General features: G+C 69.1%; 59 protein-coding genes (2 of these 59 running past the window's edge). 20 read left to right on the forward strand and 39 right to left on the reverse strand.

Annotated elements, in window-relative coordinates; translation table 11 throughout:
- The 7 genes in view from SPR02S_RS32510 to SPR02S_RS32540 are tightly spaced (at most 14 nt apart) and all read right to left on the reverse strand, a layout consistent with a single transcriptional unit that may run on beyond the window.
- Positions 1-1,186 carry the beginning of an NADH-quinone oxidoreductase subunit G gene (locus SPR02S_RS32510; protein ID WP_019061209.1) on the reverse strand. The gene continues 1,343 nt to the left of window position 1, outside the view, so only the first 1,186 of its 2,529 coding nucleotides appear in the window; it begins with the start codon at positions 1,184-1,186; its stop codon lies beyond the left edge, outside the window.
- Positions 1,183-2,529, reverse strand: a complete 1,347-nt coding sequence (gene nuoF / locus SPR02S_RS32515) for an NADH-quinone oxidoreductase subunit NuoF (protein ID WP_019061210.1) — start codon at positions 2,527-2,529, stop codon at positions 1,183-1,185. The genes SPR02S_RS32510 and nuoF overlap by 4 nt, the downstream gene beginning before the upstream one ends.
- Positions 2,529-3,380 (reverse strand): NADH-quinone oxidoreductase subunit NuoE, encoded by an 852-nt coding sequence (gene nuoE / locus SPR02S_RS32520; RefSeq protein ID WP_019061211.1) that lies wholly within the window; start codon positions 3,378-3,380, stop codon positions 2,529-2,531. Before nuoE ends, nuoF begins: the two co-directional genes overlap by 1 nt.
- Entirely contained in the window at positions 3,377-4,699 is a 1,323-nt protein-coding gene (locus tag SPR02S_RS32525) for an NADH-quinone oxidoreductase subunit D (protein WP_019061212.1), read from the reverse strand. Before SPR02S_RS32525 ends, nuoE begins: the two co-directional genes overlap by 4 nt.
- Positions 4,696-5,439: an NADH-quinone oxidoreductase subunit C gene (locus tag SPR02S_RS32530; RefSeq protein WP_019061213.1), complete on the reverse strand. Its 744-nt coding sequence runs from the start codon at positions 5,437-5,439 to the stop codon at positions 4,696-4,698. The genes SPR02S_RS32525 and SPR02S_RS32530 overlap by 4 nt, the downstream gene beginning before the upstream one ends.
- Positions 5,436-5,990, reverse strand: a complete 555-nt coding sequence (locus SPR02S_RS32535) for a NuoB/complex I 20 kDa subunit family protein (protein ID WP_006382209.1) — start codon at positions 5,988-5,990, stop codon at positions 5,436-5,438. The genes SPR02S_RS32530 and SPR02S_RS32535 overlap by 4 nt, the downstream gene beginning before the upstream one ends.
- A 14-nt stretch (positions 5,991-6,004) precedes the next feature.
- Positions 6,005-6,364 carry an NADH-quinone oxidoreductase subunit A gene (locus tag SPR02S_RS32540; RefSeq protein ID WP_007383963.1) on the reverse strand — a complete coding sequence of 120 codons (360 nt, stop codon included), beginning with the start codon at positions 6,362-6,364 and terminating at the stop codon, positions 6,005-6,007.
- A gap of 745 nt (positions 6,365-7,109) precedes the next feature.
- Here SPR02S_RS32540 and SPR02S_RS32545 point away from each other — a divergent pair.
- Together SPR02S_RS32545 and def are read left to right on the forward strand one after the other, a co-directional pair.
- Positions 7,110-7,919 (forward strand): C40 family peptidase, encoded by an 810-nt coding sequence (locus SPR02S_RS32545; protein ID WP_019061214.1) that lies wholly within the window; start codon positions 7,110-7,112, stop codon positions 7,917-7,919.
- A gap of 184 nt (positions 7,920-8,103) precedes the next feature.
- Positions 8,104-8,730 (forward strand): peptide deformylase, encoded by a 627-nt coding sequence (gene def / locus SPR02S_RS32550; protein ID WP_019061215.1) that lies wholly within the window; start codon positions 8,104-8,106, stop codon positions 8,728-8,730.
- A 24-nt stretch (positions 8,731-8,754) separates the two neighbouring features.
- Here the strand turns inward: def and SPR02S_RS32555 are convergent, their stop codons facing one another.
- A complete protein-coding gene (locus SPR02S_RS32555; protein ID WP_019061216.1) occupies positions 8,755-10,038 on the reverse strand; it encodes a geranylgeranyl reductase family protein in 1,284 nt (427 codons plus the stop codon).
- 97 nt (positions 10,039-10,135) lie between these two features.
- On the opposite strand from SPR02S_RS32555, the gene SPR02S_RS56770 reads away from it, so the two are divergent.
- Together SPR02S_RS56770 and SPR02S_RS32570 are read left to right on the forward strand one after the other, a co-directional pair.
- Complete coding sequence (locus tag SPR02S_RS56770) at positions 10,136-10,642, forward strand: GNAT family N-acetyltransferase (protein ID WP_019061217.1); 507 nt, start codon at positions 10,136-10,138, stop codon at positions 10,640-10,642.
- Between the two features lie 120 nt (positions 10,643-10,762).
- Entirely contained in the window at positions 10,763-11,077 is a 315-nt protein-coding gene (locus tag SPR02S_RS32570) for a PASTA domain-containing protein (protein ID WP_019061218.1), read from the forward strand.
- Here the strand turns inward: SPR02S_RS32570 and SPR02S_RS32575 are convergent.
- The 4 genes from SPR02S_RS32575 to SPR02S_RS56775 all read right to left on the reverse strand — a co-directional run bounded on the left by SPR02S_RS32575 (position 11,070) and on the right by SPR02S_RS56775 (position 15,975).
- Positions 11,070-11,780, reverse strand: a complete 711-nt coding sequence (locus tag SPR02S_RS32575) for a demethylmenaquinone methyltransferase (protein WP_026151058.1) — start codon at positions 11,778-11,780, stop codon at positions 11,070-11,072. The two genes, SPR02S_RS32570 and SPR02S_RS32575, sit on opposite strands and share 8 nt — an antisense overlap.
- Before the next feature lie 70 nt (positions 11,781-11,850).
- Positions 11,851-13,200 (reverse strand): acyltransferase family protein, encoded by a 1,350-nt coding sequence (locus SPR02S_RS32580; RefSeq protein WP_019061220.1) that lies wholly within the window; start codon positions 13,198-13,200, stop codon positions 11,851-11,853.
- Entirely contained in the window at positions 13,200-15,647 is a 2,448-nt protein-coding gene (locus SPR02S_RS32585; RefSeq protein ID WP_026151059.1) for a bifunctional polysaccharide deacetylase/glycosyltransferase family 2 protein, read from the reverse strand. Before SPR02S_RS32585 ends, SPR02S_RS32580 begins: the two co-directional genes overlap by 1 nt.
- 19 nt (positions 15,648-15,666) lie before the next feature.
- Positions 15,667-15,975 carry a hypothetical protein gene (locus tag SPR02S_RS56775; protein WP_019061222.1) on the reverse strand — a complete coding sequence of 103 codons (309 nt, stop codon included), beginning with the start codon at positions 15,973-15,975 and terminating at the stop codon, positions 15,667-15,669.
- Positions 15,976-16,377: 402 nt separating this feature from the next.
- Here SPR02S_RS56775 and SPR02S_RS32595 point away from each other — a divergent pair, with 402 nt between their 5' ends.
- Positions 16,378-17,415: a chitinase gene (locus SPR02S_RS32595; protein WP_026151060.1), complete on the forward strand. Its 1,038-nt coding sequence runs from the start codon at positions 16,378-16,380 to the stop codon at positions 17,413-17,415.
- Between the two features lie 71 nt (positions 17,416-17,486).
- Here the strand turns inward: SPR02S_RS32595 and SPR02S_RS32600 are convergent, their stop codons facing one another.
- From SPR02S_RS32600 to SPR02S_RS32620, 5 genes are all read right to left on the reverse strand, one after another.
- Positions 17,487-17,900 carry an imidazolonepropionase-like domain-containing protein gene (locus SPR02S_RS32600; RefSeq protein WP_019061226.1) on the reverse strand — a complete coding sequence of 138 codons (414 nt, stop codon included), beginning with the start codon at positions 17,898-17,900 and terminating at the stop codon, positions 17,487-17,489.
- 7 nt (positions 17,901-17,907) lie between these two features.
- Positions 17,908-19,107, reverse strand: coding sequence for a cyclic dehypoxanthinyl futalosine synthase (mqnC, locus tag SPR02S_RS32605; protein WP_019061227.1), 1,200 nt, complete (start codon positions 19,105-19,107; stop codon positions 17,908-17,910).
- 89 nt (positions 19,108-19,196) lie between these two features.
- A complete protein-coding gene (locus SPR02S_RS32610) occupies positions 19,197-19,811 on the reverse strand; it encodes a hypothetical protein (protein ID WP_019061228.1) in 615 nt (204 codons plus the stop codon).
- 17 nt (positions 19,812-19,828) lie between these two features.
- On the reverse strand, positions 19,829-21,526 hold the full coding sequence (locus tag SPR02S_RS32615; RefSeq protein WP_026151061.1) for a serine/threonine-protein kinase: 1,698 nt from the start codon (positions 21,524-21,526) through the stop codon (positions 19,829-19,831).
- Between the two features lie 79 nt (positions 21,527-21,605).
- Positions 21,606-22,454 (reverse strand): menaquinone biosynthetic enzyme MqnA/MqnD family protein, encoded by an 849-nt coding sequence (locus SPR02S_RS32620; RefSeq protein WP_019061230.1) that lies wholly within the window; start codon positions 22,452-22,454, stop codon positions 21,606-21,608.
- A gap of 286 nt (positions 22,455-22,740) precedes the next feature.
- Between SPR02S_RS32620 and SPR02S_RS32625 the strand changes: the two genes are divergently transcribed.
- Entirely contained in the window at positions 22,741-22,944 is a 204-nt protein-coding gene (locus SPR02S_RS32625; RefSeq protein ID WP_003998944.1) for a cold-shock protein, read from the forward strand.
- Between the two features lie 284 nt (positions 22,945-23,228).
- Positions 23,229-23,870 (forward strand): class I SAM-dependent methyltransferase, encoded by a 642-nt coding sequence (locus SPR02S_RS32635; protein ID WP_019061232.1) that lies wholly within the window; start codon positions 23,229-23,231, stop codon positions 23,868-23,870.
- Here the strand turns inward: SPR02S_RS32635 and SPR02S_RS32640 are convergent.
- From SPR02S_RS32640 to SPR02S_RS32665, 6 genes are all read right to left on the reverse strand, one after another.
- Positions 23,823-24,356: a hypothetical protein gene (locus tag SPR02S_RS32640; RefSeq protein WP_019061233.1), complete on the reverse strand. Its 534-nt coding sequence runs from the start codon at positions 24,354-24,356 to the stop codon at positions 23,823-23,825. The genes SPR02S_RS32635 and SPR02S_RS32640 overlap by 48 nt on opposite strands.
- A 22-nt stretch (positions 24,357-24,378) precedes the next feature.
- A complete protein-coding gene (locus SPR02S_RS32645; RefSeq protein WP_019061234.1) occupies positions 24,379-25,653 on the reverse strand; it encodes a WXG100 family type VII secretion target in 1,275 nt (424 codons plus the stop codon).
- Positions 25,653-25,955 carry a DUF6317 family protein gene (locus tag SPR02S_RS32650; RefSeq protein ID WP_019061235.1) on the reverse strand — a complete coding sequence of 101 codons (303 nt, stop codon included), beginning with the start codon at positions 25,953-25,955 and terminating at the stop codon, positions 25,653-25,655. Before SPR02S_RS32650 ends, SPR02S_RS32645 begins: the two co-directional genes overlap by 1 nt.
- Positions 25,955-26,440 carry an SAV_915 family protein gene (locus SPR02S_RS65075; RefSeq protein WP_245607653.1) on the reverse strand — a complete coding sequence of 162 codons (486 nt, stop codon included), beginning with the start codon at positions 26,438-26,440 and terminating at the stop codon, positions 25,955-25,957. The genes SPR02S_RS32650 and SPR02S_RS65075 overlap by 1 nt, the downstream gene beginning before the upstream one ends.
- Positions 26,441-26,662: 222 nt before the next feature.
- The gene (kstD, locus tag SPR02S_RS32660; RefSeq protein WP_052347085.1) at positions 26,663-28,438 is read right to left on the reverse strand and encodes a 3-oxosteroid 1-dehydrogenase; all 1,776 of its coding nucleotides are present in this window, start codon (positions 28,436-28,438) and stop codon (positions 26,663-26,665) included.
- A 143-nt stretch (positions 28,439-28,581) separates the two neighbouring features.
- Positions 28,582-30,495, reverse strand: a complete 1,914-nt coding sequence (locus SPR02S_RS32665; RefSeq protein WP_019061238.1) for an AMP-dependent synthetase/ligase — start codon at positions 30,493-30,495, stop codon at positions 28,582-28,584.
- A 363-nt stretch (positions 30,496-30,858) separates the two neighbouring features.
- Here SPR02S_RS32665 and SPR02S_RS32670 point away from each other — a divergent pair, with 363 nt between their 5' ends.
- Entirely contained in the window at positions 30,859-31,740 is an 882-nt protein-coding gene (locus SPR02S_RS32670; RefSeq protein ID WP_019061239.1) for a MaoC family dehydratase, read from the forward strand.
- A 206-nt stretch (positions 31,741-31,946) separates the two neighbouring features.
- The gene (locus tag SPR02S_RS32675; RefSeq protein ID WP_019061240.1) at positions 31,947-33,239 is read left to right on the forward strand and encodes a DUF6716 putative glycosyltransferase; all 1,293 of its coding nucleotides are present in this window, start codon (positions 31,947-31,949) and stop codon (positions 33,237-33,239) included.
- A 95-nt stretch (positions 33,240-33,334) separates the two neighbouring features.
- Here SPR02S_RS32675 and SPR02S_RS32680 read toward each other — a convergent pair whose 3' ends face one another.
- From SPR02S_RS32680 to SPR02S_RS32705, 6 genes are all read right to left on the reverse strand, one after another.
- Positions 33,335-33,991 carry a TetR/AcrR family transcriptional regulator gene (locus SPR02S_RS32680; RefSeq protein WP_019061241.1) on the reverse strand — a complete coding sequence of 219 codons (657 nt, stop codon included), beginning with the start codon at positions 33,989-33,991 and terminating at the stop codon, positions 33,335-33,337.
- 68 nt (positions 33,992-34,059) lie between these two features.
- Positions 34,060-34,359, reverse strand: a complete 300-nt coding sequence (locus SPR02S_RS32685; RefSeq protein WP_019061242.1) for a DUF4229 domain-containing protein — start codon at positions 34,357-34,359, stop codon at positions 34,060-34,062.
- Positions 34,360-34,452: 93 nt separating this feature from the next.
- On the reverse strand, positions 34,453-34,977 hold the full coding sequence (locus tag SPR02S_RS32690) for a GNAT family N-acetyltransferase (protein ID WP_019061243.1): 525 nt from the start codon (positions 34,975-34,977) through the stop codon (positions 34,453-34,455).
- 10 nt (positions 34,978-34,987) lie between these two features.
- Entirely contained in the window at positions 34,988-36,151 is a 1,164-nt protein-coding gene (mqnE, locus tag SPR02S_RS32695; RefSeq protein WP_019061244.1) for an aminofutalosine synthase MqnE, read from the reverse strand.
- Between the two features lie 48 nt (positions 36,152-36,199).
- Entirely contained in the window at positions 36,200-36,655 is a 456-nt protein-coding gene (locus tag SPR02S_RS32700; protein WP_019061245.1) for an Lrp/AsnC family transcriptional regulator, read from the reverse strand.
- Positions 36,656-36,764: 109 nt separating this feature from the next.
- Positions 36,765-37,466 carry a UbiX family flavin prenyltransferase gene (locus SPR02S_RS32705; protein WP_078623074.1) on the reverse strand — a complete coding sequence of 234 codons (702 nt, stop codon included), beginning with the start codon at positions 37,464-37,466 and terminating at the stop codon, positions 36,765-36,767.
- A gap of 91 nt (positions 37,467-37,557) precedes the next feature.
- Here SPR02S_RS32705 and SPR02S_RS32710 point away from each other — a divergent pair, with 91 nt between their 5' ends.
- Positions 37,558-38,163, forward strand: a complete 606-nt coding sequence (locus tag SPR02S_RS32710; RefSeq protein ID WP_019061247.1) for a rhomboid family intramembrane serine protease — start codon at positions 37,558-37,560, stop codon at positions 38,161-38,163.
- On the opposite strand, the gene SPR02S_RS32715 is transcribed toward SPR02S_RS32710, so the two are convergent.
- Genes SPR02S_RS32715 through SPR02S_RS32725 form a run of 3 tightly spaced genes read right to left on the reverse strand, consistent with a single transcriptional unit; the run spans position 38,154 to position 41,126 of the window.
- Positions 38,154-38,726 (reverse strand): Uma2 family endonuclease, encoded by a 573-nt coding sequence (locus tag SPR02S_RS32715; RefSeq protein ID WP_019061248.1) that lies wholly within the window; start codon positions 38,724-38,726, stop codon positions 38,154-38,156. The two genes, SPR02S_RS32710 and SPR02S_RS32715, sit on opposite strands and share 10 nt — an antisense overlap.
- A gap of 46 nt (positions 38,727-38,772) precedes the next feature.
- The gene (mqnP, locus tag SPR02S_RS32720) at positions 38,773-39,675 is read right to left on the reverse strand and encodes a menaquinone biosynthesis prenyltransferase MqnP (RefSeq protein WP_019061249.1); all 903 of its coding nucleotides are present in this window, start codon (positions 39,673-39,675) and stop codon (positions 38,773-38,775) included.
- The gene (locus tag SPR02S_RS32725) at positions 39,672-41,126 is read right to left on the reverse strand and encodes a menaquinone biosynthesis decarboxylase (RefSeq protein ID WP_019061250.1); all 1,455 of its coding nucleotides are present in this window, start codon (positions 41,124-41,126) and stop codon (positions 39,672-39,674) included. Before SPR02S_RS32725 ends, mqnP begins: the two co-directional genes overlap by 4 nt.
- 76 nt (positions 41,127-41,202) lie before the next feature.
- Here SPR02S_RS32725 and SPR02S_RS32730 point away from each other — a divergent pair, with 76 nt between their 5' ends.
- Positions 41,203-41,505 carry a PLD nuclease N-terminal domain-containing protein gene (locus tag SPR02S_RS32730; protein WP_019061251.1) on the forward strand — a complete coding sequence of 101 codons (303 nt, stop codon included), beginning with the start codon at positions 41,203-41,205 and terminating at the stop codon, positions 41,503-41,505.
- 119 nt (positions 41,506-41,624) lie between these two features.
- Entirely contained in the window at positions 41,625-43,061 is a 1,437-nt protein-coding gene (locus SPR02S_RS32735) for a purine-cytosine permease family protein (RefSeq protein ID WP_019061252.1), read from the forward strand.
- On the opposite strand, the gene SPR02S_RS32740 is transcribed toward SPR02S_RS32735, so the two are convergent.
- Both SPR02S_RS32740 and SPR02S_RS32745 read right to left on the reverse strand, forming a co-directional pair.
- A complete protein-coding gene (locus SPR02S_RS32740) occupies positions 43,028-43,681 on the reverse strand; it encodes a hypothetical protein (RefSeq protein WP_106437051.1) in 654 nt (217 codons plus the stop codon). The genes SPR02S_RS32735 and SPR02S_RS32740 overlap by 34 nt on opposite strands.
- Positions 43,682-43,712: 31 nt before the next feature.
- Complete coding sequence (locus SPR02S_RS32745) at positions 43,713-44,060, reverse strand: ArsR/SmtB family transcription factor (protein WP_019061254.1); 348 nt, start codon at positions 44,058-44,060, stop codon at positions 43,713-43,715.
- A 118-nt stretch (positions 44,061-44,178) separates the two neighbouring features.
- On the opposite strand from SPR02S_RS32745, the gene SPR02S_RS32750 reads away from it, so the two are divergent.
- Positions 44,179-45,153: a quinone oxidoreductase family protein gene (locus SPR02S_RS32750; RefSeq protein WP_019061255.1), complete on the forward strand. Its 975-nt coding sequence runs from the start codon at positions 44,179-44,181 to the stop codon at positions 45,151-45,153.
- A 13-nt stretch (positions 45,154-45,166) separates the two neighbouring features.
- Complete coding sequence (locus SPR02S_RS32755) at positions 45,167-45,766, forward strand: Uma2 family endonuclease (RefSeq protein WP_019061256.1); 600 nt, start codon at positions 45,167-45,169, stop codon at positions 45,764-45,766.
- On the opposite strand, the gene SPR02S_RS65780 is transcribed toward SPR02S_RS32755, so the two are convergent.
- Genes SPR02S_RS65780 through SPR02S_RS32765 form a run of 3 tightly spaced genes read right to left on the reverse strand, consistent with a single transcriptional unit; the run spans position 45,747 to position 47,007 of the window.
- The gene (locus SPR02S_RS65780) at positions 45,747-45,938 is read right to left on the reverse strand and encodes a DUF397 domain-containing protein (RefSeq protein WP_106437054.1); all 192 of its coding nucleotides are present in this window, start codon (positions 45,936-45,938) and stop codon (positions 45,747-45,749) included. The two genes, SPR02S_RS32755 and SPR02S_RS65780, sit on opposite strands and share 20 nt — an antisense overlap.
- Positions 45,939-45,986: 48 nt before the next feature.
- Positions 45,987-46,106 (reverse strand): DUF397 domain-containing protein, encoded by a 120-nt coding sequence (locus SPR02S_RS65090; RefSeq protein WP_245607655.1) that lies wholly within the window; start codon positions 46,104-46,106, stop codon positions 45,987-45,989.
- Positions 46,063-47,007: a helix-turn-helix domain-containing protein gene (locus SPR02S_RS32765; protein ID WP_026151063.1), complete on the reverse strand. Its 945-nt coding sequence runs from the start codon at positions 47,005-47,007 to the stop codon at positions 46,063-46,065. The genes SPR02S_RS65090 and SPR02S_RS32765 overlap by 44 nt, the downstream gene beginning before the upstream one ends.
- Positions 47,008-47,123: 116 nt before the next feature.
- On the opposite strand from SPR02S_RS32765, the gene SPR02S_RS65985 reads away from it, so the two are divergent.
- Complete coding sequence (locus SPR02S_RS65985) at positions 47,124-47,759, forward strand: DUF7848 domain-containing protein (protein ID WP_043258642.1); 636 nt, start codon at positions 47,124-47,126, stop codon at positions 47,757-47,759.
- Between the two features lie 66 nt (positions 47,760-47,825).
- Here the strand turns inward: SPR02S_RS65985 and SPR02S_RS32775 are convergent, their stop codons facing one another.
- Positions 47,826-48,566: a VOC family protein gene (locus SPR02S_RS32775; RefSeq protein ID WP_019061260.1), complete on the reverse strand. Its 741-nt coding sequence runs from the start codon at positions 48,564-48,566 to the stop codon at positions 47,826-47,828.
- A 187-nt stretch (positions 48,567-48,753) separates the two neighbouring features.
- Here SPR02S_RS32775 and SPR02S_RS32780 point away from each other — a divergent pair, with 187 nt between their 5' ends.
- Together SPR02S_RS32780 and SPR02S_RS32785 are read left to right on the forward strand one after the other, a co-directional pair.
- Positions 48,754-49,362, forward strand: a complete 609-nt coding sequence (locus SPR02S_RS32780; RefSeq protein WP_019061261.1) for a TetR/AcrR family transcriptional regulator — start codon at positions 48,754-48,756, stop codon at positions 49,360-49,362.
- A 101-nt stretch (positions 49,363-49,463) separates the two neighbouring features.
- Positions 49,464-50,417: a transglutaminase-like domain-containing protein gene (locus SPR02S_RS32785; protein ID WP_019061262.1), complete on the forward strand. Its 954-nt coding sequence runs from the start codon at positions 49,464-49,466 to the stop codon at positions 50,415-50,417.
- Here the strand turns inward: SPR02S_RS32785 and SPR02S_RS32790 are convergent.
- A complete protein-coding gene (locus tag SPR02S_RS32790; protein ID WP_019061263.1) occupies positions 50,414-51,673 on the reverse strand; it encodes a PucR family transcriptional regulator in 1,260 nt (419 codons plus the stop codon). The two genes, SPR02S_RS32785 and SPR02S_RS32790, sit on opposite strands and share 4 nt — an antisense overlap.
- Before the next feature lie 100 nt (positions 51,674-51,773).
- Between SPR02S_RS32790 and SPR02S_RS32795 the strand changes: the two genes are divergently transcribed.
- The 3 genes from SPR02S_RS32795 to SPR02S_RS32805 form a co-directional block, all read left to right on the forward strand.
- A complete protein-coding gene (locus tag SPR02S_RS32795; RefSeq protein ID WP_019061264.1) occupies positions 51,774-52,232 on the forward strand; it encodes a nucleoside deaminase in 459 nt (152 codons plus the stop codon).
- Positions 52,225-53,208 carry an isopenicillin N synthase family dioxygenase gene (locus tag SPR02S_RS32800; RefSeq protein ID WP_019061265.1) on the forward strand — a complete coding sequence of 328 codons (984 nt, stop codon included), beginning with the start codon at positions 52,225-52,227 and terminating at the stop codon, positions 53,206-53,208. Before SPR02S_RS32795 ends, SPR02S_RS32800 begins: the two co-directional genes overlap by 8 nt.
- A 149-nt stretch (positions 53,209-53,357) precedes the next feature.
- Positions 53,358-55,255: the 5' portion of a hypothetical protein gene (locus tag SPR02S_RS32805; RefSeq protein WP_019061266.1), read on the forward strand. Its footprint extends 235 nt past the window's final position; only the first 1,898 of its 2,133 coding nucleotides appear in the window; it begins with the start codon at positions 53,358-53,360; its stop codon lies beyond the right edge, outside the window.

Raw genomic sequence — 55,255 nt, forward strand, 5'->3', positions numbered from 1 at the left:
CGTCGAGGTCCCGGCCGCGGCCCGCGACCCGGGCGGCCAAGAAGTCGGCCTCCTCGCTGCTGTGCACGCGCGCGCGGAAGTCGATGTCGTTGGTGTCGAGCGCCACGCGCGCGAACTTGCTGTACGCGTAGGCGTCCTCGATGGTGAGGCGGCCGCCGGTCAGCACACCGGTACGGCCCCGCGCGGCCGACAGCCCGTGGGCGGCGGCCTCCAGGGCCTCCGGCCAGGACGCGGGCTCCAGGACACCGTCCGCGTTGCGCACCAGGGGCGTCTGCAGCCGGTCGCGCTGCTGCGCGTACCGGAAGGCGAAGCGCCCCTTGTCGCAGATCCACTCCTCGTTGACCTCGGGGTCCACGGCGGCCAGGCGCCGCATGACCTTGCCGCGCCGGTGATCGGTACGGGTCGCGCAGCCACCGGCGCAGTGCTCGCACACGGAGGGCGTGGAGACCAGGTCGAAGGGGCGGGAGCGGAATCGGTACGCCGCCGAGGTGAGCGCGCCCACCGGGCAGATCTGGATGGTGTTCCCGGAGAAGTACGACTCGAAGGGGTCGCCCTCACCGGTGCCGATCTGCTGGAGCGCGCCCCGCTCGACCATCTCGATCATCGGGTCGCCCGCGACCTGGTTGGAGAAGCGGGTGCAGCGGGCGCACAGTACGCACCGCTCGCGGTCCAGGAGCACCTGGGTGGAGATCGGGACGGGCTTCTCGTAGGTCCGCTTCCTGCCCTCGAAGCGGGACTCGGCGTTGCCGTGGGACATGGCCTGGTTCTGCAGGGGGCATTCGCCGCCCTTGTCGCAGACCGGGCAGTCCAGCGGGTGGTTGATGAGGAGGAGCTCCATCACACCGTGCTGCGACTTCTCCGCGACCGGCGAGGTGAGTTGGGTCTTGACGACCATGCCGTCCGTGCACGTGATCGTGCAGGACGCCATCGGTTTGCGCTGGCCCTCGACCTCGACGATGCACTGCCGGCAGGCGCCGACCGGGTCGAGGAGGGGATGGTCGCAGAACCTGGGGATCTCGATGCCGAGTTGCTCGGCGGCGCGGATGACCAGGGTGCCCTTGGGCACGCTGATCTCGGCGCCGTCGATCGTCAGCGAGACGAGATCTTCCGGCGGGACCGCCGTCTCTCCCCCACCGGAGGAGCGTGAGCCCGCGGCGGAGCCGCTAGTCGACTGCTGTACCGTCATGCGTTCACCTCCGTGCGGTCGGCCCAGGCCGTGGACTTGGCCGGGTCGAAGGGACAGCCCCGGCCCGTGATGTGCTGCTCGTACTCCTCGCGGAAGTACTTGAGCGAGGAGAAGATCGGCGAGGCGGCGCCGTCGCCGAGGGCGCAGAAGGACTTGCCGTTGATGTTGTCGGCGATGTCGTTCAGCTTGTCGAGGTCGGACATCGAGCCCTTGCCGGCCTCGATGTCACGCAGCAACTGCACGAGCCAGTACGTCCCTTCGCGGCACGGGGTGCACTTGCCGCAGGACTCGTGGGCGTAGAACTCGGTCCAGCGGGTGACGGCACGCACGACGCAGGTCGTCTCGTCGAAACACTGCAGAGCTTTGGTGCCGAGCATGGAACCCGCGGCACCCACCCCTTCGTAATCAAGAGGGACGTCGAGGTGCTCGTCGGTGAACATCGGCGTGGAAGACCCGCCCGGCGTCCAGAACTTGAGGCGATGCCCGGCCCGGATCCCGCCGCTCATGTCGAGCAGCTGGCGGAGGGTGATGCCGAGCGGCGCCTCGTACTGGCCGGGACTGGTGACATGGCCGCTGAGCGAGTAGAGCGTGAAGCCCGGGGACTTCTCGCTGCCCATCGACCTGAACCATTCCTTGCCTTTTTGCAGAATGGCGGGAACTGACGCGATCGACTCGACGTTATTCACAACAGTCGGGCACGCATAGAGGCCCGCGACCGCAGGGAAAGGGGGACGGAGCCGCGGTTGACCACGGCGGCCTTCGAGCGAGTCGAGCAGTGCGGTCTCCTCACCGCAGATGTACGCGCCGGCGCCCGCGTGCACGGTGAGCTGGAGGTCGAGTCCGCTGCCCAGGATGTTCTCGCCGAGGTAGCCCGCGTCGTACGCCTCGCGTACGGCCTCGTGCAACCGCCGCAAAACAGGGACGACTTCACCACGCAGATAGATGAAGGCATGCGACGACCTGATGGCATAACACGCGATGACAATGCCCTCGATGAGGCTATGCGGGTTCGCGAACAGGAGCGGGATGTCCTTACAGGTCCCTGGCTCCGACTCGTCGGCGTTGACAACTAGATAGTGTGGTTTTCCATCCCCTTGGGGAATGAATTGCCATTTCATTCCGGTGGGGAAGCCGGCGCCACCGCGACCGCGCAGACCGGAGTCCTTCACATACGCGATGAGGTCGTCCGGCGACATGGCGAGCGCCTTGCGGAGCCCCTCGTATCCCTCGTGCCTTCGGTACGTGTCCAGAGTCCAGGACTCGTCCTCGTCCCAGAAGGCCGACAGGACGGGTGCGAGCAACTTCTCGGGGCTGTGGTCTTTCAGTTCGGGTGCCAAGGTCATCACTCCCCCTCCTCGGCGACAGGCCCCGCCGGGTGGGCGGGGTCGGAGGCCGACGTGTCCTGCGGCGCATCGTGCGAACTGAGGTGCTCGGTCGTCGGCGACTGGTCCTGCGGCGCTGAGGAGCCCCGCGGATGGACCACGCGCGCGGGTGCGGTCTCTCCCTTGGCCAGGCGGAGGCCCACCAGCGACGCGGGTCCCGCACCGCCGCTTGCCTCGACGGCCCCTGGCCGCTCGTCGGGGAAGCCGGCGAGGATCCGCGCGGTCTCCTTGAAGGTGCACATCGGCGCCCCGCGCGTGGGCTCGACCGGAGCGCCCGTGCGCAGGTCGTCGACGAGGCGGCGGGCGCTGGCCGGGGTCTGGTTGTCGAAGAACTCCCAGTTGACCATCACCACCGGCGCGAAGTCGCAGGCCGCGTTGCACTCGATGTGCTCCAGGGTGACCTTGCCGTCGTCGGTGGTCTCACCGTTGCCGACGCCCAGGTGCTCCTGGAGGGACTCGAAGATCGCGTCGCCGCCCATCACCGCGCACAGGGTGTTGGTGCAGACCCCGACCTGGTAGTCACCGCTCGGCCGGCGCCGGTACATGGAGTAGAAGGTCGCCACGGCGGCGACCTCGGCCGTCGTCAGGTCCAGCAGGGTCGCGCAGAACTGCTGCCCCGTGCGCGTGACATGACCCTCCTCCGCCTGCACGAGATGGAGCAACGGCAGGAGGGCCGAGCGGGAGTCCGGGTAGCGGGCGATGATCTCCCGCCCGTCGGCCTCCAGTCGGGCCCGGACGTCGTCCGGGTAGGCGGGCGCGGGCAGTTGGGGCATGCCCAGACTGACGCCCTGCTCCGAAGAACTGGTGGTCACCGGTCGACGCCTCCCATCACGGGGTCGATGGACGCGACGGCGACGATGACGTCGGCGACCTGGCCGCCCTCGCACATCGCCGCCATGGCCTGAAGGTTGGTGAAGGACGGGTCCCTGAAGTGGACCCGGTAGGGGCGGGTGCCTCCGTCGGACACGGCGTGCACCCCGAGTTCGCCCTTGGGCGACTCGACCGCCGCGTACGCCTGTCCCGGCGGGACGCGGAAGCCTTCGGTCACCAGCTTGAAGTGGTGGATCAGGGCCTCCATGGAGGTGCCCATGATCTGCTTGATGTGGTCGAGCGAGTTGCCCAACCCATCGGGCCCGAGGGCGAGTTGGGCGGGCCAGGCGATCTTCTTGTCGGCGACCATGACCGGGCCGGGCTGCAGCCGGTCCAGGCACTGCTCGACGATCCTGAGCGACTGGCGCATCTCCTCCAGGCGGATGAGGAAGCGGCCGTAGGAGTCGCAGGTGTCGGCGGTCGGGATGTCGAAGTCGTACGTCTCGTAGTCGCAGTACGGCTGCGCCTTGCGCAGGTCGTGCGGGAGGCCGGTGGAGCGCAGGATCGGGCCGGTGGCGCCGAGGGCCATGCAGCCGGCCAGGTCGAGGTAACCGACGTCCTGCATACGGGCCTTGAAGATGGGGTTCCCGGTGGCGAGCTTGTCGTACTCGGGGAGGTTCTTCTTCATCTTCTTGACGAACTCGCGGATGTGGTCCACCGCGCCGGGCGGCAGGTCCTGGGCGAGTCCGCCGGGGCGGATGTACGCGTGGTTCATCCGCAGGCCCGTGATGAGCTCGTAGATGTCGAGAATCATTTCACGATCGCGGAATCCGTAGATCATGATCGTGGTGGCGCCGAGTTCCATACCGCCGGTGGCGATGCACACCAGGTGGGAGGAGAGCCGGTTCAGCTCCATCAGGAGCACCCGGATGATCTTCGCCCGCTCGGTGATCTGGTCCTCTACGCCGAGGAGTTTCTCGACGGCGAGACAGTATGCCGTCTCGTTGAAGAAGGACGTCAGATAGTCCATGCGCGTCACGAACGTGGTGCCCTGCGTCCACGTGCGGTATTCGAGGTTCTTCTCGATACCGGTGTGGAGGTAGCCGATGCCGCAGCGGGCCTCGGTGACCGTCTCGCCGTCGATCTCCAGGATCAGCCGGAGCACACCGTGCGTGGAGGGGTGCTGGGGCCCCATGTTGACGACGATGCGCTCGTCGTCGGCCTTGGCTGCGGACTGGACGACCTCGTCCCAGTCGCCACCGGTGACCGTATATACGGTGCCCTCGGTGGTTTCCCGAGCGGATGCTGACTGCGTGCTCACGAGTACGACCTCCGCTGGTCCGGAGCCGGGATCTGGGCGCCCTTGTACTCGACGGCGATGCCGCCGAGGGGGTAGTCCTTGCGCTGCGGGTGGCCCTGCCAGTCGTCCGGCATCATGATCCGCGTCAGAGCCGGGTGACCGTCGAAGATGATCCCGAAGAAGTCGTAGGTCTCGCGCTCGTGCCAGTCGTTGGTCGGATAGACCGGGACCAGGGACGGGATGTGCGGATCGCTGTCCGGGGCGCTGACTTCGAGGCGGATCAGCCGGTTGTGGGTGATCGAGCGCAGGTGGTAGACGGCGTGCAGCTCGCGGCCCTTGTCGTGCAGGTAGTGCACCGCGCTGACGCCGGTGCAGAGTTCGAAGCGCAGGGCCGGGTCGTCGCGCAGGGTCTGGGCGACGCGGAGCAGGTGCTCGCGTTCGATGTGGAAGGTGAGTTCACCGCGGTCGACGACCGTCTTCTCGATCGCGTTGCCGGGCACCAGGCCCTGTTCCTCCAGGGCGCCCTCCAACTCGTCGGCGACCTCGTCGAACCAACCGCCGTAGGGCCGGCTCGCCTCGCCCGGCAGGCGGACCGAGCGGACCAGGCCGCCGTAACCGGAGGTGTCGCCACCGTTGTTGGCACCGAACATGCCGCGCTGGACGCGGATCTCCTCACCTCCGTCGCCGCGCTGGCCGGGGAGGTTGGAGGCGCTCAGGTCCTTCTCCGGGTTGGCTCCGTTGGTGCCGTTCGCGTCACTCACCGCAGCAGGCCCTTCATCTCGATGGTGGGCAGTGCCTTGAGCGCCGCCTCCTCCGCCTCACGGGCCGCCTCCTCGGCGTTCACACCGAGCTTGGAGGACTGGATCTTCTGGTGGAGCTTGAGGATCGCGTCGATCAGCATCTCGGGCCGTGGCGGGCAGCCCGGGAGGTAGATGTCGACCGGGACGATGTGGTCGACGCCCTGCACGATCGCGTAGTTGTTGAACATGCCGCCCGACGAGGCGCAGACCCCCATGGAGATCACCCACTTGGGGTTCGGCATCTGGTCATAGACCTGCCTGAGGACCGGCGCCATCTTCTGACTCACCCGGCCCGCGACGATCATCAGGTCCGCCTGGCGCGGAGATCCGCGGAAGACCTCCATGCCGAAGCGCGCCAGGTCGTACCGTCCGGCGCCGGTCGTCATCATCTCGATGGCGCAGCAGGCGAGTCCGAACGTGGCCGGGAAGACGGACGCCTTGCGTACCCAGCCCGCGGCCTGCTCGACGGTGGTCAGCAGGAAACCGCTCGGCAGCTTTTCTTCGAGTCCCATGAGTTAAAGGCCCCTCAGTCCCATTCCAGGCCGCCGCGCCGCCATACGTACGCGTACGCGACGAAGACGGTGAGCACGAAGAGCAGCATCTCCACGAGCCCGAAAACACCCAGGGCGTCGAAGGTGACGGCCCAGGGGTAGAGGAAGACGATCTCGATGTCGAAGACGATAAAGAGCATCGCCGTCAGGTAGTACTTGATGGGGAAGCGCCCGCCGCCGGCCGGCGTGGGGGTCGGCTCGATGCCGCACTCGTACGCTTCGAGCTTGGCCCGGTTGTACCGCTTCGGACCGATCAGCGTGGCCATGACCACGGAGAAGATCGCAAAGCCTGCCCCGAGGGCTCCCAGTACGAGGATGGGCGCATACGCGTTCACCGCTCCTCGCTCCTCTCAGTCGGCACTGACTGCTGGCGATGGCATCGGGTCCGCTTCCGGCTCACGCGCCGCTCAATCCCCGTTCGTCCCAACGAAGATCGAGAACATGTGAAGCAGGTCACAAGCCCAACTGCCTCGCATCTTATGCCCGGCGCTCTGTGATCTGCGACACGGGGTATTACACAAGCTTTGTGATCTCCACCACCTGACAGTGGATCATCAAGCCGGGCGAGCGGCGATCTTCGCACGTGAAGCGTCCGACCGATCACCAGAGGTGACATTTGCGCTCGTCATCGCAGGCCGAGGGCGGCATCTCAATATCAAGAGGCTTCCCTTGCATGCAAATTGGAGCTGGACGGGACCGCTTGATAGTGGAGGCCCGTTCACACATCAGAGGGAAGCGCGCGGCACGGTGTGGACGCGTGCACACGTTCACGAAGTCACCCGCTCGCGGTACCCACGCAGGACGCACGCATTCCGGTAACCGTTCCGTGACCTCCGCCACACCCATGAGAGGCGCATGAGAACGGGGCTTGGCCACCTGTCCCAACAGGTGGTAGGCGCCGGGCAATTCGGGCGTACCGATGAAAGGCCGTGATCACGGGCCCGATCGGCCAGGTCCGCAATGTCCGTTACGGCGTCAATAAGGAACGACACACCCGGGGTTGATGGGGCCCATTGAACAATTGTGGCGCAGCACACGTTTCTTGAAGGTATGGAGGAGCCCCTGATACCGGTTGGTCTCATGTCCCACACCGCTCACATACGCAGCCATCGGAAACCCCGCCGCAGCGCGACGACGAACATCGCCGTGCGGGCCGGAGTTGCCGGTGGCGTTCTCAGCATGGCGGCGGCTGGTGCAGCCTCGGCCAATGCCGCCGAGACGACGCAGACCTTGCAACTGCCCACCCTGACCGCCGATCTGTCCACACAGGTCGCCCAGTCCGCCGAGGCCACGCAGCAGGCCGCGGCGAACTACCAGCTGCAGGCCGAGCGCGACACGGCAGCCGCAAACGCCGCGAAGCAGGCCAAGGCGGACCTCGCGGTCGCCAAGAAGAAGGCGGAGGCTAAGAAGAAGGCCCAGGAAGCCGCTCGTAAGGACGCTGCAGCGCGTGCCGCGTCGCGCAGCTCGGAGAGGACCACCCTGGCCTCTACGGCGACCACGAGCGCCTCCACGAGCACCAGCTCGTCGACGGCGACCGGTTCGGCCGCGGCCGTCGTGTCCTTCGTGAAGGCCCAGATCGGCAAGTCCTACGTCCTGGGCGCCACCGGCCCCAGCGCCTACGACTGCTCCGGACTCGTCGGAGCCGCCTTCAAGCAGGTCGGCATCAGCCTGCCGCGCGTCTCCCAGGACCAGTCGACCGCAGGTACTCAGGTGTCCCTGAGCAACCTTCAGGCCGGCGACATCCTGTACTGGGGCAGCGCGGGCAGCGCCTACCACGTGGCGGTGTACGTGGGCGACGGCATGTTCGTCGGCGCGCAGAACCCCTCCACCGGCATCGTGGAGCGGCCGCTGTCGTACGACATGCCGACCGGTGCGGTGCGGGTGCTCTGAACCCGCGCACGACGCCGTGAGCATGGGGCCGCTGCCTCGGGGGCAGCGGTCCCCTCGGCGTACCCGAGGGCGCTCCCGGCCTTCCCTCTACCGGAGTTCGCGGCTCTCCTGAAAGGCTCTCTTCTCAAGGTTCTCAAGTTCGGCTGACCAGACGGCCGGACGCCAAACCCGAGGAGAGCAACTCATGCCACGTGTCTTCGTCCAGGGCAGCCCCGTCGACTCCTATCCCCGGCCCGCGCCCGAGGCCGGACGCGGTGTCGTGCGACGCGTCACCGAGGTCGGTGAAGAGGTCCTGCACCGGCCGTGCCGGGACGTCACCGAGTTCGGGCCCGACCTCGCCGCGCTCATCGACGACATGTTCCTCACCATGTACGTCGCCGACGGAGCCGGCCTCGCGGCCAACCAAGTGGGCGTCGATCTGCGCCTGTTCGTGTACGACTGCCCCGACGACGACTATGTCCGGCATGTCGGACACATCGTCAATCCGGTCCTCGACCCGCTCGACCCGGCCGGGCGCCGGCTGCTCGACGAGGGCGAGGGCTGCCTGTCGGTGCCGGGCGCCGTGATGGACGTACCGCGTCCGGACCGGGCCGTGGTGCGCGGGCTCGACAAGGACGGCACCGCGCTTGTGATCGAAGGCACGGGGTACTTCGCACGCTGCCTCGCCCACGAGACCGACCACGTCAACGGCCAGGTGTACCTGGACCGGCTCTCCAAGCGGGACCGCAAGGAGGCGCTACGACAGGTGGCGGACCGGCGTGACGAGGTGTTCGCCCGCCGGGCCGCCAAGACGAAGGCCCTGACCGCCTGATCACCACCAGGACCGGGCCTGCCGCTACGCCTTCGGCGCCACCTTGCTCAGCCCGTTGATGATGCGGTCCATCGCGTCGCCGCCCGTGGGGTCGGTGAGGTTGGCCAGCATTTTCAGGGTGAACTTCATCAGCAGCGGGTGCGTCAGCCCGCGCTGGGCCGCGATCTTCATGACCTTCGGGTTGCCGATCAGCTTCACGAAGGCGCGGCCCAGCGTGTAGTAGCCGCCGTAGGTGTCCTTGAGGACCTGCGGGTAGCGCTGCAGGGCGAGTTCGCGGCTCGCGGGGGTTGGGCGGGCGTGGGCCTGGACGATGACGTCGGCGGCGATCTGGCCGGACTCCATGGCGTAGGCGATGCCCTCGCCGTTGAAGGGGTTCACCAGTCCGCCGGCGTCGCCGACCAACAACAACCCCTTCGTGTAGTGGGGTTGACGGTTGAAGGCCATCGGGAGGGCGGCGCCGCGGATCGGGCCGGTCATGTTTTCGGGGGTGTAGCCCCAGTCCTCGGGCATGGACGCGCACCAGGCCTTCAGCACCTCGCGCCAGTCCAGCTCCTTGAAGGAATCAGAGGTGTTGAGGACACCGAGGCCGACGTTCGAGGTGCCGTCGCCCATGCCGAAGATCCAGCCGTAGCCGGGCAGCAGGCGGTCCTCGGCGCCGCGGCGGTCCCACAGTTCCAGCCAGGACTCCAGGTAGTCGTCCTCGTGGCGGGGCGAGGTGAAGTACGTCCGGACCGCCACGCCCATCGGGCGGTCCTCGCGGCGGTGCAGGCCCATCGCGAGGGAGAGGCGGGTGGAGTTGCCGTCGGCGGCGACCACCAGGGGCGCGTGGAAGGTGACTTCGCGTTTCTCCTCGCCGAGCTTGGCGTTGACGCCGGTGATCCGGCCGGTGCGCTCGTCGACGATCGGGGCGCCGACGTTGCAGCGCTCGTAGAGGCGGGCGCCCGCCTTCTGGGCGTTGTGGGCGAGCTGTTCGTCGAAGTCGTCGCGCTTGCGGACGAGGCCGTAGTCCGGGAAGGAGGCGAGTTCCGGCCAGTCCAGCTGGAGGCGGACGCCACCGCCGATGATGCGCAGGCCCTTGTTGCGCAGCCAGCCGGCCTCCTCGGAGATGTCGATGCCCATGGCCACGAGCTGCTTGGTGGCGCGCGGGGTGAGTCCGTCGCCGCACACCTTCTCGCGCGGGAACTCGGTCTTCTCCAGCAGGAGTACGTCGAGTCCGGACTTGGCGAGGTGATAGGCGGTGGCGGAGCCGGCTGGCCCCGCGCCGACGACGATCACGTCGGCGGTGTTTTCGGAGAGGGGCTCGGTCACGGCGGGATCTCCCCAAGTTCGAAATCTGCGTGCCGACCGGCACTGGACATGGGCAGTCTATTCAGCGCCACTGATCACCAGGCTGAAGGGCTGCCCCGTGAACCGAGCTCTCCCCGCAGTACGGCTCCGTGTCCCGACCGACGAGGACGCCGTCGCCTGGCACCGGACCTTCGACCACCCGGACGTCATGGAGTTCCACGGCGGGAAGTCCGCCGAACTGTCCGTCTACGAAGAGCTCACCGCCCGCCAGCGCCGGCACGACGCGGAGCGCGGTTTCTGCCTGTGGACCATGCTCGACGAGACGGACCGGGTGATCGGCTTCACCGGCGCCCAGCCCTGGCCGGGGGACTGGGGACCGAAGGGTGAGATCGAGATCGGGTGGCGGCTGGGGCGGGAGTTCTGGGGCCAGGGGTATGCCACCGCGGCGGCGGAAGCGACCCTGGAGCGGGTGCGGGCGGCCGGGGTGCCGAGCGTGGTGGCGATGGTCCTGGCCCGCAACACCCGGTCCATCGCGGTGACCCGGCGGCTGGGCATGCACCTCGCCGAGGTCTTCACCACGCCCTCGCGCGAGGAGGAGGGCCACTGCTACCGGCTCGAACTGTAACCCAGAGTAACCAACAGCTACAGAACGACACTTGACGCTTCCAATCGGTACCGGACCGGGGTTACCCTTCCGATACCGCTGGGGGTGACATCTGTGGGCATAACACCCAAAACACCTGAAGTGCGCGTACCGCGGCTCGTCGGCCTGATGGCCGTGGACGCGCGCGAGACAGCCCAGTCGCGCGGGCTGTTCATCAACTCGCCGGACCGGCCCGACTTCCATCTCGCCGTCGTCGACTACGTCGTACGGCAGTATCCGCAGCCCGACGCCGAGGTGGCGCGGGACTCCGTGGTCTATGTGTGGTTCGACTTCGGTGAGGGCGACGGCGGGGGCGGTATGCGTGAGCCGCGCATCCCCCGGCCGCCGAGCGGCGGAATGCAGCGCGAGCTGGACGAGCCGCCGGGCGACGCGTTCTTCGAGACGGTGATCAGGTAGCGGAGCCCACGCTGTCCTTGAAACCGCGGTGCAGGGCCACGATCCCGCCGCTCAGGTTGCGATACGCGACCTTCGACCAGCCGGCCTTGCGCAGTCGCTCCGCGAGTGCGGGCTGGTCGGGCCAGGCGCGGATGGACTCGGCGAGATAGACGTACGCGTCCGGGTTCGAGGAAACGGTCCGGGCGACCGGCGGCAGCGCGCGCATCAGGTACTCGGTGTACACCGTGCGGAACGGCGCCCAGGTCGGGTGCGAGAACTCGCAGATCACCACCCGGCCGCCGGGCTTGGTCACCCGGTACAGCTCGCGCAGCGCGGTGTCGGTGTCCTGCACGTTGCGCAGCCCGAAGGAGATGGTCACGGCGTCGAACGTGTCGTCCTTGAACGGCAGCCTGGTCGCGTCGCCGGCCGTGAGCGGCAGCCAGGGGTGGCGCTTCTTGCCGACCTGGAGCATGCCGAGGGAGAAGTCGCACGGCACGACATAGGCGCCGCTGCGGGCGAAGGGGAGGGACGAGGTCGCCGTACCGGCGGCGAGGTCCAGGATCTTCTGCGCGGGGCGGGCGTCGACCGCCTTGGTGACCTCCTTGCGCCATCGGCGGTCCTGGCCGAGCGACAGCACGTCGTTGGTCAGGTCGTACCGTTCCGCCACGTCGTCGAACATCGAGGCGACTTCGTGCGGCTGCTTGTCCAGGGATGCGCGGGTCACGGGCCCATTGTGGCAGTACGGGCCGGGCATCCCGAAGGCGCCCGGCCCGTACTCACCCACCAACACCTGCTTACGACGGCAGCAGTCTCGGTTTCTTCTTCGCCGCCACGTCCTCCACCCAGCCGCACAGCACGATGAAGACGGCGATGAGAATCCAGCCGATGCCGAACATGAACCACTGGCTCCCCAGCGGCAGCCACTTCTCGAAGGCGGGCACCTTCCAGAACTGGTCGGTCAGCGGCACCGCGACCACCAGCGCGATCTCGTGCCACAGATAGATCGTCACGGCCCGCGAGTTGAAGATCGTGACGATCCGGTCGAGCCGCTTGAAGCGGGTCAGCCAGGCGAAGTCGATGTTGAAGTAGGCCTTGGCCCACATCAGCAGCATGACGTAGCCGGCCGACCAGTACGTCTGGGCGAGCGGGTTCTCGTCCAGGTCGTAGGTCCCGGCCTCGGCCTGGTGCGAGAAGGCGTACCAGCCGCCGAAGACGATCGCGGCGACCGACAGCGTGACCACCAGGAAGGGCTTCAGCTTCTGGAGCACCCCGTCGCGATGGGCGAAGCCGAGGATCCAGCAGAAGAGGTACGTCGACAGGTCCCAGAGCGCGTTGCCGAACCGGTTGTCCGGCCCCGCCCACACGTACTTGAGGACGACGATCGGCACAAGCGTCAACAGCAGCACCGGAATCGGCGCCTTGCGGAAGATCCACAGCAGCACCGGCGACAGCATCACGAACCACAGGTACGTCCGCAGATACCAGAGGATCTCCCAGGCCTGCGTGCCCCAGGCGTTGCCCGGCGGATCACCGACCGGCACGATCCAGAACACGATCTGCCAGCCCGGCATCCAGTCGTGGATCATCATCGCCACGAGCACGAAGAAGCCCCAGAACCAGAACGGCGGCAGCAGCCTCCGCATCCGGCTCTTGACCACCTTGAACGCGGGCCGCTCCAGCGACTTCGCCATCAGCGTCCCGGCCAGCCCGAACATGATCCCCATCGAGGGGAACACCATCCCGCACCAGGCCCACCCGAAGGTGTGGTAGGTCACGACCCGGACCAGCGCGACGGCCCGCAGGGTGTCGAAGTACCGGTCCCGGCCCGCCTTTTGAGGCGCGGGCGCGGGCTCTTCGGCAACCTCTTCGACCACCGGCTCCGGCTCGGGCGCCGGTTCCGGCTCGACCACCGGCTCCGGTTCTACGACCGGCAGGGGCGCCGTCGCGTACGGCGGCTGCCCGTGGTCGGCGTACTGCTGCTGCTCGTACGGCTGTTGTACGTACGGCTGTTGTACGTAGGGCTGGGGCTGGCCGTACTGCTGCGGGTGGCCGTACCCCTCGTAGCCGTACGGCTGTTGGGGTTGCTGGGGCTGTTGCGGCGGGCCGTAGCCACCCCCGTATCCCTGCTGCTGTTCCCAGCTCATCAGCTCGCCCCCGCCGGTGTGCCGACCTCGCCGGTGCGCTTGAGTTTCTGCCAGCGCAGCCGACCGCCGGTCAGGGCGGTGATGCTGGAGTGGATGAGGACGAGGTACATCATCTGGCGGTAGGCCAGTTGCTGGAGCGGCATCATCAGCAGGTAGCGGTACTTCTCCCGGTCCAGCCTGAACGCGTAGGCCGCGCACAGGAGTTGGATGCCGAGCACCGCGAACCACATCGCGAGGGACGCCCAGAAGTCGACGAAGATCATCGAGTAGACGGTGAAGACGTCGATCAGCGGGGCGAAGACCGGCGTGATGATCTGGAAGATGACCACCAGAGGCATGCCGACCCGGCCGAAGCGGCCCGAAGGACCCTTGTCCGTAAGGGACTTGCGGTGCTTCCACAGCGCCTGCATGGTGCCGTAGGACCAGCGGTAGCGCTGCGACCAGAGCTGCTTGAGGGAGGCCGGGGCCTCGGTCCAGGCCTTGGCGTGCTCCTGGTAGACGACCCGCCAGCCCTCGCGGTGCATGGCGATGGTGATGTCCGTGTCCTCGGCGAGCGTGTCCTCGCTCATGCCGCCGACCTGGAGGACCGCCTCGCGGCGGAACGCGCCGATCGCGCCCGGGATGGTGGGCATGCAGCGCAGCAGGTCGTACATGCGGCGGTCGAGGTTGAAGCCCATCACGTACTCGATGTGCTGCCAGGCGCCGATGATCGTGTTGCGGTTGCCGACCTTGGCGTTGCCCGCGACCGCGCCGACTTCGGGGTCGGCGAAGGGCTGCACGAGGTGTCGTACGGTGTCGGGTTCGAAGACGGTGTCGCCGTCCATCATCACGACGATGTCGTAACTCGCGCTGCGCACACCGTTGTTGAGGGCGGCGGGCTTGCCCGCGTTCTCCTGGCGGATGACCCGGACGTTCGTCATGCCGAAGGAGCGCGCCGCCTCGCGGGCGATCTCGGAGGTGCCGTCCGAGGAGCCGTCGTCGACGACGATGACCTCGATCGGGTGGGTGCTCTTCGCCAGCGACTCAAGGGTGTTGGCGATGCACTCCTTCTCGTTGTACGCCGGGACGATCACGGTCACCGGTCGGGTGACGGTCGGTCCCCAGCTGAACCTGCGTTTGTTGCGCTGTCTGTAGTGGCGCCGGGCGAGGATCAGCATCATCCCGAAGCGGCTCATGACGGCGACGCCGACGACGGTGAGGCCCGCCGCGAGTCCCGGCACCACCCACTCCGCGACGGAGACGGCGTAGATGAGCGCCTTGCCCTCGTAGAGGGTCATGCCGGTGGCTTGGCGGTGGGCGCCCTGGAGGGTCGAGGTCCGCCCGTTGCCGGTACCGGAGCCGTTGCCGCTGGCTCCCCCGGTGCCGCCGCCTGCCGCGCCCGCGCCGCCGACGGCCGAGTCGACCGGCGTCTGGCCGTTGCCCGCGCCGGCCGTGCCGCCGGGTGCGGTGGACGGCGCGGCGGAGGAAACCGCGGACGGTGCCGCGGACGGCTGCCCGCCGGCCTCGACCGTGCCGGTGCTCGTCCCCGCGGCCGCGCCCGTGCTCGTGACCGGCCGCTGGGCGGGTTCGTTCTTGGCGATGGCGCCGCTCACCGTGGTGAACGTGTAGCCCTTCGCCTTCATCTTCTCGATGTACGTGGGCAGCGCCTTCATGGTCTGCGAGCGCACACCACCGGCGTCATGGAAGAGCACCGAGGAACCCGAAGTCCCGGACGGCGTAGCCCACTTGATGATCTTCGCGACGCCGGGCTGCTTCCAGTCGTCGCTGTCGGTGTCGACGAAGACGCTGGTGTAGCCCTCGGCGCCGAGCTTCTTGTAGACGGGGTAGCTGTAGTTGTCGATGGCGTCCGTCTCCGAGGAGTACGGCGCGCGGAACAGCGTGGTCGTGATGCCGGCCGCGCCCGCCAGCGCGAGCTGCGTCTGCTGCATCTCGCGCTTGACGCGGGCGTCGCTCTGGTAGGAGAGGTCGACGTGGGTGAAGGTGTGGATGCCCACCTCTTCGCCCTGCGCGACCATCTGCTTCACGATGTCGGGGTAGCGCGAGACCATCGAGCCCACCAGGAAGAACGTGGCCGGCACGTCGTACTTCTTGAGGATCTTCAGGACCGTGGGTGTGTAGGTGGGGTTCGGGCCGTCGTCGAAGGTGAGGACGATGGTCTTCTTCGGGATGGTCTGGGTGACCGGCTTGCCGTTGCGGAAGGTCAGGATCGGGCCGCCGTAGAGCACCTTGTCGGGGACCTTGCTGGCGCTCGCGCCGTCCCGGACGCGTTCGTCGCCGCCGACTTCCGCGCGCAGGTAGCCGTCGAGCAGCATCACGCAGGTGAGGCCGAGGAGAAGCAGCAGGGCGAGGATCACTCGGGGGCGCTGGAGTGCGGCGGCCTTGCCGGCCGCGCGTTCCATTCGAGTGGGGGCGCGTCGGCGCCCGCGCGAAGGAGTCGTCGTAGTCATGGCTGCGGTGGTGCTCCGGTCACTGTGCGGTGGCTGAGGAGGACGGGGCCGCACCCGTGGGGCGCGCCGAGGGGACGTCGGTCGGGCCGCCGGTCGGAACACCGGAGGGCGCTACGCCGCCTCTGCCTCCGTTGGGGGCGTTGCCGCCACCGGGAGCGGAACCGGCCTGGCCGCCGCCGAACGGCAGCAGCGAGGAGGGGGTGGCGGAGATGCCCCAGCCCATGAACGCCATGCCGAGTACGAACGCGTACCCGAGGCAGACGGTGCCCATGAGGAGGCCGATCCGGCGCAGCACCTTGGACCGGCGGCCGGAGTTGTCAACGAACACGGGACCTTCAGCGGACCCGTTGCCGGCTTTGCGGCGGCGACCCCGCGCAGAGGCGCGGTTATCGATGGCGGACTCGGATTGCATTCCCCAGACATTAGGCCGCCTTTATGTGACCAAAACTCTGATTCTCTTGTGAGCCCGCCCAGAAAAACACCGAAACCTGTGCCTTCCCTTAGAGAACCCAGGAAAAGCCTTATGAGCGGCCGGTGTCAGTAGTGTCCCCAATTTTCCGCTTCGCCGCCCGGCTTGACCGTTTCGCGCATCGAAACCCGTGGGTTTCCTATGTTTTTTCTGTCTTCGTGAGACACAGCCCCGTGTGCTTCATTTAGCCTTCGGAATCCGACTCTGTTTCCATCCTGAGACAGAAATCACCGTCCCGAGACGGAAAGGGTGCACGCTCATATGAGGAGTTTCCTGAAACCGGCGGCCGGGCTCACCTGCTTGTTTGCCCTCGCGGTCACCGGATGCTCCTCGAGCTCCGACGACTCGTCGGACTCGGCCCCATCGGCAACACCGAAGACCAGTACGACCCCGTCCGCGAGTGCCTCCTCGACGCCCTCGTCGACCACGGCCTACGCGCCGTACGTCAGCGTCACGACCGCCGCCGACATGGACAGCGCGGGGTCTCCGTCGACGTACAACCTCTCCTTCGCCATCGCCAAGGGCAGCACCTGTACGCCGGAGTGGAACGGTACGACGGCGATCGACAACTCGGCCGTGAAATCCAGGATTTCGGCGCTGAAGACCTCCGGTGCGACCGTCCGGGTCTCCTTCGGCGGGGCGTCCGGCAAGGAGCTGGCGGAGACCTGCACCAGCGCGACGGCGCTCGCGAAGGCGTACGGCGAGGCGCTGGACGCGGCGGGCTCCACGCAGGCCGACTTCGACATCGAGGGCGACGCGCTGACCGACTCGACCTCGGTCGCCCTGCGCTCCAAGGCGATAGCCCTGCTCCAGAAGGAACGCACCGACCTCAAGATCTCCTTCACCCTCCCCGTGATGCCGTCCGGCCTCGACTCGGACAGCCTCGCGCTGCTGGAGTCCGCGAACGACAACTCGGTCGCCGTCTCCACGGTCAACATCATGACGATGAACTACGGCGAGTCGTACACCGCGGACATGGGCGACTACGCGATCACGTCTGCTACGGCCACGCACACCCAGTTGAAGAAGGTGTTCGGGCTCTCGGACGCGGGGGCCTGGCAGGGGATGGCGCTCACGTCGATGCTGGGCGTGAACGATGTTTCCGGGGAGACGTTCTCGCTCTCGGATGCGGCGCAGGTGCGGACGTTTGCCGAGTCGAAGGAGATCGCGTGGGTGTCTATGTGGTCTACGTTTCGGGATCAGCAGTGTGAGAGCGGGAGTTCGGACGATGACGCGGCTACGGACTGCAGTGGGGTGACGCAGAGTTCGGGGGCGTTCGGGGAAGCGTTTGCCGGGTGACAGGTTGTTTGCCGACTTACGGTCCGTTGTGGCTGGGCGCGCAGTTCCCCGCGCCCCTAAAAGACCTGCCCCTAGCGGCGTCTGTGGACTAGCCGACCCGCACACACCGTTGCGATGCACGCGCCGGCCTCGTCGAAAACGGCCAGGTCGGCTCGGCCAAGGTCTGAAAGGACCGTAGGGCGTGCGGCGGTGAGGATCGCGACATCGTTCCGCTGTGCCGCCGCCCGGAGTTCGGGTGAGTCGACGTGTTCCGCCAGGACAGCCGTAGCACCTGACTTCAGTACGGCGTGGATCCGCTCACGCGGGCTCGGGGCGTCCGGGAGCGGCCCTTCGTGGACGCGGGCGGGACCCAGCACACCCGGCCAACTCCGCACCCTCGCGCCCGGAAACCGCTCCTGGACCTCCGTCAGCGTCCCCACACCCGCGACCCGGGTGCCCTCGACGGCGACGGCACCGCCCTCGTCCGCCGTGTGAATCGTCAGCACAGGAGGCCTAGTTGGCCGACAGGAGCTTCAACTCCGGGTGGGCCGTGCCGCCTTCGATCGCCGTGGACGAGATGTGGGACATCACGCGCTCGTCGACGGGGTCGTTCGCCGGGTCGTCGTGGACGACGATGTGCTCGTACGTCGTGGCCCGCTGGGCGGGGACGCGGCCCGCCTTGCGGATGAGGTCGATGATCTCCATGCGGTTGGAGCGGTGCTTGGCACCGGCGCTGGAGACGACGTTCTCCTCCAGCATGATCGAGCCGAGGTCGTCCGCGCCGTAGTGGAGCGACAGTTGGCCGACCTCCTTGCCCGTCGTCAGCCAACTGCCCTGGATGTGGGCGATGTTGTCCATGAAGAGACGCGCGATGGCGATCATCCGCAGGTACTCGAAGAGCGTGGCGTGCGTGCGGCCCTTCAGGTGGTTGTTCTCGGGCTGGTAGGTGTACGGGATGAAGGCGCGGAAGCCACCGGTGCGGTCCTGTACGTCACGGATCATCCGCAGGTGCTCGATGCGCTCGGCGTTGGTCTCGCCGGTGCCCATGAGCATCGTCGACGTGGACTCGACGCCCAGGTTGTGCGCCGCCTCCATGATCTCCAGCCAGCGCTCGCCGGACTCCTTGAGCGGGGCGATCGCCTTGCGGGGGCGGGCGGGGAGCAGTTCGGCACCGGCACCTGCGAAGGAGTCGAGACCGGCCGCGTGGATGCGGGTGATGGCCTCCTCGACGGAGACCTTCGAGATGCGGGCCATGTGCTCGACCTCGGACGCGCCGAGGGAGTGGATGACCAGCTGGGGGTACGCGCCCTTGATCGCGGCGAAGTGCTTCTCGTAGTACTCGACGCCGAAGTCCGGGTGGTGTCCGCCCTGGAACATGATCTGCGTGCCGCCGAGTTCGACGGTCTCCGCGCACCGGCGCAGGATGTCGTCGAGGTCCCGCGTCCAGCCCTTCGCGGTGTCCTTGGGAGCGGCGTAGAACGCGCAGAACTTGCACGCCGTGACGCACACGTTCGTGTAGTTGATGTTCCGCTCGATGATGTACGTCGCGATGTGCTCCGTACCCGCGTACCGACGCTTGCGTACGGCGTCGGCGGCGGCGCCGAGCGCGTGCAGCGGGGCGCCGCGGTAGAGGTCGAGGGCCTCTTCGGGGGTGATGCGCCCGCCCTCGGCGGCACGGTCGAGGACGGACTGAAGCTCGGCCTTCTCGGTCACCGGGAGGTCCCTTTCGTCAAGGGTTGCGGACGGGCAGGTGGTACTGACGGACCTTGTCAGCCTACGCCAGCGGATTTACCGCCCCGCCCTCAGGCCGTGTATGCGCCGACCAGCAGCCCGAGGAAAGCACCGGCGAGCAGAAACGGCCCAAAGGGGACGACGATCCCCCGGCCGTCCCGCCGTCTCCGGGCCGCGAACGCCCCGTAGACCGCCCGCAGCAGGAACCCCGCGAACGCGCCCAGCATCACCGTCGGCCACCCGTACCACCCGAGCACGACCCCGGCCCCGGCCCCGAGCTTCACCTCCCCGAGCCCCAGACCACCGCCATCACCATCGCCGCTGCCGCCGGAATCGATACGGCTCAGCCCGAAGTACCCGGCGCCGAGCGCGAGGCCGCAGAGCAGCGCGGTCGTCCAGTGCCCGGCGTGCTCCGGCACGAAGGTGACGAGGCCGAGGAGGGCGAGGGCCGCACCGGCGAGCGGAACCGCCAGGCCGGTGACGCCGACGGACAGGACGGCGGCGGGCGCGAGCAGCAGCCACACCGCCAGCTCGGGCCGCGTACCGGTCGCGGCGGCGAGGGCGACACACACCAGCACGACCAGGAGCGCGGTACCGACACCGCGCCGGCCGACCCGCGCCACCACCGCCCCCGCACCCGCGCCCCACACCCCCGCGAGGGCGATCAGCAGCTGGTCGTAGTCCACTCGTCGGTCCCGACTCCCTACTCGACCTTGGACAACCGCGCGGTCGGCGAGCCCTCGGCCGAGCTGTCCGACGCGTACTTGAGGTCGTCGCCGACGGGGGTGAGGGTGACGGTGTGGGCGGCCTGGTTGCAGACGCTGCGGTTCGACGTCGCGCCCGCGGCCGAGGCGACGAGCCGGGTCTTCGTCACCTGCTTCAGGGTCAGTACGTCGTCGCAGACGCCGCCGAGCTGGTCGGTCTGCCGGAGGATGCCCAGCTTCTGCCCCACGCCCACCTTGGCGATCGTGATCCGGAAGGTCCCGTCGGCGAGCGTGCCGCCGAGGGCGGTGCCGTCGCCCTGCCAGGTGCCGAGGTACGAATCGGGGATGGACTGGAGCGGGGTGCCACTGCCCGCGCTGGGCGCGCTGCTCGCCGTAGCGGTGGCGCTGGAGCTGGAGCTGGGGGCCTTGCCCGCGGCCGAGGAGTCCTTGCCCTTGTCGCCCGGCTGCATCCAGTACAACAGCACCGGCACCAGCGTCACCACCGCCAGCGCCCCGGCGATGGAGAGCGCCACCGCGCAACCGACCCTGCGGCCACGCCCGTTGGGGCCGGGAGCCGCCGTGGCGGCGACGGAGACGGAGAGCTTCCCGGGGCCGGGGTGACGACCGGAGGCCGGTGGGACGGTGTCGTACGGAGCCGCGTCACGGGGTTCGGGTACGAACCCGGCCGGCCCCACAGGCGACTTGGGCATCACCGGCGCCGGCCCGAAGGCCCCGCCCCCCGCCCCCACCGAGGGACTGCTGAACCCCACCGGCCCCGAATGCACGCCCTCGGCAACCCCCGCCGCCTCAAGATTCAGCAGCTGTACGGCACTTCGGCTGACCTGTTCCACCAAGGTCCCCGGCAACCACCCCCCGGCCACCAGCCGAGCCGCCCCGTCCGGAGCGAGCCACCGTCCCACCTCGCCCGGGGTCGGCCGCGCGGCGGGATCCTTCGCCAGGCAGGCGCTCGCGAGCTCCCGCAAGTCCCCGTCCATCTCCCCGAGTTGGGGCTCTTCGTGGACGACCTTGTAGAGGAGCGCGGCAGAGGAGTCACCGGGGAAGGGGGAGGTACCCGTGGCCGCGTAAGCCAGCACCGCACCCAGCGAGAAGACATCGGAGGCGCCCGTCGCCCCCTTCCCGAGGATCTGCTCGGGGGCCATGTAACCGGGCGAGCCGACGGAGACGCCGGTGGAGGTGAGGGAGGCGGTGCCCTCCGTCGCGCGGGCGATCCCGAAGTCGATCAACAGCGGCCCGTCGAGGGTGAGAAGCACGTTGGACGGCTTCACGTCCCGGTGCACGAGCCCCAGTTCATGGACGGCCGTCAACGCTTCCGCGAGCCCCGCGCCCAGCGCCCGTACGGTCGCCGTGGGCAGCGGCCCGCCGTCCGCGACGGCGGCGGAGAGGGAAGGCCCGGCGGCGTAGGCCGTGGCCACCCACGGCACCGCGGCCTCGGGATCCGCGTCCAGCACAGGGGCGGTCCAGGCACCGCCCACCCGCCGCGCGGCGTCGACCTCGCGGCGGAAGCGGGCGCGGAACTCCTCGTCGAGCGCGAAGTGCGGATGCACGATCTTGACCGCGACCGTACGACCGCCCGCGCTGCGCCCGAGATAGACCCGGCCCATCCCACCGGACCCGAGCCGTCCGAGCAGCCGGTAGGGCCCCACGACCGTGGGTTCGTCGTCTCCGAGCGGCTGCATGCCGTCCACCCCTCCCCCGTACGACTTCCAGGTCCCCCGTACGGCTTCCAGCAGGGTAGTGCGCCGTCCCCTCCGCTACTTACGGCTGGAGCAGTTCCACGTTCACGTCGGCCGGGAATCCGGTCGTAGGTCCGACCCGGCGGGCGAACTCGGCGACGGCGGCGAGCTGGGGCGCACCGAAGCGGAAGTCCAGCGTCGTGAAGTACCGCTCCAGGACGGTCTCGTCGAAGTCCTCCCAGCGGGCGGCCTGTTCGGCGACCTTGCCGACCTCCTCCAGGGAGAGGTTGCGGGAGGCGAGGAAGGCCTCGTGGACCTTGCGGGTGATGACCGGCTCGCGCTCCAGGTAGTCGCGGCGGGCGGCCCACACGGCGAAGACGAACGGCAGCCCGGTCCACTCCTTCCAGAGCGAGCCGAGGTCGTGCACCTCCAGGCCGAAGCGGGGCCCGTCGAGCAGGTTGGCGCGCAGGGCGGCGTCGCCGATGAGGACGGCGGCGTCGGCGTCCTGCATCATCAGGCTCAGGTCGGGCGGGCAGGTGTAGTAGTCGGGCTGGACGCCGTAGCGCTCGGCGAGGAGGAGCTGGGCGAGGCGGACGGAGGTCCGCGAGGTCGAGCCGAGGGCGACCCGGCGGCCGTCGAGCTGGTCCAGCGGGACCTGCGAGACGATCACGCAGGACATCACCGGGCCGTCGCAGCCGACGGCGATGTCGGGGAAGGCGACCAGGTCGTCCGCGTTGCGGAGGAACTCGACGAGCGTGATGGGCCCGATGTCGAGGTCGCCCTGCACCAGCTGCTCGCTGAGCTTCTCCGGGGTGTCCTTGGTGAGCTCGAAGTCGAGAAGCGTGCCTGTTCTCGCGAGCCCCCAGTACAGGGGCAGGCAGTTCAGGAACTGGATGTGGCCGACGCGCGGCCGGGTGCGAGAATTGTCCACAACGCGAGGCTAGACCTCATGCGGTACGCTCCATACTTCGGCCCCACAGTCAAGCCCCCGGCGATCTTCAAACGTCCGGGTGATGTGATCTTGGCCTCTATTGCTTTCGGCTGCCCAAGTGCTAGGCTCGCCGCAAGTTGCAGTTTGGTTTCCCTTGCAGTACAGAGCCTGCGGAGCATGTAACCGCGGGCTCTTGTCGTTTTCAGACGTATGCAGTAGTGCGGGACTTGTTTTCACACTTGCAGGGTTCTGGAGCAGGGCAACCCTTTGGGCCCAAGGAGGGCTTATGGCTACCGGAACCGTGAAGTGGTTCAACGCCGAAAAGGGCTTTGGCTTCATCGCCCAAGAAGGCGGAGGCCCCGACGTCTTCGTTCACTACTCCGCGATCAACGCGAGCGGCTTCCGCTCGCTGGAGGAGAACCAAGCGGTCTCCTTCGACGTGACCCAGGGCCCGAAGGGCCCGCAGGCGGAGAACGTCACCCCCGTCTGAGTCACCTGATCGCAGTCATTCGGTCTCGGAGCCTGGTGCTTTGATCCGGAACGGATAGCAAGACCCAAGGAGCCCCGCGCCGCAAGGCGACGGGGCTCCTGCCTTTGCCCCCGGCGGTCGGGCGGGTTGGGCGGTTGAGGGCTGCTTGTCGCCGGGCGCGTTGTCAGTGGGCGTCGATAGGGTCCCCGGCCATGACACCGACGCCGACCAACTCCACCTCCGCCTCCCCCTCTAACTCCAACTCCCCCTCCCCCTCCCCCTCCCCCTCCCCCGAAGCCGACTTCGTGACCGTCACCCGGACTTTCTACGACGCCGTCGCCGAGGACTACGCGGAGATGTTCGCCGGGGAGCGGACCGAGCCGCGGGACGGGACGGTGCTGGCCGCCTTCGCCGAGTTGGTGACCCGTGCCGGGGGCGGGCAGGTGGCCGACCTGGGCTGCGGGCCGGGCCGGACGACCGCGCACCTCGCCTCCCTCGGCCTGGACGTCTTCGGCCTCGACCTGTCCGAGTCGATGCTCGCGATCGCGCGCCGCGAGAACCCGGGACTGCGCTTCCGGCAGGGCTCGATGCTGGCCCTGAACCTCCCCGACGGCACACTCGCGGGGGCCGTCTCCTGGTACTCGTCCATCCACACGCCGGTGGATCAACTCCCGCCCCTGTTCACGGAGTTCGGCCGCGTCCTGGCACCGGGCGGCCACCTGCTCCTCGCCTTCCAGGCGGGCGACCGCCCCCTCACCCTCGACCGGCCCTTCGGTCACCCCGTACGCCTGGACTTCGAACGGCGACGACCGGAGCGGATGGCCGAGTTGCTGGTGGCGGCGGGGTTCGCGGTGCGGTCACGGACGGTGCGGGAAGCGGACGAGGAGCTCGGGGAGTCGTCAGCGCAGGCGTTTCTTGTCGCCCGGAAGCCGGTGGAGTTCGGCTGAGGCTTCCAGGAATCGGCGGGCGCCGACCTCGCTGGGGTATTCGCGGACGGTGGTCCAGGCGGCGAGCCAGCCGACGAGGTACGCGGCGAAGGCCGGCATGACGGGTGCCGCCAGGGCGATGAGCACGCGTCCGCCCGCGGCGCCGAAGCCGGCCGACTTGCCGGCCTGCCTGTTGTGGTCGCGCTTGGCGATCCAGGTCTGCTTCGGGCTGGGCGGGTCGAGGAGGGCCTTGCGGTGGCTCCGGCGCTGTTTGATCCAGCCCCAGACGAGGGCCGCGCAGGCCGCGACCACCTGCAGGCCGTCACACACCGTGCGCACGGTGGGCGGCATCTCGTCGCGGAACCCTGAGTAGAGGGCCAGCGAGAAGAAGGAGATCCCCGTCATCAGGATGAGGAGGAACAGCGTCGTGCGGGTCCGGCACAGCCAGTAGAGCGTGCCGCGCTTGTACCAGGTCCGACCGAGCTTCGGCAGTTTCGGGATCTCCACGGGGGCCCCTGCGGCAGCGACCTCAGAAGATGCTTTTGACACCGTGCCACACGTCCTTCGCCAGTCGTTTCGTGTCGTCCCAGGTCTCCGATCCGACATGGCCGGCACCGGTCAGTACGCCACCGACCACGCCGTGGTCATGGATGTCCTCACTCCAGTGCTCGTGGAAAGTGTGGTCGAGTACATCCGTCGCGAGGATCGTCGCGCCGACTCCCACCACAGCCACCCCGACCGCTCCCTCGACCGGCGCGGCCAACACCGCCAGCGCGCCCGCAGCCACACCCCCAGCGGCGACACCCACATCCACCGTCACCGAGTGCTGCCAGGACCACCCCTTGTCATGGTCGTCCTTCGCCTCCACCAACCCGCACGCTGCCGCCGCCGCGACATCCAGCACCGGTACCTCCTTGAGGAACTCCGGCACCGCCTCAAGCCCCTTGCCCAACCTCAACGCGTCCGCGGCATCGGCGAGTTTGACGTTCAGCACCCGGTCGTACGGAAGCTTGCTGCTGCCGACGTCCGCGCGGGCGATGGCCTCCTCCAGCGAGTCGACCTTCATGACCGCGTCGCCGTAGGCGCCCTTGGCCGGCAGGTCCTTGGGCAGTCCGCGGCCCGCTTTCTGGTACGCCTTGCGCTCCGCCCGCATCTCCTTCTTCGCCGCCTGCGCCTCGGCCTTGGCGTCGTCGAGCGCGGCGCGCGCCTTCTTGCCCCCGGCCCGGGCGTCCTCCGCGTCGTAGGCGTACAGCCCGCGCAGCGCGTCGGCGATGGTGATCTTGTCGCCGGTCGACACCGGCGCGGTGACCTGGCCGTACAGCCCGCTCAGCTTGTCGGCGGCGACCAGCCGGGCGTGCTGCGCGGTGTGCATGACCTGCTTGCGGACCGTGTCGTACTCGGTCATCGCGGAGATCGTCTTCTGGTCCGCCGCGCCGGGCGGATTCGCCGTGACCATGGGCAGGGGGACACCCTTGTCGCCCATGGACACGCCTTTGCCCGTGGCGACGTGTTCCGCGTTCTGCAGCGCCGTCTCGCACGTGGACAGCGCGTCGGCCAGGGTGCCGAGGATGTCCCCCACGTCACTCACCATGCCGGCGAACGCCCCCGCCGTCAGCGCGTCCTCGCTCCACTTCGCCCGGAACTCCTCCGCCGCGTCGCCCTTCCAGCCCGCGTCCCCGACCAGCTTCTCGACGGCGCTGGTGACCGGGCGGACGACATCGTCGAGTTTGTCCTTGGCGTTCTTGTACGTCGTCGCCATCGTGTGCAGCCCGGCGATGTCGCCGCCGACCCAGCTGTCGCCCATCAGCCTTCCTCCACCATCAGGTCCTCGAACACACCGTGGACGTCGACGTCGTGCCGGTGGAACGAGTCGCGCGCGTACGCCACCTTGTCGCCGTGGTCGTCCAGCCGGTCGGCGAAGCCGGTGTGCAGGCCGAGGATGAGGTGGGCGACCTCCTTGATGGCGTCGTCAAGCCCCGGGTCCCCGCCGCTCACCACGGGCGGGGCGACCTGGGGATGCAGCTTCCGGTAGTCGGTGGCCTGGTCGTGGAAGGTCGTGGCCATCGACGTGAGGTCGCTCAGTACCGCCTTGAAGTCGACCGACATCAGCGCACCTCCCGCGCGTAGGCGGTCAGGTCGGCCGGCCGCCAGTTGTGCCGCCCCGGAGCGACCCTCGGATCGAGTACGACGGTGGCTCCCCGCTCGCCCAGTGCCTCGGCGAGCGGCCCGATCGAGGTGAGGACCCAGGGCTGGGCCTCGCCGAATGCCTCCACGAGCTTCTCCACCGTGGTGAAGGCGAAGGCCGCGGTCCGGCCCGCGGGATGCTCGAAGAGTTCGTAGACGACGAACGGCATACGAACCGGCCGCCCGTCCTCGCCCGCGATCTCGATGGACCGGGGATGCGCCGGCACGACGACGGGCGTCTCGTAGGCCGGAACACCCGGCCTGGGACCCGGTCGACCATCCGTCGCCGCGCGAACCGGCGGTCCCGCCTCCGCGTAGTCGAGCAGACTGGAGCGGCGCAGCTCGGGCGGTGCCGGCGATGGCCCCTGCGCATAGTCAAGAAGGCGTGAACGGTTCGGCTCCCCCACCGCCGTCTCCTCTTCCCCGTGAGTCGACCGTGAGTCATCTCGGCCACTGTGGACGTCTTCGCGCCATCACAGTAGCCACCGCACGAGCGCCCAAATCCGGCTATGTCAGGCCTACGAACCCGTTGCATGCGCAATGCATACGGCCGCTTGGCCCCGGCCTGGTCATCCCTTGACCCCGCGATGACCAGACCAGGGACGGCCAAGACGGCAGGCCTACGACCTCTACAGCGCCCCCGCCAGATCCAGCGCCGCCACATACCCGAACGTCATCGCCGGACCGATCGTCGAGCCCGCCCCCGCGTAGCTGTGCCCCATCACCGCCGCGCTCGCGTTCCCGGCCGCGTACAGACCGGGGATCACCGAACCGTCCGCCCGCAGCACCCGCGCCCGCGCGTCCGTCCGCATGCCGCCCTTGGTGCCGAGGTCACCGGGGACGATGCGGAAGGCGTGGTACGGGGGCAGCCACAGCGGGGCGAGGCAGGAGTTGGGGAGGACGGACGGGTCCGTGTAGTAGTGGTCGTACGTGCTGTCACCGCGCCCGAAGTCCGTGTCCTTGCCGCTCGCCGCAAGGGAGTTGAAGCGGCTGACGGTGGAGCGGAGGGCAGCCGCGGGCACCCCGATCGACGTGGCCAGGGCGTCCAGCGTCCACGCCTTGTACGCCGCCCCCGAGCTGTACCAGTCGTCCGGGAACGAGAACGTCGGCAGGACGTCCTTGAACAGGTACCGGTTGCGGTAGTTCTGGTCGACGATCAGCCAGGCCGGGATGTCGGGGGCGGCGGCGTCGCGGTCGTACATGATGTGGACGACGTCGCTGTACGGCGCGGCCTCGTTGACGAAGCGGGAACCCGCCTGGTTGACCAACAGGCCGCCGGGGAGGGTGCGTTCGGCGAGGCAGAAGTACGGGTCGCCGGGGATGGGGATGGTGGGGCCCCACCAGGCGTCGTCCATCAACGCCAGTGCCGCGCCCGCCCGTTGGCCCGCCTGGATGCCGTCGCCGGTGTTCTCCTTCGCGCCGACCGTCCAGTCCGTGCCGATGGGTTGGCGCTGGTACTGGGCGCGCATCGCCGCGTTGTGCTCGAAGCCGCCGGAGCCGACCACGACCCCGCGCCGGGCGCGCACGAGCCCGGCGGTTCCGGCGCGCGTGACCACCGCGCCGGTGACGGCACCGCCCTCCAAGTACAGTTCGGTGAGCGGGGTGTTGAGCCACACCGGCACCTGCGCGGACTGGAGTCCGGCCCGTAGGCCGGCGGCGAGGGACTGGCCCATGGTGAGCGGCTTCTGGCCGAGCAGCGCCGCCTTCGTGCCCCGGGCCAGGCACTCGGTGGTGACGGCCGCGCCCTTCACGCTCACCGCGGCCAGGTCGAGCCACTTGTAGTCGGCGCTGAAGACGACCATGCCCGAAGGGACCGCCAGGTAGGGCGGGTTGAGGTGGGCGAGTTCGGTGCCGAGGATGTTGCCGTCGAGCTGATCGGGTTCTATGGAACGGCCGTTGGGCAGCCCGCCCGGCAACTCCGGGTAGTAGTCGCTGTATCCCTCCATCCAGCGGAAGCGCAGCGGGCTGTTCGCCATCACGAAGGAGATCATGGCGGGGCCGTGGGCGAGGAACGACTGTTGGCGGTCCGCCGGGACGTCGGTGCCGACGACCGCGGCGAGGTAAGTGGCGGCTTTGGCAGGGGTGTCGGGGACTCCGGCCGCCAGGATCACCGGGTTGTTGGGGATCCAGATCCCCGCCCCCGAGCGCGCCGCCGATCCCCCGAACGTCGGCGCCTTTTCCACCACCACACAGCTCAGGCCCTGTTTGGCGGCGGTCAGCGCGGCCGTCATCCCGGCCGCTCCCGATCCGATCACGACGACGTCGTAGGTGCCGAGGAGGGGAAGGTCCGCGGCATGGGCTGTGTGCTGCACCCCGGCGGCGACAGCGAGCGCGGCGACCGCACCGCCCGCCAACACACGTCTTCTACCGGGGAGTTGTACCTGTCCGTCCGCGCTCGTGGTCATGGCCGCTCCAGCCCGACGAGGAAGTGGGCTGGGAATGTCGCGCGGGGGTCTTGTGAAGTCAATAACCAGGGACCGGGTGCGGGCGTCGGCAGTCGGTGGCCCACGCCCTCTCCGAATCGGACCAACGCGCCCCCGTCCGCCGCCTAGTTGGCGTACAAGCCCTCGATGTCCTTCGCGAAGTCCCGCATGACGACCTCCCGGCGCAGCTTCATCGACGGGGTCAGATGGCCGTCCACCTCCGTGAAGGCGCCGGGCAGGATGCTGAAGCGCCGGATGGATTCGGGGCGGGAGACCAGTTTGTTGGCGTCGTCCACGGCCCGCTGCAGGACCGCGATCAACTCCGCGTCGTTGACCAGGAGTTCGGCCGGTACCGGGTGCTTGCCGTTCATCTGGCGCCAGTGGGTGATGCCCTCGGGGTCGAGGGTGATGAGGGCGGCGACGTAGGGGCGGCGGTCGCCGACGACCATGCACTGGGCGATCAGCGGGTGCGAGCGGAGCCAGTTCTCCAGCGGGGCCGGTGCCACGTTCTTGCCGCCCGCGGTGATCAGGATCTCCTTCTTGCGGCCGGTGATGGTGAGGTAGCCCTCGTCGTCGAGGCTGCCGATGTCGCCGGTGGCGAGCCAGCCGTCCTGGGACGCGGGGATCACCCCGTCGCCGTGCGGGTCCCAGTAGCCCCGGAAGACCTGGCCGCCGTAGAGCAGGATCTCGCCGTCCGAGGCGATGCGGACCTTGGTGCCCGGCATGGGCCAACCGACCGTCCCCAGGCGGGGTTTGAGCGGCGGGGTGCAGGTTGCCGCCGCCGTCGTCTCGGTCAGGCCGTAGCCCTCGAAGATCTCGATGCCCGCGCCGGCGTAGAACGCGGCGAGCCGGCGGCCCAGCGGGGAGCCGCCGCAGATGACGTAACGGAGCTTGCCGCCAAGGGCGTTGCGGATCTTGCGGTAGACCAGCGGGTCGTAGAAGGCGCGGGCCGTCTTCAACGGGCGGCTCGGACCCGACCCCTTGCCCGACTGGCGGGCCTCCGTCGCCTCGCCGTAGCGGATGGCGGCATTCGTGGCGCGGTCGAAGACCTTGCCCCGGCCGCCCTTCTCCGCCTTCGCCCGGGCGTTGTTGAAGACCTTCTCCAGCATGTACGGGATGGCCAGCAGGAAGGTCGGCTGGAAACTCGCCAAGTCCGCAAGCAGGTCTTCCGACTTGAGGCTCGCGGCATGGCCGAGGCGGACCCGGGCGCGGACGCAGGCGATCGCGACCATGCGGCCGAAGACATGGGAGTAGGGGAGGAAGAGGAGCGTGGAGGGCTCTTCGTTCGGCTTGTTCTTGAAGACGGGGTAGAGGAGTTCGATCGCGTTGTCGATCTCCGCGAGGAAGTTGCCGTGCGAGATCGCGCAGCCCTTGGGGCGGCCCGTGGTGCCCGAGGTGTAGATGACGGTGGCGAGCGTGGCGGGCAGCAACACCCCACGCCGCACGGCGACTTCCTGGTCCGGGACGGTCCGGCCCAGCTCGGCCAGCCGCTCCAGGTGCCCCTTCTCGAAGACCCACATGTGCCGCAGGTCGGGCAGCCGGGGCGTCTCCGGACCCAGCGCCGCCGCCTGCGCGACCGTCTCCGCGGCCATCGCGACCGCGCCCGTGTCCTGGAGGATCCACCGGATCTGGAAGAGGGAGGAGGTCGGGTAGATGGGGACGGTGACCAGACCCGCCGCCCACGCGGCGAAGTCGAGAAGCGTCCACTCGTACGACGTCCGGGCCATGACCGCGATCCGGTCGCCCGGCGCCAGCCCCTCCGCGATCAGTCCCTTGGCGACGGCCTGCACCTGCTCGGCGAACTGGGCCGCCGTCACGTCCTGCCAGTTCCCGTCCTCGTCCTGCCTGCTGAGGACCAGGTGGTCCGGCGTCGCCGCCGCGTTCTCGAACGGCACGTCGGCGAGCGAGCCGTGTGTCGCCGGGGGGACCATCAGCGGCACGGACACCTCCCGCACGACGCCGTCCAGCCGCCGGATCTCGGGCTCGACGAGTACCGGCGCGCCGTCGTAGTCATGGCCGGACGGGTAGGCGAGGGACATGGCAGCTCCTGTGGCGTGCAGCTTGTACCGCTCTGCTGCATTAGGTACGCATGGTGCGTACCGAGGCGTTCATCCCGGCCCGCAGCCGGTGTGTTACCTCGGGTTAGGTCGAAGATCGTACGGGCCCCGCGTGGGGAGTTCGTGCGGGTTCGGGGGTGGTACGGAGCCGGGCCTGTGCAACCTCGTCGGGTTCACGGCACTTTGTCAGCCATAGATCGGCCGTACGTCAGCCATGTGCCGCCTGCGCGTCATCCATGTACCCACCAAGGGCCGTCCGGCTCGCCCCACTTGGCCTTACCTACGGTAACCTTACGGCGAAGTAAGCCGAAAAGAGCCGCCCAGGACGCCACCCGGGAGTGGGACATGGCCAACCCCTATCCGCCTCTCACCGACACCCCCGCACTCACCCCGCTCCTCCTCCGCGGCGCCTTCCTCTCCCCCTTCAAACGGCCCCGCCCCGACGCCGAGTTCCCCCGCACCCGCCTGGTCCTGCCCGGCGTCCGCGTCGACCTGGCCAAACTCGCCGCCTACGAACGCGTCTGCGGCTTCGCCACCGGCGACGACGCCCTCCCCATCACCTACCCGCACGTCCTCGGCTTCCCGTTGGCCATGCGCCTGATGAGCTGCCGAGCCTTCCCGCTCCCCCTCCTCGGCCTGGTCCACACGTCGGTCGAAATCACCCGGCACACGGCGGTACCGGCCACCGGGGAGTACGAAATCACGGTCTACGTCGACGAGTTGGCCCCGCACCGACGCGGCACGGAGGCGACGGTCACGACCGAGATGCGGGTCGGGAACGCAAGCGAAGACGGGACCGGGGGCGAGGTCGTATGGGAGTCGCGGAGCACGTATCTCGCCCGGCACCACCGCGCCGACACACCCACCCCCACGCCCGAACTCCCGCCCGCCCGCGCCCCGTTGCCCACCGTCGCCGAGTGGCGGCTCGGTGAGGACGTGGGCCGGCGCTACGGAGCCGCGTCCGGCGACCGCAACCCCATCCACCTCTACCCGCTCACCGCCCGCCTGTTCGGCTTCCCGCGGGCCATCGCGCACGGCATGTGGACGGCGGCCCGGTGTCTCGCCGCCCGCGGCACCCCCGAACGCACGCTGGTGCGGGCCGAGTTCAGGGCGCCGGTGCTGCTGCCGGGGACCGTGGAGTACGCGGCGCTCGACGACCGCTTCGCGTTGCGGGACGGGGCCGGGCGGGTGCATGTGGAGGGATTCGTGTACCCGGTCGTTGCCTGAACCCCCATGAACAGTGGGCGAACAATACATGTCCGCCCACATTCGGCGGATCACGAAATCCCAGGCGGACAAGGGGCCTTGAGGTTTCCGCACAGGAAACGCCCAGCTCACCCAATGAGCTTTCAAGGGATCACTCATGCACTCCTCAGGGACGCTTCCTACCCTCGGCTCACTTCGCCGGACCCGCCAGGAAGGGCCCCTGAGCCATGCCGCCCAGACGCATAGCCGTACTCGCCGACTCGGACACCCGCTGGAAGTGGGGCGCGTCCGTGGCACGGCAGATCGCCCCCGAGCACGCGCTCGACGCGTACTTCCTGCGCGGCCGGTCGACCCCCACGGAGCGCCAGCTCGCCGAGATCGGCATCGAGCCCGACACCCGGCGTGAACTCCCCACCGCCGCACTGGTCGACGACCCGGAACTGGCGGAAGCGGACATCGTCGTCATGGCCGTCTCCGGCGGCACGGTCCTGGCCCTCACCCACAGCCTCGGCCTCGCCTGGGCGGGCCGCGAGCACCGGCCGATCACCGTCACCGGATACGTCGGCGTCGTCTACGAGAAGATGATCGACGGCCTGCTGACCCGCGGCGGAAGCGACATCGTCCTCGCCAACTCCGCCTACGACGCACGCCGGTTCGGCGCCGCGTTCGCGAGCGTCGGGGTCGATCCGGAGTCGGTGGTGGAGTGCGCGCTGCCGTTCCTCGGCGGCGAGCCCTACCAGCCGTCCACCGACCGGCCGTTCACCCTCACCTTCGCCGTCCAGCCGTCCGTCCCCAAGAGCAAGCAGGACCGGCTACGGCTCCTGGAACGGGCCGCCGCACACGCCCGGCGCCATCCCGACCGCCTGGTGCTGATGAAACTGCGCAGCCTCCCCGGCGAGCACACCACCCACGTCGAGGCCGACCCGTACCAGCTCCTCATCCAGAACCTGGCCGAACCCGCCCCCGCCAACCTCCAGTTGGTCTACGGCAACATGGGCGAGGTCCTCGACCGCACCGACCTGCTGGTGACCGTCAGCTCCACCGCCGCGCTGGAGTCGATGCAGCGGGGCATCCCCACCGCGATCCTCACCGACTTCGGCGTCCGCGAGGCGCACGGCAACCACTACTTCATCCACTCCGGCTGCCTGGCCTCCTGGGACGAACTCGACGCCGGCGCCCAGCCGTTGCCCGACCCCGCCTGGGCGGACGCGCAGGGCATCGGCAAGAGCGACCCGTACGCCGCCACCCGCGCCCGGGTGGCCGCGCTGCGCGCCGCGGGACCCCTGCCGACGCTGCGCCCCTACTACACGCCGCAGCGCGCCGGCATCTACCTCTCCGGCCTGCTCACCCGCAACGGCTTCGACGAGAAGGGCCGCCCGCTGACCGACCCGCTGGGCGCCGGCGACTCGGGCCGGATGAAGAAGGCGGTACGACGGGTCGCCCGGCGCGGCGCCAAGGCGGTGTACCGGGTGGGGTATCAGCGCGTCGCGCCGACGTTGCGGAAGTGGGGGGCGGTGTGAGGCGAGCGGTCCCTGGTCCTGGCGGTGTCCTGACGGCCCCCGGCGTCGAACGGCTCTCCGTGCTGGCGGCCCTCGGCGTCGAACGGCTCTCCGTGCTAACGGCCCTCGATCTCGGCCGGCGGTGACCAGGGCCGCCCCTCCATCAGGTTGCCGAGCCCTGCCCAGGCGAAGTTCATCAGGGTCGCCGCGGCCTGCTTGGCGGTGATGCCGGGGGTCGCGTTGGACCAGGCCGCGAGGGACTCGGCGGCGCCGACCAGGGCTTCCGCGAGGCCGGCGACCTCACGGTCGGCGAGGTCGGGGTCGCGGTGCGCCTCACGGGCGGCGACCGCGATCAACTCGGTGACGAACGCGACGAGTTCGGCCCGCATCGCCGCCACCTCGGCCGCGAAGGGCTCGCCGTGGGTGCGGGCCTGGAGATGCAGCACGGACCAGCCGTCCGGGTGCCGCGCGGTGTGGCTGAAGAACGCCCGCAAGCCGTCCCAGAGTTGGCGGTCGGCGGGCGATGCGGTGTCCACCCCGGCCCGTACCGCCTCGGTGAGCGCCTGGCCCTCGCGCCGGATGCACGCGGTGAACAGGTCTTCCTTCGAGTTGAGGTAGAGATACACCAACGGCTTTGACACGCCCGCGAGTTCGGCTATCTCGTCCATCGACGCGGCCATGTAACCGCGCTGCCCGAAGGTCTGCACGGCGGCGTCGAGCATCTGCTGCTCACGGACCGCCCGCGGCATCCGTTTGGTCTTCACGGCACCCATGGGGCAAGGGTAGTTGGACCGGACCGGGCGGCTGCCGACAGGAGTTACAGCAGGGGGTATCAGGGGTGTCAGGAAGCCTGACTCCGCGGACCGGTCGCGTCCACCGTCTCGTCCTCCTGGCTGCGGTTGGCGTCCAGGTTGGCCTTCATCCGGTCGACCCGCTCGACGATCTGCACCGAGGCCCGGTCCCGTACCCCGCGCAGCACCACGAAGCTGATCGGCGCCGAGATCACCAGCGCCAGCAGCACGATCCACATGCCGTTGGACTCGCCGAAGCCGCGCGGGAAGACGCCGAGGTAGACGAGGCCCCAGACGACGCCGAGGCAGCCCGCGAAGACTCCGAGGCGCCACAGTGTGTAGCGGAACATCTCAATCCACTCTTCCGTAACGAACAGACTTACCCGAACAGTGCCATCCAGTGAAGCACGCGCCGCCCTCGATCTTCCGGCGGGGTGCGTGGCTCACAGCAGCGGCAGCAACATGAAGATGTCGTCGCGATCGTCCCCCGGGGCGACGCGGATCGCGCCGGGCACCCGCCCGACCTCCTTGTAGCCGCAGGAGCCGTAGAACCGCTCCAGACCATGACCACCCCGGCAGGTGAGGCGGATCGCCTCGATGCCGTCGAGGCCGCGGGCGGCCTCCTCGGCGGCGGCGAGGAGGTCACGGCCGTAGCCCTTGCCCTGGTGGCGGGGGTGGACCATCACCGTGTAGAGCCAGATCCAGTGCCGCATCAGCCGGTGCGTGTTGAACGCGAGGAACACGGTCGCGGCGACCGTGCCCGTCTCGTCCCGGCCGACCAGCAGCCGGGTCCGGCCCTCCGCCATCGCGACGAAGTGCTTCACCAGCTCGGGCCGTATCTCGTCCACCGTCACCGGTGCGACGAAGCCGACCGAGCCCCCCGCGTTGGAGACGTCCGCCCAGAGGGTGAGGATCTCCTCGCGCAGGGCAGGGGTTATCGCGGGGTCCAGTTCAAAACTCAGTGCCATGGGGCTTTCTTCACACTCGCATCGGCTGCGGCGACTCACGCCGCGCCGGGTCCGGGCCGTCGTACTCGCGGATGATCTCGTAGCGCGTGTTCCGCTCGACCGGCTGGAAACCGGCGTCGCGGATCAGGTCGAGGAGGTCGTCGCGGGTGAGCTTGTTCGGGGTGCCGTAGTTGTCGGCGTCGTGCGTGATCTTGTACTCGACGACCGAGCCGTCCATGTCGTCCGCGCCGTGCTGGAGGGCGAGTTGGGCGGTCTGGACGCCGTGCATGACCCAGAAGACCTTGACGTGCGGGACGTTGTCGAAGAGGAGGCGCGAGACCGCGAAGGTCTTGAGCGCCTCCGCGCCGGTCGCCATCTGTGTCCGCGCCTGAAGGCGGTTCCGGACCTTCCCGTCCTTCATGTCCACGAAGTCGTGCTGGTAGCGCAGCGGGATGAAGACCTGGAACCCGCCGGTCTCGTCCTGGAGTTCACGCAGCCGCAGCACGTGGTCCACGCGGTGACGCGGCTCCTCGATGTGGCCGTAGAGCATGGTGCACGGGGTCTTGAGACCCTTCTCGTGCGCCAGCCGGTGGATCCGCGACCAGTCCTCCCAATGCGTCCGGTGGTCGACGATGTGCTGCCGGACCTCCCAGTCGAAGATCTCCGCGCCGCCGCCGGTGAGGGATTCGAGCCCGGCTTCGATGAGCTCGTCGAGGATCTCCGACGCCGACAGCCCGGAGATGGTCTCGAAGTGGTGGATCTCCGTGGCCGTGAAGGCCTTGAGGGAGACCTCCGGGAGGGCCTTCTTCAGCTCGCTCAGGGAGCGCGGGTAGTAGCGCCAGGGGAGGTTCGGGTGCAGCCCGTTCACGATGTGCAGCTCGGTGAGGTTCTCGCCCTGCATCGCCTTCGCGAGCCGGACGGCCTCCTCGATGCGCATCGTGTACGCGTCCTTCTCGCCCGGCTTGCGCTGGAACGAGCAGTAGGCGCAGGACGCGGTGCACACGTTGGTCATGTTCAGGTGGCGGTTGACGTTGAAGTGGACGACATCGCCGTTCTTCCGCGTCCGCACCTCGTGCGCGAGTCCGCCCAGCCAGGCCAGGTCGTCCGACTCGTAGAGCGCGATGCCGTCCTCACGGGACAGCCGCTCACCGGAGCGGACCTTCTGCTCCAGCTCGCGCTTGAGCCCGACATCCATGCCCTTACCTCTTCCTAAGACAGCTTGCTAAACGGTACGCCTATGCGGCTACGCCTCTTCGGGCAGCTCTCCGACCCGGTTCTCCCACTTCGTGGAGAGCACGATGGTGGTACGGGTACGGGACACACCCTTCGTCCCGCTGAGCCGCCGGATGGTCTTCTCCAGCCCGTCCACGTCAGGCGCCCGCACCTTCAGCATGAACGAGTCCTCGCCCGCGATGAACCAGCAGTCCTCGATCTCGCCGAGGTCCTTCATGCGGCGCGCCACGTCCTCGTGGTCGGCGGCGTCGGAGAGGGAGATGCCGATCAGGGCGATGACGCCGAGGCCGAGCGAGGCCGAGTCGACGGTCGCGCGGTAACCGGTGATGACACCGGCCGCCTCCAGCCGGTTGATGCGGTCGGTGACACTGGGTCCCGACAGGCCGACGAGGCGCCCCAGCTCCGCGTAGGAAGCCCGGCCGTTCTCTCTCAGGGCCTGGATGAGCTGCCTGTCCACCGCGTCCATGCGATCGATTGCCTTCCGGTGATGACGATGCCGATGAATGTGCTGACGATGAAGGTGATGCCGAGAATGTGATGCCGATGAAGATGGATGAATACGTGGGTTCCGTACGTCAGTCGGTGGTGTCGGCGGTGCGGAAGCCGGCGCCGAGGTCGCCCTTCCACCGCCGGTACAGCTCGTGCTCGACCCCCGCCGAGTCCAGGACCCGTCCGGCGACGAAGTCCACCAGGTCCTGGATGTGGGTCGCCCCGGCGTAGAACCCGGGCGAGGCGGGCACCACGGCCGCCCCCAGGTCGTCCAGGGTCACCAGGTGCCGCAGGGTCTGCCCGTTCAACGGCGTCTCGCGTACGGCGACCACCAGCCTGCGCCGCTCCTTGAGGGTCACGCTCGCCGCCCGCTGCAACAGGTCCTTGCTCAGCCCGAGGGCGACCCCGGCGACACAGGCGGTCGACGCGGGCACGACGATCATCCCCTTCGCGGGGTACGACCCCGAGGACGGCCCCGCCGCGAGGTCGCCCGCGCTCCAGTGCCGTACGGCGTCGGTGTCGATGGCGGGCTCGAAGGTGCCGGGCTTGCCGTCGGCGCCGAGGGCCAGCCATTTCCGCAGGTCGTCCCGCCAGTGCGCGTCCCGGAAGGAGATCCCCGTCTCGTCGAGGAGCGTGAGCCGGGACGCGCGGGACACCACGAGGTCGACACTCTCGCCGGCGTCGAGGAGCGCGCGCAGCACGGCAGCCGCGTATGGGGTGCCGGAAGCGCCGGACACCCCTACGATCCAAGGCGTACGCCGCGTCTCTCCTGGCTTGACTGGGTTCACGACACCGAGCCTAGCTGGCGTGGCGGGGCGGGAACCGGGCAAGGGGGCCGGGGCGTTCTTCTGTGGGGACGAGTGGACTCTGGGGGGTGCCATGTCCGGTACGGGGTTGGGGTGGTCGCAGGGCGACCGCGCGAAGGCCGCGGCCAAGCTGATGGTGGGCTGGGTCGCGCTGTTGTGGCTGCTCGAAGTGGTGGACGTGGTGTCCGGCCACGCCCTGGACAGCCTCGGGATCATCCCGCGCGAGCCGTCCGAGCTGATCGACGTCGTCCCGGCCGCGTTCATCCACTTCGGCTTCGCGCATGTCGCCGCGAACACGGTGCCGCTGCTGGTGTTCGGCTTCCTCGCGGCGCTGGGCGGCATCCGCCGCTTCGTCGCGATCTCCGCGCTGATCATCGTCGCGGACGGCCTGGGCGTGTGGCTCATATCCCCGGCCCACACGAACACGGCGGGCGCGTCGGGCCTGATCTTCGGCCTCTTCGGCTTCCTGCTGGTCAGCGGTTTCGTCGAGCGCCGCGCGGTGGGCATCGTCGTAGGCCTGCTGATCGGCGCGGTCTGGGGCACGTCGATCCTGCTCGGCCTGGCGCCCACACAGTCGGGGGTCAGCTGGCAGGCACACCTGATCGGGCTGGCGGCGGGGGTGGGGGCGGCGTTCGTGTTCCGGCGGCGGGCCGTCGGTCGTGGAGTGGTTCAGGCCTGACGGCGGGCTTTCGGGTCCACCGGGAGGTGAGCGGTGGGGATCGTGAGCTTACCCAGGGGGGAGTCGACGGTGAGGTCGGGGCCGTAGGGGGCGGTGTCACGGCCTCGGTAGCCGTCAAGGCCTGGGTTCCACATCGTGACCGCGTGGCCCTGCAAGGGGTCGAGGATCACGTAGTTGGCAATGCCTCGGGCGGCGTACCAGCGGGGCTTGATCTCGTAGTCGCGGCGGACGCTTTCCGGCGACACCACTTCAGCCACGAACTCGATCAGATCAGCCGGGTAGGAGCTGCGATTCTCGTCCTCGGCCTCGGCCGGGATGACCGCGATGTCCGGGCAGAACTCATTGGCCTCGTCGAAGGGGAACGCCACATCGCTCACCAGCGCCCACTCCGGCGGAAGCTGTCCCTCAAGGCTCGCTGACACCCTCAGGATCGTCTTCCCGTGGAACGGCCTGACCGGGTTCATCACGATGCTGCCCTCGACAATCTCCGTCAGATAGCCGGGGAACATGTCCTCCAGCTTGCTGAGCTGCGAGTGCAGGCGGTCAAGGTCCGAGACGGTCACGGTGGCCTCCCTGGGGTCCTGCCCTCGATGGTAGGCCGCACGCTACTCACACGGTCAGACCCCGAACCAGAAGATCGAGAAGCGCACACACGAACAGGGCAATCCCGATGAACCCGTTGACGCTGAAGAACGCCCGGTTGAGGCGGGACAGATCATGCGGCCGGACGATCGAGTGCTCGTACAGGAACGCGCCCGCGACGATCAGCAGTCCGAACCAGAAGAACGCACCGGCGCCGGTAGCCGCGCCGTACCAGGCGAGCAGGGCGGTAGTGATCGCGTGGCAGACGCGGGCGCCCCAGATCGACGCCGGGATGCCGAAGCGCGCCGGCACCGACATGACGCCGATCTCGCGGTCGGTCTCGATGTCCTGGCAGGCGTAGATCAGGTCGAAGCCGCCGATCCAGATGCCGACGGCGAGGCCGAGGATCACCGCGTTCCAGGACCACTCGCCGGTGATCGCGAGCCAGCCGCCGACCGGGCCCATCGCCTGGGCGAGACCGAGGATGGCCTGGGGGAAGTTCGTGAACCGCTTGCCGTACGGATAGATCACCATCGGGATCACCGCGATGGGGGCCAGGGCCAGGCAAAGGGGGTTGAGGAGAGCCGCCGAGCCCAGGAACACGACCAGGGCGACGAGCGCGCCCGTCCACGCGTGCTTCACCGACATCGCGCCGGTGACCAGCTCACGGTGTGCCGTGCGCGGGTTACGGGCGTCGATCTCGCGGTCGATGATCCGGTTGACCGCCATCGCGAAGGTCCGCAGCCCCACCATGCAGATGGTGACCAGCAGCAGCCGCCCCCAGTGGATGTTCTCGTCCAGCTCGAACATCGCGGACAGCGCGGCGATGTACGCGAAGGGCAGGGCGAAGACGGAGTGCTCGATCATGACGAGGCGTAGGAACGCCTTGGTGCGCCCCGGCTGCGGGATCGCGGCTGCTGCGCTGCTCACGAAAGTCCGTACTCCTTCCACCGGCGGTCGACCTTCGCCGCCGTCTCCGGGTCGGACAGCACCATCTCGGGCCAGCCGCCGTCCCGCGTGTAGCCCTCCTCGGGCCACTTCCTCGTCGCGTCGATCCCCGCCTTGCCGCCCCAGAACTGCTGGTAGGAGGCATGGTCGAGATGATCGACGGGTCCTTCCACGACCGAGAGGTCGCGGGCGTAGTCCGTGTTGCCGAGGGCCCGCCACGCGACCTCGTGCAGATCGTGGACGTCGCAGTCGGCGTCGACGACCACGATCAGCTTGGTCAGGGACATCATGTGCGCACCCCAGACCGCGTGCATCACCTTCTGGGCGTGCTTCGGGTACTTCTTGTCGATGGAGACGATCGCGCAGTTGTGGAATCCGCCCGCTTCGGGCAGGTGGTAGTCCACGATGTCCGGCACGATGATCTTCAGCAGGGGGAGAAAGAAGCGCTCCGTCGCCCGCCCCAGCGGTCCGTCCTCCGTCGGAGGCCGGCCTACGACGATCGACTGAAGCAACGGCCGCTTCCGCATCGTCACGCAGTCGATGGTCAGCGCGGGGAAGGGTTCCTGCGGTGTGTAGAACCCGGTGTGATCCCCGAACGGCCCCTCCGGCAGCATCTCGCCGGGCTCCAACCACCCCTCGATGACGACCTCGGCCTGCGCGGGCACCTGCAACGGCACGGTCTTGCAGTCGACCATCTCGATCCGCTTGCCCGCGATGAACCCGGCGAAGAGGTACTCGTCGATGTCGCCGGGAAGGGGCGCGGTGGAGGCGTACGTCACGGCGGGCGGACACCCGAAGGCGATCGCGACCGGCAGCCGCTCGCCCTTCCTGGCCGCGACCTGGTAGTGGTTCCGGCTGTCCTTGTGGATCTGCCAGTGCATGCCGATGGTGCGCTTGTCGTGCCGCTGGAGCCGGTACAGCCCGAGATTCCGGACCCCGCTCTCCGGGTCCTTGGTGTGCGTGAGCCCGAGGTTGAAGAAGGACCCGCCGTCCTGCGGCCAGGTGAAGAGCGCGGGCAGGTCGTCGAGGTCGACGTCGTCACCCGTGAGCACCACCTCCTGCACCGGCGCGTCCTTGACCTTCTTCGGCGGTACGTGGGTCATCGACCCGAGCTTCCCGAAAGCGTCCCGCACCCCAACGAACCCCTGCGGCAGTTCGGGCCGCAGCAGCCCGCCGATCTTGTCGGAGATGTCGCCGTACGACTTCAGCCCGAGCGCCTTCAGCAGCCGCCGGTCGGTCCCGAAGACGTTCATGGCGAGGGGCATCGAGGACCCCTTCACCTTCTCGAAGAGGAGCGCGGGTCCACCGGCCTTCTGCACCCGGTCGACGATCTCCCCGACCTCCAGATAGGGGTCCACCTCGGCCTTGATGCGCTTGAGGTCTCCCTCGCGCTCCAGTGCCCTGAGCAGGGAGCGAAGATCGTCGTAAGCCATGTGTCCAAGTATCTGCCACCCGCTAACCTGACCCCGTCACCGGGGCCGTCTCACCACTCAGGAGAATCTCGCCACCATGCTCAGGTATCTGCCCTTCCTGCTGGTCCTGGCTCTGTGCATCTACGCCTTCGTGGACTGCCTGAACACGCCCGAGGAGGACGTACGGGGCATGCCGAAGCTGGCGTGGGTGTTCGTGATCCTGCTCTTCGGTGAGGTGCTGGTCGGCCCGATCGCATGGCTGATCGCGGGCCGGCCGCGGCGCACTGCGGACGGGGCGGCGGCGGAGACGCCGGGCCGGTGGATCGCGCCGGACGACAACCCCGAGTTCCTGAAGTCCCTGAACAAGGACGACCTCAAGGACGACCCCAAGCCCGAGTAGAAGCGAAGTGAGCCGAGTAGACGTGAAGTGAGTACGTGCAGGTTGTACGCCGGTGAGCGGCCCGGTACGGACAATGCGCCTCTGGGCCCGGACCGGCAGGAACCGGACACTTACCTCGCATGACGACTGCTCCCGCCGACTCAACCGGCACCCTCGCCCCCGAATACGGTGACAAGGTCATCGCCGTGGAGACGGCCGGTGCCGAGCCGATCCCCGACGCCGAACGCCACGGCAGCCCGCTCCAGCTCCTCTGGACCTGGGCCTCCCCGAACATCGAGTTCGCGACCGTCTACATCGGCGTGATCTCGGTCCTCTTCTTCGGCCTGAGCTTCTGGCAGGCGACCGCGGCGATCGTCCTGGGCACGGGCCTCGGCGCGATCACCCAGGGCTTCCTCTCCCTGGACGGCCCGCGCTTCGGCGTCCCGCAGATGGTGATCGGCCGCTTCTCCTTCGGCTTCCGCGGCAACATCCTCCCGTCGGCGGCCAACGGCCTTGTGGCGGGCGTCGGTTGGTTCGCGGTGAACAGCGTGAGCGCGGCGTTCGCACTGAACACACTGACGGACCTACGCCCCCTCCCGTCCCTCCTCCTCGTGGTCGTGGCCGAGATCCTCATCGGCTTCATCGGCCACAACTTCGTGCACACCTTCGAGAAGTACGCGTTCCCGGCGCTCGCGGTGATCTTCGTGCTGGCCGGCGTGTGGACCTTCAAGGACGCGCACCTCGGCGGGGGCGGCACGGGCGGCGGAGTGGGCGGCTTCCTCCTGGCGCTCAGCGCGTCCTGGGGCTACGCGGCGGGCTGGAACCCGTACGCCACGGACTACGCGCGCTACCTCCCGCGCACGGCGAACAAGTTCAAGACGATCCTGTACCCCGCCGTCGGCCTGTTCGTGTCGGTGACGTTCGTGGCGGTGATGGGAGCGGCTTCGGCAACGCTCCTGGCCCCCAAGGACGCAACGCCCACGGCGGCCTTCACCGGCCATCTCCCGTCCTGGCTCGGCAACTTGGTACTCCTCGCGATCATCCTCGGCGCGATCTCGGCGAACGCCCTGAACGTCTACTCCGGCGCGATCTCCCTCGCCGCGCTCGGCCTGAAGCTCCCCCCGTGGCTGAACCGCGGCGTCCTGGTGGTGGTGTCCGGGGTGGCCGGTACGGCGGCGGCCTGGGCGTCACTGTCCGACGCGGGCTCGGCGTACGAGGCGTTCCTGCTGGTGATCGCGTACTGGGTGGCGCCGTGGCTGGGCGTGGTCCTGGTGGAGCGCTGGTTCCAGTCCCGCACACCCACCGAGGAACTGGCCCCCCGCCTGACCGACCCCACCTTCACCAACTGGCCAGGCCTGGCAGCCCTGTTGATCGGCATCGGAGTCTCGGTCCCGCTCTTCTCCAACCAGGAGGACTACGTCGGCTACGTCCCGAAGCACTGGCCGTCCTTCGGCGACAGCACGCCGATCGTGGGCTTCGTACTGAGCGCGCTGCTGTACCTGGCGCTGCGCAAGGCACTGGCCCCGAAGGGCGGGGTCCAGTTTCAGCCCACCGGTGCCGACAGTGCCGACGACTGATCCACGTACTCGACCTTGATGTACCGGGCGTTCTTCGCCCCGTACGCCTTCTTGATGATCGGCTCGGCCTTGTCGGGGTCATCGACCCCGACCCGGACGAACCCCCGCTCGTTCACGCCGACTTCGCGCATCCGGAAGGTTCCGTCCCAGCGTTTCATGTCGTCGCCGATGCGGTCGGAGAGCTTGTCGAGGCTCTTCCGGCTGACGTCGGAGTCGTGCAGCCGGACGGTCACGCCCTTCAGCGCCGCGCCGCAGACATCGGCGTCGAAGCGGGCGGAGGGGACGCGCCAGACGTCGAGAGTCTGCGTCTTGTCGTTCACGGACAGCCCGGTGTAGACAGCCGCGTAGCTGCCCGCCCCCAGCGCGTCGACGTGACCGGCGAGCCGGTACATGGGGCTGTTGTCATCGCCGGTGGGGAGACTGCCGACGGGCCGGGTGCCGACGCACCGCTCGGGGGCACTGACCTTTGGCACCTTGGACACCTCGGGCACCTTGGACGCTTTGGGCGCGGCCACGTCCACGTCGGCGTGGCCGGTCTCCAGTTCGTCTACGTACAGAGCGGCGCCCAGCACCACTCCCGCGGTCGCAACGGCCGCCACGATCCAGCTGCGATTCCTCATGCGACTGTGACGCCGGAGCGGGCAGAAGGGTTCAGGCCTGGCCGTCCGCCCGCAGCACAAGGCCCAGCAGCCCGGGAAAACGCCCCTCGAACTCATCCCTGCGCAGCCGGTTGACCCGCTTGGGCCCTTCGTCGCGCTGCTCCACGATCCCGGCGCCGCGCAACACGGCGAAGTGATGACTCAGCGCGGCCTTGCCGACGGGCACGTCGAAGCTCCCGCACGTGCGCGACCAGTCGTCGGACCCCGCCAACTCCCTTACGAGGGTGAGGCGTACGGGGTCGGCGAGCGCGGCGAGGGCGGTCTGCACGGGGACGTCGTCGGGGTGGGTGTGTTCGGGGGCGGCCCGATGACTTCCAGTGGTGCGGTCTCGCTGCGCCATGCCGTCCTCCCGCTCCCTCTCCCACGTTCCCGCGCGCTCTCGCTTGCGGGGTGTTCGATGAAAACCATACACTCGCAAGTGTTCGCTTTTCATTGAACAGTCGAGCAGGGAGTCCGGCATGCGCGCGGTAGAGATCCAGGAGTACGGCGGTCCCGAGGTCCTGAAACTCGTGGAGACGGAGACACCGCGCCCCGGCCCCGGCCAGGTGAGCGTCGACGTGGCGTACACCGGGGTGAACTTCGCCGACCTCAAGGCGCGCGGCGAGGGATACCGGGTGCCAAGTCTCCCTTTCGTACCGGGACTTGAGGTCTCCGGCCGGGTAAGGGAGATCGGCGCCGACGTCGAAGGTCTCACCGTGGGCCAGGAGGTGGCGGCCCTGACGGCGGGCGGCGGGTACGCGGAGGTGGCCGTCACCGACGCGAGAATGGTCTTCCCACTCCCCGAGGGCGTGGACCTCCGCACGGCCGCCACGCTCCCCACGGTCCTCCCGACCGCGTACGCCCTCGTCCACACCGTCGGCCGCCTCCAGCCCGGCGAGACGCTGCTCGTGCAGGGCGCGGCGGGCGGAATCGGCACGGTGGTGGGGCAGTTGGCGCGGGCGGCGGGGGCGGGTTCCGTGTACGGGGTCGTATCGAGCGCGGCGAAGGCGGAGTTCGCGCGGGGGTACGGCTACGACGAGGTGTTCGTGGGCGAGTTCGAGTCACCGGTGCGGGCGGCGACGGCCGGGCGCGGGGTGGACCTCGCGCTGGACCCGGTGGGCGGCGACACCCTCAGGCACAGCCTCGCTTCCCTCGCGACCTACGGCCGCCTGGTCTCCTTCGGCAACGCGAGCTCGGCGAAGCCGTGGCAGGTGGGCCAACCCGAGCTGTACCCCGGCGCCTTCTCGGTCTCCGGCTTCTCGATCCTGACCCTGGCCCAGAACGACCCGGCAGCCCTACGAGCCCTGACGGAGCGGGCGTTCGCGACGGTGGTCGACGGCACGGTGTCTTTGCCGGTGACTGGAGAGTTCGGGTTGGAGGAGGCGGCGGAGGCGCATCGGGTGATGGGGGCGCGGACGAGCACGGGGAAGTTGCTGATCAGGGTGGCGGAGTAAGTACCTTTCGTACATGGAGTACGTGAAGATGCGCGCGATCGCGGAGGAGCTTGAGGCATACGCCCAGGGGCTTGAGGGGACGTGGCGCGTCGAGATCGGTCCGTCGGGTCCGGTGCTGGCGATGGTGCGCTCGTCGAAGCGACGCGAGGGCACGGTTCGCCGCATCCGCGAGCAGTTGGCCAAGCAACTGGCCGGCACGCATCCCGGCTACATCTGCGCGAACGGGCCCGAGATCGAGGACCCGTCGATCGGTCGTATGCGGCGTCCGAACGCCGTCGTCATCCCCGAGGCCGTACTCGACGAGGAAGGGTTCGCGGTCGACGCGACACAGGTGCTGGCCGTGATCGAGATCGCCTCGCCGTGCGACCCGAGCGACGGCTACGGCGGCGAGGCACTCGCCGCCTATCCCGCTATGGGCATCGCCCACTACCTGATCGTCGACCCGCGCACCGGCACCATCGAGGTCCACTCCGATCCATGCAGGACCGGGTACGCCCGCAAGGACCCCTACATCTTCGGGGACACAGTGCCCTTCGGCCCCTGGACGGTGAACACGTCCGCCTTCCGCCGCTACGGCAAGGCCGGCAACGACGTCACCGAAGAGCCGCCGTGAACGCCGACCAGGCAGAACGGGTGAGCATCAGTACCGGGCCCTCGGACACCTTGCTGTCACGCACCGGCACGACGGCGGGGATAGCGGGGGCGATTTCCACGCAGTCGCCGCCGTTCTCGCCGCTGTAGCTGCTCTTGATCCAAGTCGCCGCGCCCAGCTCATGCCTGTCCATGACGATCAGCATAGGCACGAACTACCGCCCAGCAAGGGGGCGTTCGGGTCAGCGAAGAGCACCCGTGAACGCCGACCAAGCAGCACGCGTGACGACCACCACCGGGCCCTCGACGACCTTGCTGTCACGCACCGGCACCACGGCGGGGATAGCGGGGGCGATTTCCACGCAGTCGCCGCCGTTGTTGTCGCTGTAGCTGCTCTTGATCCAAGTCGCCGCGCCGAGCTGGTGCCTGTCCATGGTGCTCGTAACCCTCCATCGCGTCGCTGATCAGAGCGGCGGATTCGCGGGCCGACAGGATGTCCGCCCTGAGCACATCATAGGCCTGACTGTGGCGCGCGAAGACGGCCGGATCGTCGGCGAAATACCCACGGTCCAGCGACTCCGAGTACACCCACTCATGCCCGTCGGGCAGCTTGATCAGCGAGAAGGAGTTGCGGGGGCGGATGAGTCCGAAGAGTCCCGCAGGGACTACCTGGATACGAATGTTGGGGCGCTGTCCGGCCTCCAGCAGACGCGCGCACTGGTCCCGCATGACCTCCGGGCTCCCCACCGCGTTGCGCAGACAGCTCTCGTCCAGCACCGCGACATACAGGGGCCCTTCGTCGGCGAAGAAGCGCGGCTGGCGACTCAACCTGGCCCGGACGCGCTCCTCCACCTCCTCACCGCTCGCAATCTGAGAGAACAGCGCGTGCGCATAGCCCGGGGTCTGCAACAACCCTGGAATGACACGCTCTTGATACGCCCGCAGCGCGACAGCCTGCGCATCCATCTCAGCTCGCCGCTCGAACCAATCCGGATGCTGCACCTCGGGGTACCAGTCGATCTGGCGCCACATCCGCAGCAACGCCCCACCCGTGTGCAGGATTTCGTCACACGTCTTCGCGAACGACTCCTGCGGAACCCGTGTCCCCGCCTCGATCTTGGCCACATGAGAACGGTCGCAGTGGAGTTGCCGGGCCAAAGCCTCCTGCGTGAGCAACTCGGTCTCGCGATAGAAGCGGAGTAAGTCACCGAACAGCACCGCGTTACTGACTCCGCCCGTGGCCTCCGCATTGCGATAGGTCACCGAACCCGCCCCCCTCCGTGGCAATGGCCCAATGGCACGCGCCAAGCATTGATACGCACCGTTCCCCTAGGCGACTCTCAATACACCCAGAGTGATGAAGTGGCCCCGGAGTGAACATGGTTGAGCCGATCGCGAACCAGATCGAACAAGGAACGCTCGTCTACGACATCAGTACGAACAAGGTGGGTGAATACCGAGGCAAGGCAGGGCCCTACGCGATGCTGCGCCCGCTCGGCGGCGGCCGGGAGTGGGAGGCCCCACCGGAAGCCGTACGCCCGGCAACACCCCAGGAACGGCTGATCGCGAGCGTGAAGGCGGCCAACTCCCGCTCCTGGGTGGGTAATTCCGTGCCGTACGACATCACCACACCCCCCGCCCCCGTCCCCGACTGCCAGCCCTGCTTCGACCTGGCCGCATTCCGGGACGACGCCCGTGCCCGCAACGACGGCACCGCCGAGACCGACGCGAACGTCCTGCTGCGCCGGCACCAACACCGGGACCACGACATCCGACACCGCCGAATCTTCCGCTACGTGCCGTACTCGATCGTCCAAGACCCCACCGCGGAACCGGAGTACGAGGCCCACTGCGTCTCCGGCGACGACCACGACTGCGCCGCCACCTCCGGCCCCCACGCCAACCCGACCGACGTAGAGGAATGGCAACGCAAGCACACCCAGGAAACCCGGCACACCCGCTACCGCCGCAGCTTCGCGGACTACGCGGTGCTGGAGCCACAGCCTCAGGGCTGAACAGGCCCCCCACGCCAACACGTGACCGTCGGGACACCGACAAGGCCCCACCAACAAGGCCCCACCTCAGTGCAGAGCAAGAACGCAGAACTCATGCCCTTCCGGATCCGTCAGACACGTCCACGAGACATCGCCCTGGCCGACGTCGAGGTCGGTGGCGCCGAGACCCCGAAGCCGTTCCACCTCCGCCGCCTTGTCGTCACCGGGATACGGCAACAGGTCGAGGTGGATGCGGTCCGGCACGGTTTTCGGGTCAGGCGTGCGGAGGAATTCCAGGTACGGCCCGACACCCTCGGCGGAGCGCAACGACGCCTGGTCGTCGGAGACTTCGAGCACGGCCCAGTCCATCGCCCCGCCCCAGAACCGGGCCATCGCTCGCGGATCCACACAGTCGACGACCACCGCGGCGATCGGCCCCGTGTCCCGATAGGTCTCCCGAGGTTCCAGCACGCAGAACTCGTTGCCCTCGGGGTCGGCTAGGACCGTCCACGGCACATCGCCCTGGCCCACGTCGGCGGGCGTCGCGCCGAGAGACCGTAGGCGCGCGATCAGCTCCGCCTGGTGGGTCGTAGACGTGGTGGCGAGGTCGAGGTGCAGGCGGTTCTTCGTCGGCGGCTTGGGGTGCGGGACGGGGATGAGGTCGATGCCCAGGCCGAGCGGTTCGGGCCAGACGAGGCCGCCGCCGGGGCCGACGTAGGTCGTCACGCCGGGGCTGAGCACGCCCCAGCCGAGCGCCTCCCCCCAGAACCGGCCGAGCCCCGAACAGTCAACGGCCTTGATATTCACCTGAACAGGACGCAGCGCCATGCCGACGATCCTAGGCACCACCCCGCTCAACACACCGGACCCACGGCCATCCGTATCCCCCGAAACGGACGGACGCGGGCCCGGGTATCAGCAAGTCTGGACCGGCGGATGGTCACACCGGAAGAGGTTTCCAGAAATCTGCTCTAGAAATTCACTCTAGAACCGAGTTCCCAATACGCTGTCCCGCATGAGCCCCAAGCAACACCGCGGCGAGGTCACCGCAGACCTGCTCCTCGACGCCGCGCTGCGCCTGTTCGCGGAGCAGGGCGAACAGGGCCTCACCGTCAGCGCCGTGACCAAGGCCAGCGGTGTCAGCCTCGGCAGCCTGTACCACCACTTCGGCAGCCTGGACGGTCTGTTCGACGCGCTGGCGCAGCGCTGGCTGAGCCGGCTGCTGAGCGAGTTGATCACCGCACTCCAGGCGACCCGCACCGCCCGCACCGGCATCCGCGCGATCGTACGCACGCATCTGACCTTCGTCCGCGAACACCGGGACGCCGCCCTGCTGTTGCACTCCGCCAGAACCGACCAGCGGAACATGATCCAGGCCAGAGAGCTCCGCGACTCCCAGGAGGCCAGGCTCTCGGTGTTCGCGACCTGGGTCCAAACCCACGTCGATTCAGGCGAGTTGGCCCCGCTGCCGCTCCCCCTGCTGGAGACCCTCGTCCTGGGCCCACTGGTCGGCGTGGTCCGCCGCTGGCTCTCCGGCATCGACGACGTCGAACTCGACCTCGACGAGGCGGCACGCGTACTCCCGGAACGCATCTGGCGATCGGTCGCGGCGGACCCGAAGTGAAGTAACTCTGGGCTCAAGTACCCCTGGGCTGAAGCAACCCAGGACTGAAGTACCCCCGGGCTATGGACAATTCAGGGCGAATTTTGACACGGTCAGGTGTCATGCCCCTCACCGCAGACCTCAGCACAGACCTTGCCTTCTACGCCGCCCAGAGCCCGTACTCCGACCCCGGCGCCCTCGCCCACCACTACGCCGACCTCCCGCGCGCCCCCGCCCAACTCGCCCGTATCACCCGCGACTTGCTCATCCACCGGCTGGAAGACGGCTTCTACGACCACACCCACCCCACCGACCGCCTCCACAACGACGCCGAGACCCGCTACATCGACGACACCCTGCGGATCCTCGTCGCCCGCGACCCCGCCCCGCTCACCCTGCGGCGCACACCCGGCGACCGGTTCGTCGGAGTGTGCCGGGACTTCTCGCTGCTGCACTGCTCGTTCCTGCGACACCTGGGCATCCCGGCCCGTATCCGCTCCGGCTTCGCCGACTACTTCAACTCGCCCGACACCGACGCCTCCGAGCTCTTCCACGGCGACCACGTCGTCACCGAGTACTGGGACGACGACCGCGGCTGGCTCCTCGCCGACTCCCAGCTCACCGACTCCACCGTCACGGACCACTGGAACGTCGACTTCGACCCGATGGACGTACCCCGCGAACGTTTCCTCGTCGCAGGCGAGGCCTGGCAGGCCATCCGCACCGGCGGCGCCGACCCGACGACCTTCGGCCTGCACCGGCCGGAGGAGGGCCCGTTCTGGGGCGAACGGTTCGTCGCGGGCAACATCCGCCTCGACCTCGCCGCCCTGAACAAGGTGGAGACCCTGTTGTGGGACGTGTGGAGCGAGGACGAGGGCAAGCCCGGGGAACGGTTGCCCGAGGCCTCACGCGCGTTCTACGACCGTGTCGCCCCGGTCGTCAGCGGCGAGGTCGCCTTCGACGCCGTACGGAAACTGTTCACCGAGGACGACACCCTCCGCACCCCGCCCACCGTGACCTGCTACGCCCCCTTCAACGGGCCCAGCCAAGTCACCCTGCGCCAGGCCGACTTCTAGGCCACCGTCCGCAGCCCCCGTACCTGAGCCGCCCCCATCCCCCGCACCACCCGATGCGCGCACACCGCCGCCAGCAACTCCCCCAGCAGATCCGGGTCGTCGATCTCCAGGCCGAGCAACGACTCGATGCGTTCCAGGCGTTGGTAGAGGGACTGGCGGCCGATGTGCAGGAGGGCCGCCGTCCGCGTGGGCGAGCAGCCGTGCCGCAGGTGCACTTCCAGCGTGCGCACCAGGTCGCTCGGGTGGGCCGCCTCCCAGGACAGCAGCGGACCCAACGCGTGCTGCACCAGCCGCGCCAACCGGTCCCGGTTCGCGTCGACACCGCCCCGCGTCAGCTCCCGTTCCAGCGCCAGCGCTCGCGCCGACGTCACCAACGGGCCCTCGGGGGCGGCGGGTTCGGCCGCCGGGACCGTCAGGGCGAGTTCCAGGGTCGTACGGGCCGCCCGTAGCGTGTCGCTCCAGCGCAGCCAGCCGCTGCCGGTGTCGACCGCGTGGCCGACCGCCACCGTCAGCCCGGGGTCGGCCGCCGTACGGAACGCTTCCTGGACCGCGCGGATGGGGTCGCCGGAGACGGAGCCGGGGAGGGCCAGCAGGGCCAGTACGTCGCCCGGGAACGCCGCCCGCAGCACGCTCGCGCCACCCAGCAGCCGTACCGCCCGGTCCACGGCCGTCACGTCCCGCGCGCCGTGCACGGAGACGCCGATCAGGCGGGCGCCCGGGCCGGGGTGGAAGCCGGCCAGGGCCGAGCGCGCCTCGACCTCCGGCTGGTTCAGCGCGGCCCGGTCGGCGAGGTCCGCCAGGAGCGCGGCCGTGTGGTCGTCGCCCCACGGTCGTACGACGGAACGGCCGGAGAGGCCCCGGGCCACGATCGCCCGGTTGGCGGCCTCGGTGATCCGTACGAAGGGGACGACCCGGTGGAGGGCCAGGAGGGGCAGGCCCAGGCGGCGGGCCTCGTCCGTGACCTCCGGAGGCATCGTGGGGAGGGAGCGGCCGATCTCCACCGCCAGGCCGGACGCGCCCCGGGCCGCCAGCTCGCGGACGTAGCGGCGGCGGATCTCGGCGTCCGTGTCGGTGAGGCCGAAGCCGTTGGTGAGGAGGAGTTCGCCGCCGTCGAGGAAGTTCGCGCCCTCGTAGACCTCGCTGGAGTGGACCCAGCGCACGGGGCGGTCGAGCGCGGCCTCGCCGGCCAGCAGTTCGGGCTCGGTGGCACGGACCGGGTCGAGGGCCAGAACCTCACGGAGGGTGAGTGCGGGCACGGGAACCTCCAGAGGCGCGGACAGTTCGTCCGGTTAAGGGTTGCGGGGAGAGTACTTTCCGCACGTTGCCCTCGTGTTTCGCCCACTGGAGAGTGAAGACATGAAGCCTTTGGATCAGGCACAGGCGAGCGCCTGGCTCGCCACCGCCGTCGCGGAGGCCCGCGCCGGGCTCGGCGAGGGCGGCATCCCGATCGGCGCCGCGCTCTACGGCGCCGACGGCACCCTGCTGGGGCGCGGCCACAACCGGCGCGTCCAGGACGACGACCCCTCGATGCACGCGGAGACGGCCGCGTTCAAGGCGGCGGGGCGGCAGCGGTCGTATCGAGGGACGACCATGGTCACGACCCTCTCGCCCTGCTGGTACTGCAGTGGGCTGGTGCGGCAGTTCGGTATCTCACGGGTTGTGGTCGGCGAGGCCGCCACTTTCCACGGCGGGCACGACTGGCTCGCCGAGCACGGTGTGGAGATCGTCCTCCTCGACGATCCCGAGTGCACCTCGCTGATGCGCGACTTCATCAAGAACAACCCGGCACTCTGGAACGAGGACATTGGTGACTGAGCCCCAGCCCCAGACCAAACCCCGCATCCCCACGATCGACCTGAAGCCTTGGATCTCGGGGGACGAGCAGACCCGGAAAGACATCGCCCGTACCGTCGACGACGCCCTCCAGACCGCCGGGTTCCTGCTCGTCACCGGGCATGGGGTCGACCCGAGTCTCCGGTCCCGGATCCGGGAGGCCTCCCGCGCCTTCTTCGCCCTCCCCGCCGACGTGAAAGAGGCCTACTCCGCCAAGGTCGGCGGGCGCGGCTGGCTCGGGCCCGGTGCCGAGGCCAACGGGTACTCGGAGGGGACCGAGACCCCGCCCGATCTGAAGGAGTCGCTGACCTTCGCCACGCACCGGCCCTTCGAGGACCCGGAGATCAACGCCGAGTGGTACGCGCCCAACGTGTGGCCGACGGAGATCCCGGGGCTCCAGGCGCTCTGCGAGGAGTACCTCGACCGGATGGGCGAGCTGGAGAAGCAGCTGCTGTCGCTGCTCGGGGTCGCGCTCGGGCTCGAAGCCGACTTCTTCTCCCAGCACATGGACCATCCGACGTACGGGTTCAACATCAACTGGTACCCGGGGGTGGAGGTCGTCGGGGAGCCGGAGCCGGGGCAGTTCCGGATCGGGCCGCACACCGACTTCGGGACCGTGACCATCCTCGACCGGCAGGCCGGGAAGGGGGGACTTCAGGTCTTCACCGACGAGGGCGGGTGGGAGGACGCGCCATTCGATCCGGCGGCGTTCACCATCAACATCGGTGATCTGATGGCCCGTTGGACCGGGGACCGGTGGCGGTCCGGGCGGCACCGGGTGCTGCCGCCGCCCGCCGACTCACCGGCGGAGGAGCTGATGTCGCTCGTCTACTTCGGCGAGTGCACGCCCGGCACGCTCGTGGAGTCCCTGCCCGCGCCGGTCGGACGGGTGGCGTACGACGCCGTCGACTCGCATGTCTATCTGCGGGAGAAACTGGACTCGATCACCGTCGACTGACCCAAGAGTCCGGACGCGTTCCGACATTTTCGTAACTCAACGGACACCACGCGATCTGGTCCGAAACAACTCCCCCTATTTACCCTGGTGTTGATAGACAGGTTCCGGTGCCAGGCGACCGCTCAGGGGGAGATGCGGTGGGTAGAGGGTTGCATGGACGCGGGGCGCTGTTCGAGGCACAGCCGCCCGGTCTCGCCTCGCGCCTGATCGGCCTGCGCCCGTACGAGCTGCTCACCTCGCCGTACGAACACCCGGAACCGCCCTTCGTGGTGCTCGCGGGCGCGCGCGGGCTCGGCAAGAGCATGGCGCTGGCCGAGCTGCGGAGCGCGTACCGCGGGCACACGCCGGTCGCGTTGATCGACTGCGAGGCCGACCGGCTCACCCGGCTGCCGGACGGGCGGCCCGCGGCGACCTGGTCGCCGGTGTGGCAGGCGCTGGCGTCCGTGGCCGAGCAGTTGAGGGAACCCGTGGTGCACGGGGCCGGGAACATCGACTTCCCGCGTCTCGAAGCCGGGCTGCTCGCCGTGTGCGCGACCGGCTGGGGCGCCCAGGACGAGGACAGCGCCCGCGAGGAGGCCCGGCGCATCCTGCTGCTGAGCGACCCGGCCCGGCGCTGGGCGGTGATCGCGCAGGGCTGGGCCGGCAAGGTCGCCTCCCGGCTGATCGCGAATCTGTCGGGTACGGGGCCGGTGGGCCAAGCCGTCATCGAGGCGACCCTGGACACCCTCTTCGAGCTGGTGTGGACGCCGAACGGGCTGTTGAAGGCGGGCGCCGACTGGTACCGCGCCTACCCGGGTGCGAGCGGTGACGCCAAGCGCGGGCTGATCGAGATCGCCCGCGACTTCCGCGCCGACGGCACCTCCCGCGCGGACGCCGAACGCTGGCTGCTGCGCGCCCTGTTGGCCGATCTGGGCGACACGTATCGGCGCCGGTGGGAGCGGATGCGGCGAGTCGGGCGGCCCGTCGTCCTCGTCGACAACGTGCAGTCGGGGCCGGGTCCCGGGCTGATGAAGGCCGTACTGAAGGAACGTGCCGACGGAGTCGGGGACCAAGTCGTCTTCTTCGCCGGGCTGCGCGGCCACCGTCACCCCGAACTGCCGGACGCCGTACGGCATCCGCTGCCGGAGGTGGCCCGCGCGAGCGGGTGGGTGCCGGGGGCCTCGCCCTCGTCCCGGGCGCTGTTGGTGACCTTGCCGGCGCTGACTCCCGAGGAGGCACGGCGCGTCATCGCCGACGTATGTGCCACCGCCACCGACACCGACGGCGCTACGCGTGTCGAGGTGCCACCCCAACTGCCGTACGCCATCCACCGGTTGACGGCCGGAAGTCCGCTGGGGGCCGCGATGCTGGGGCAGGCCGTACGGCAGAACCGGCCCGTGGGGGCGGTCAGTCCGGGTGAGTTGCTGACCGCCGGGATCGAGCGGGAGGGGGACGCGGAGCACGATCGGCGGCCTGTGTACCGGGAGTTGCTCGACCGGCTGGTGCCGCCGGGGCTCGCGGAGGAACTCGCCGTGCTCGCCACCGCGCACGACGGGGACTCGGCGCGGGCACTGGCCGAGGCCCGGCTCGGGGACAGTTTCGGGGCGGCCGGGGTGAACCGGCTGCGCACCCAACTCGCCGCCGAGGGACTGCCCCCGGCCGAGGGCTACTTCGTCGGCGACCCCTTCCTGCGCACCCTGCTCCTCCTACGGCTGCACCTCGACGACGCCGACCACGGCCGCTGGCGTGCCGTGCACCGCTCCCTGCTCTCGCACTACGACGGCCTGCCCGGCAACCCGGACACCCCGGCCCGCGCCCGCTACCGCCTGCACCACGAACTCGCCCTGGGCGACACGGCGGACGCGGTCGCCTACCTGCGGAACACCTTCCGCACCATCACGCCGTACGCCTGGCTGGAGACGCTGCTGTTCGTCACCGCCGCGCCCTACTACCACGCGCACGATCCGCACGGCCGGGACATCGGCGCCCCCGGCGACCACCGCAAGGCCGTCGCGCTCGCCCGCACGGACGCCGAGGAGGACCCTCCGCCCGGCGTGGATCCGACTCT

Origin of the sequence: Streptomyces prunicolor NBRC 13075 (assembly GCF_000367365.1) — a bacterium.
Taxonomy (GTDB): Bacteria; Actinomycetota; Actinomycetes; order Streptomycetales; family Streptomycetaceae; genus Streptomyces; species Streptomyces prunicolor.

Bases quoted from the DNA above. Each gene is read 5' to 3' on its own strand.
- SPR02S_RS32795 (WP_019061264.1), top strand. From the start codon at position 51,774: ATGAAGCCTTTGGATCAGGCACAGGCGAGCGCCTGGCTCGCCACCGCC.
- SPR02S_RS32710 (WP_019061247.1), top strand. From the start codon at position 37,558: ATGTCCGGTACGGGGTTGGGGTGGTCGCAGGGCGACCGCGCGAAGGCC.
- SPR02S_RS32685 (WP_019061242.1), bottom strand. From the start codon at position 34,359: ATGTTCCGCTACACACTGTGGCGCCTCGGAGTCTTCGCGGGCTGCCTC.
- SPR02S_RS32650 (WP_019061235.1), bottom strand. From the start codon at position 25,955: ATGTCGGTCGACTTCAAGGCGGTACTGAGCGACCTCACGTCGATGGCC.
- SPR02S_RS32745 (WP_019061254.1), bottom strand. From the start codon at position 44,060: ATGGCGCAGCGAGACCGCACCACTGGAAGTCATCGGGCCGCCCCCGAA.
- SPR02S_RS32545 (WP_019061214.1), top strand. From the start codon at position 7,110: ATGTCCCACACCGCTCACATACGCAGCCATCGGAAACCCCGCCGCAGC.
- SPR02S_RS32675 (WP_019061240.1), top strand. From the start codon at position 31,947: ATGCCGCCCAGACGCATAGCCGTACTCGCCGACTCGGACACCCGCTGG.
- SPR02S_RS32595 (WP_026151060.1), top strand. From the start codon at position 16,378: ATGAGGAGTTTCCTGAAACCGGCGGCCGGGCTCACCTGCTTGTTTGCC.
- SPR02S_RS65780 (WP_106437054.1), bottom strand. From the start codon at position 45,938: ATGGACAGGCATGAGCTGGGCGCGGCGACTTGGATCAAGAGCAGCTAC.
- def (WP_019061215.1), top strand. From the start codon at position 8,104: ATGCCACGTGTCTTCGTCCAGGGCAGCCCCGTCGACTCCTATCCCCGG.
- nuoF (WP_019061210.1), bottom strand. From the start codon at position 2,529: ATGACCTTGGCACCCGAACTGAAAGACCACAGCCCCGAGAAGTTGCTC.
- SPR02S_RS32730 (WP_019061251.1), top strand. From the start codon at position 41,203: ATGCTCAGGTATCTGCCCTTCCTGCTGGTCCTGGCTCTGTGCATCTAC.
- SPR02S_RS32755 (WP_019061256.1), top strand. From the start codon at position 45,167: ATGGAGTACGTGAAGATGCGCGCGATCGCGGAGGAGCTTGAGGCATAC.
- SPR02S_RS32670 (WP_019061239.1), top strand. From the start codon at position 30,859: ATGGCCAACCCCTATCCGCCTCTCACCGACACCCCCGCACTCACCCCG.
- SPR02S_RS32700 (WP_019061245.1), bottom strand. From the start codon at position 36,655: ATGGACGCGGTGGACAGGCAGCTCATCCAGGCCCTGAGAGAGAACGGC.
- SPR02S_RS65985 (WP_043258642.1), top strand. From the start codon at position 47,124: ATGGTTGAGCCGATCGCGAACCAGATCGAACAAGGAACGCTCGTCTAC.
- SPR02S_RS32680 (WP_019061241.1), bottom strand. From the start codon at position 33,991: ATGGGTGCCGTGAAGACCAAACGGATGCCGCGGGCGGTCCGTGAGCAG.
- kstD (WP_052347085.1), bottom strand. From the start codon at position 28,438: ATGACCACGAGCGCGGACGGACAGGTACAACTCCCCGGTAGAAGACGT.
- SPR02S_RS32740 (WP_106437051.1), bottom strand. From the start codon at position 43,681: ATGAGGAATCGCAGCTGGATCGTGGCGGCCGTTGCGACCGCGGGAGTG.
- SPR02S_RS32535 (WP_006382209.1), bottom strand. From the start codon at position 5,990: ATGGGACTCGAAGAAAAGCTGCCGAGCGGTTTCCTGCTGACCACCGTC.
- SPR02S_RS32785 (WP_019061262.1), top strand. From the start codon at position 49,464: ATGCCCCTCACCGCAGACCTCAGCACAGACCTTGCCTTCTACGCCGCC.
- SPR02S_RS32780 (WP_019061261.1), top strand. From the start codon at position 48,754: ATGAGCCCCAAGCAACACCGCGGCGAGGTCACCGCAGACCTGCTCCTC.
- SPR02S_RS32725 (WP_019061250.1), bottom strand. From the start codon at position 41,126: ATGGCTTACGACGATCTTCGCTCCCTGCTCAGGGCACTGGAGCGCGAG.
- SPR02S_RS32625 (WP_003998944.1), top strand. From the start codon at position 22,741: ATGGCTACCGGAACCGTGAAGTGGTTCAACGCCGAAAAGGGCTTTGGC.
- SPR02S_RS32775 (WP_019061260.1), bottom strand. From the start codon at position 48,566: ATGGCGCTGCGTCCTGTTCAGGTGAATATCAAGGCCGTTGACTGTTCG.
- SPR02S_RS32735 (WP_019061252.1), top strand. From the start codon at position 41,625: ATGACGACTGCTCCCGCCGACTCAACCGGCACCCTCGCCCCCGAATAC.
- SPR02S_RS32690 (WP_019061243.1), bottom strand. From the start codon at position 34,977: ATGGCACTGAGTTTTGAACTGGACCCCGCGATAACCCCTGCCCTGCGC.
- SPR02S_RS32645 (WP_019061234.1), bottom strand. From the start codon at position 25,653: ATGGGCGACAGCTGGGTCGGCGGCGACATCGCCGGGCTGCACACGATG.
- SPR02S_RS32750 (WP_019061255.1), top strand. From the start codon at position 44,179: ATGCGCGCGGTAGAGATCCAGGAGTACGGCGGTCCCGAGGTCCTGAAA.
- SPR02S_RS32665 (WP_019061238.1), bottom strand. From the start codon at position 30,495: ATGTCCCTCGCCTACCCGTCCGGCCATGACTACGACGGCGCGCCGGTA.
- mqnE (WP_019061244.1), bottom strand. From the start codon at position 36,151: ATGGATGTCGGGCTCAAGCGCGAGCTGGAGCAGAAGGTCCGCTCCGGT.
- SPR02S_RS32580 (WP_019061220.1), bottom strand. From the start codon at position 13,200: ATGAGCTGGGAACAGCAGCAGGGATACGGGGGTGGCTACGGCCCGCCG.
- SPR02S_RS32615 (WP_026151061.1), bottom strand. From the start codon at position 21,526: ATGCAGCCGCTCGGAGACGACGAACCCACGGTCGTGGGGCCCTACCGG.
- SPR02S_RS32585 (WP_026151059.1), bottom strand. From the start codon at position 15,647: ATGACTACGACGACTCCTTCGCGCGGGCGCCGACGCGCCCCCACTCGA.